Consider the following 55,391-nt stretch of genomic DNA (forward strand, 5'->3'; position numbering starts at 1 on the left):
GCGAATGGCGCAGATCATGTGCCGCCTCCGGCGCTCAGGCCGGGCAGTTCTTCCGTCCAGCGTCGGAACAGCGCGCTGGCATTGCCGCCTCCGAAGCCGAAGCCGTTGATGATCGCAGCCTCGCCTTCCAGAAGAAGCCGATAGATCAGCCGCACCGCGGAGCTGCATGATGTCCTTTCTTCACTGGATTGCTCGAAGTGCAGCAGAGCGCAGCTTCTCGCGACATATATTCTTTGTCGCTATTGGGAGACTGCGGCGCCCTTGTCGGTCCAGGTGGGCGGCAGACCAAATCGGGCGGCGACCATTCCCGGAATGCCGGGAGCCGTTCCGAACGCCTTGCAGGCGTCGTATTTCGGATTGCCGCCGAGAGAAGCCCTCAGTCTTTGCATCGATGGTATCGCCGGCATTCCCTTGAACGGGTCCTGGCCCTTGACCAGCATGCGGCTGAAGTCGGCGGCGAAAGCCGAAGAAAGGGAATATGCATCCCCTACGGGGGACACTCGAGCTCTTGTCGTGATCATGTTCGCACCGCGAGACCAGAGCATGGATGCCCTCTGCGATCCGTCCCTGCCGACCGCTTCGGCCTCAATGGCTAGGCCGCCGAGGCCGATCGGAAGCCGGGGGATTGGAACCCCGAGCCCCGCCACCGAGCCGCCGACCGACGCAACGATGGAACCCGCCGCTGCAGTACGATTGGTCGCAACGATGTCGGTGACCGTCGCGTGGATGAGGAGGTCCGCCGGCTGGCTCGTGGCCACGACCTTGAAGCGGTCGCTAAGGTCGGTGCAGAGCGCCCGGTCTATCGCGTTGGTGACGAGCGCCAGGTCTTTGGGATCGAAGCCACGGCTGCCGATCTGCGTCGAGGTCGGTACGATGCGCACCGTCTGCGCGGCAAGCACCGGCGTCGAATCCACACGCAATTTCGCTTTCGTGAGCGTGCTGCCCGATGGGCTCAATCCGGCATAGGAACTCAGGGACGTGCCCTCGGGCAAGGGCACACTTGTGCAGGCGTACAACCATGAGAATAGGGCCACGCAGAGCGCTGCTCGCGGCCGCATTTCAAGTCGTCGAAGCTTCAAGATCATTGTCGAATCGTCTGAACCGCGATCATGGGTTCAGGCTTTACCGGCCCCAGCGTTAATGGCGGTAAAGGCAGTGTAAAGTTGGGTAAACTTACGATCAGCCTCGATCTTCAGCCGGCGCACACGACGCCGGCTGCCGGGAAGCGCCGGCATGATGGCGCGGCCACTGGCCTGTGGCAGTGGGGCGTCTGGCCGCAGATAGGTGTCTTTCTACGCAAGCGGATCGAGGTAAGTATTGCGGCGCAAGCCTGCCGCAGACGGTAGGTTTCTCTTCATTGCAATCTGCTGTCTTCGCCTGATTTGCCTCAACAACCGCACGCAGGCTCGGGGGAACTGTTTGGCCAGGCGGGCAGCCCAGCTGTCAAAAGAGGTGCAACATCGGCTTAAGGAGCCTTGCAGATTGCAATGACTCGATTAGTTCGGACCCGGGGATTGCCAGGAGAAAGCAAGAACTGTCGATAGCAGTACGCTTCAGCGCAACTGGGTTGAATGTCATGGGCGACTGATGTGCGACGTCGCGGGCGCTTCGTCTGAGGCGAGGGAAGAAGGCGGGAACCTCGTGGCAATATTCCCGGTAAGCATCGCCGAAAAGCCCGTCCAGAGCGATCGATTCACGGGCTGAGACATAGGCGAATACCAGATACCCAAACAAAAAGTAGAAGGCCGCAATCGCGAGTGAGCCGAAAGTCAGGCCGATGCCGGCAAGCCCCAGGGAAGAAAAGAAATACAGCGGATTGCGGGTATATTTATAGGGGCCGGTCGTAATGAGCTCTCGATTCTTGCGTCCGCCTATATACAGCGATGCCCAGCATCGCCCGGCGACACATATGATGACAAATGCGAAACCCATAAATTCCATGCCTTGGCGAGGACGAGTCTCCGGCGGCCAGGCGCTTTGCGCCAAAAGGATTGGCGTCAAAAGCAATGGTACGGCCAGCCAGAGGAACCGCATCCTCTTGCTCTGCTGAAACACCGCCGTGGTTGCCGACATTAGTCCACTTTCTCGCATTTGAAGAACCGGGATCACGGTCCAGCTTTAGCGATGCCGGCGTTAATGGCCGTAAAGGCAGTGTAAAATTGGGTAAAACTTGCGATCAGCCTCGATCGTTTGCCGGACTGTAAATCGCCGGCTGCCGGGGAATCTCCAGCGTGATGGCCAGGCCGCCGACGTCCGGTAGCGACGCATGTACTCGTCCGCCATGGCGCTCGATGGCCTGTCTGGCGATCGCAAGGCCAAGACCGTACCCGCCTCTCGGTGCCGCGTCGTTCCCGCGGGAGAATGGCTGGAAGATTCGTTCGAGTTCGTCTCGCCTGACGCCCGGCCCCTGATCCGCTACGCACACCTTGAGGAGGTCGTCCGTCGTCTCGCATTGCACGGTGATTTGCGAATGTTCGGCGGTGTATTTGACGGCGTTGCGAATGACGTTTTCCAGCGCGCGGCAGATCAGCTCGCCTTCGACCTCGGCAAGGAAGCTGTCGTCAACATTGGTGGTGATCGAAACCTTGCGTGCCTGGGCTTCGAACGCTGCGTCGCCCAGGATTTCGTTCAGGAGATCGATGACGTCCAGCGTCTGCGTCTTCAGCGGGAGACGGGAACCGGCTGTCAGCCTGGCGAGAGTCAGAACTTCGCCGACCAGCGAATCGAGCCGTTCGACCTCCCGGTCCATGCGGTCCAGCATGGCATCGAGTTTCGCCGGACTCTGCCGAAGGACACCCCCAACGGCCTGCAGACGTGACAGCGGGGAGCGCAGTTCATGGGACACGTCATGGAAAAGTCTCTGCTGTGCATCTTGCAGCTGCTGCAACCGCGCGGCGCTGGAATCGAAATCATGCGCAAGCGCGGAGACCTCGTCCTTCCGACCTGCCGTCTTGTGACCGATGCGGACGTCGAAACGGCCGTGGGCGAGCGCGCTCAGGCCGTCGCGAAGGTGCACAACAGGACCAATGAGATATCGGGCGAGCGCGGCCGCCGATATCGCGCTCGAAATCAGAATACCGAACCCCGGTACGAATGGACCAAGCTTGTCGAGAATGACGCTGTATTGCTCAGGCACGGAGACCCGATAGCAAATCCCGTCCTTCAGGACAGTTCTTGTCTCCGCCGTGCTCCTATCGGTGCATGCGCCGGAATCCGCGATCTTGGAGATCGTGAGACCGACCGATACCGTATCCTCGCTTGTACGGGCAAAGCGCCGAGCAGCATCTTCACCATCCTTGGCAAGCAGGTTTTCAGTCAGGTTGAGGATGACTTCCCGCTTCTGATGTTCCAGTTTCGAGGCGGAAGGAAGCGTCTGAAAAAAGTTGAGCGTCAGGATTATGATCGCGACGGACGCGGCAAGCGTCAGCCAGATTATCACGAAGAACTTCTTAAACAGTCGAGGCATGTCGGTCCAAAAGAAGCTGATAGCCTTGGCCGCGGACAGACTTTATCCATGACTGTCCATCCTCCCTGAGGCCGAGCTTCTGACGCACGCTGCTGATATGGACGTCGATGCGGCGATCGAATGGGGTTAGCGGCTTTCCAAAGGCCTGTTTCGATATGTCTTGCTTCGGCACCAGCTGACCGGCGTTGCGAGCGAGAACTTCGAGCAGGCTGAACTCCGTGCCGGTAAGCTCCAGCGGCTGTCCGTTCCATTCGGCGGTTCTGTTGCCTGGATGAACCACCAGCCGCCCGGCTCTTAGCGTGTCGGTGGCTGCCGCAGGCTGGTTCGCACGACGAAGGATCGCGCGCACCCTGGCCGCGAGCTCTCCCGGCGAACAGGGTTTCGTCACATAATCGTCGGCACCGAGGCTCAGGCCGGATATCCGGTCAATGTCATCGCCTCTCGCCGTCAGCATCAGCACGGGAACCTGGCTCAGCTTCCTGATCCTCTGCAGGACCTCGATCCCGTTCATTCGGGGTATCATGATATCGAGCACGATCAGGTCCACCGAGTTGCGCGCGGCAGCAGCAATCGCTGTGCCACCGTCCGTGCCTGTCGCGACGTCGTACCCTTCTTCGACCAGGTATTCCTGCATCAGCGTCGTCAACTCGACATCGTCGTCGATGAGGAGGACCTTGTTCATTACACTCCGTCCGTCATTCATGCCGGCCACCCATAAAGCACAAACGCGCGCGGGCGGCAGGTTTTTACCCAGCTTAACACTACCTTGACCGCATTTAACGTTCATCCGGCCACTCATGGACCGGCGACACCGGTCGCGTTCGACCGCCGCAGGTGATCCGGGAATTTTGCGGAATGGCGCGACACGTTCTCGAGCACTTGCACAATCAGGTGGGGCAACCAGCAACCTGCTCGGTCACAGGCGATCATCCACCAGGCCTAGATGATCGCCTGCAATATTGCTCGGAACGGCGGTCCGAGGACTTAGACTTACATCTCTTTTTCCCACCAGCCGCGGGTGTTCACGTTAGCGGCGTCGGCGAGAGCTTCCAGCGCTGCAATGTCGTCGCTGGAGGGCGTCATGCTGGTGGCTCGGACCAGACCATCGACGTAGTTGGGCTTAGTGACGCCGATGATCGGCGTCGCGCCCTTGGCGATAGCCCAAGCTGTCGCGACATCGGGAGCTGCGGCACCTTGGCTCTGGCCGATCGAGGCGAGCTTGTCCGTCAGCGCCTTCAACTGAGGCAGCATGCCATTGTAAGTCTCCGCCCGGCTGCTGCCTTCCGGCAGCGGGTTCTGCGGACTGTACTTGCCGGTCAAGGCGCCCTGTTCAAGCACCATATAGGCGAAGAATGGGATGCCCTGGCTGCGGCAGTAGTCCAGGATGCCGGCATCCTCAGAGCTGCGGTAGAGGAGGCTATAGTGGTTCTGGATGGCCTCGACCCGGAACCCGGCCTCTCCGAGGATCTGGTTGGCGAGCTCGATTTCGCTCAGGTTGTGATTCGAGACGCCCACATGTTTGACCTTCCCGCTCTTCAGCAACGGGATCAGGTGCGGAGTCCACCGGGCTACATCTGCCGGATTGTGAATCCAGTAGAGGTCGATGTAGTCGGTGCCGAGGCGTGCCAGACTCTGCTCCAGCATGTCCGCCACCGGATCATCGCTGGTCCCCGCGGCCTGCGGGGTGAACTTCGTGGAGAGCTGGTAGTCGCTGCGGGCGTAGTGCTTCAGGACCTCCCCGAGCACGGTCTCTGAACGGCCCATGCCGTATACCACGGCGGTGTCCCACAGGGTGAAGCCGGCCGCATGCGCCTTGTCCGCGACCCATTCCAGGCCAGCCCGTGTCAGGGGGCTGCCGAAATAGCCGTCGCCAGTCTCGCCGCTGTCGCCCCAGGCCCAGGTCCCCAGTGCGACCGTGGGTGTCTTCAGATTGTCGATTGTCATGTTCGCTCCATACTTGTTCACTTGTCCTGCGGCTTGGTTACTAACTTGTCCTGCGGCTTGGTTTGCCTGACCAGAGCCTGCTGACACTATGATGCGCGGCGACGCCGAACCGTTAGCCCGATGCGCCGGGATTACTGCCCAATCCTCCAGAAACCGCGTTTCGCATTGCCGCCCTTCCGCGCGCGTGCGATGGTCCATTTCATGGAAACACTGACCGAAATCGCGACGACGATCGCCCGGCACGTCTCGAAGGACGGCTTCCACGCCACTCCCATCGAACGTGTGACGCTTGCTCAATCCTCCACGGTGACGATGCCGATGCCGAATGTTTACCGGCCGCAACTGTGCCTTGTCGCGCAGGGGCAAAAGGAGGTCACGCTGGGCGACCGCGTGTTCAGGTATACACCGGGCCGCTATGGGATCGTGACCCACGACCTGCCGGTGACGGGTCAGGTGGTCGAGGCGACGCCTGACAAGCCCTATCTCTGCCTGTTCCTCGATTTCGATCCGGTCATGCTGGGGCAGTTGGCGCTGCGCGTGCCGCCGCCGCCGGGAGCGCCCTCTCCGCCCATAGGCAAGACGGTGTCCGACGCCGGCACCGGTCTGCTCGACGCGGTGCTACGCATGCTGCGCCTGCTCGACGATCCGGCGGCGCTGCCCGTGCTCGGGCCGCTTGCCGAGCAGGAAATTCTCTATCGCCTGCTCGCCGGCCCGGACGGTGCCAGGATGCGCCACATCACCTCCGGCCAGGGTCGGGTGGCCCAGGTCGGCCGCGCCATCGCGTGGATCGGGCTGAACTTCCGGGAACGGTTCAGCATCGAGCGGCTTGCCGCGGAAGTAGGCATGAGTCCGTCGAGCCTGCATGAGCACTTTCGCGCCGTGACGGCGATGACGCCGCTGCAATTCCAGAAGCAGCTAAGGCTCCAGGACGCGCGCAGCCTGATGCTGGTCCAGGACATCGACGCCACGACCGCCGCCTTCCACGTGGGTTACGAGAGCCCGTCGCAGTTCACTCGCGAATATCGCCGCCACTTTGGAGAACCGCCGGCGCGCGACATAGCCCGCTTGCGCGCTTCGCCGGGCTTGGCAGTGGTAGCTTGAGTTCAGCCTGCCGACGTCGGCGCATTAACGTTTAGTCCAAATATCGCCCCTTGAGCGACGTGGCCTCAAATCCAAATGAGCCCCGCCGCGAAGGGAGCTTGCAGCGTGCGCCCCAGGCCGACTGAGCACGCGGGAGACGAACGACAGCCCGGACCGCGAGTGGCCGCCCGTCGGGGGATACCGCGCCGCGCCTAAGATCGTTCGCGACAGCGTCGCACATGGTCGATGAGCGCCCTCAGCTTCGGCGTCACGGTGTGGCGGCTCGGGAAGTACAGGAAGAAGCCGGCGAAGGGTGGCAACCAGTCGGAGAGGATCGAGACGAGGTCGCCGCGCTCGAGATGGGGCCGGAAGGTTTCCTCCATGCCGAAGGTAATGCCCCCGCCGGCGAGCGCAGTGCGGATCATCAGGAGCATGTCGTTCGTGGTGATCTGCGGTTCGACCGAGACGTCGAAGGCGCGGCCATCCTTCTCGAATTCCCAGCGATAGGGTGCGGTGTGCGGCTGCGGCCGCCAGCCGATACAGCGGTGGCGGACGAGATCGCGCGGATGCTCTGGCGTGCCGTGGCGCGCGAGATAGTCCGGCGTCGCCACCGCGACCTGGCGCTGGTCGCCCGTCAGCGGCACCGCGATCATGTCGCGTTCGATGACCTCGCCGAGGCGTACGCCGGCGTCGAAACCGGCCGCGATGATGTCGAATTCCAGATCGGTCACCGTCACGTCGAGGGTGACGCCGGGATGCGCCTCGCTGAAGGAGGCGATCAGCGGTCCGGACAGGAACTCCTCGGCGATCGAGGTGGCAGCGATCCGCAGGAGACCGCGGGGCTCATCCGCCGAGCCGGACGCCGCTTCGAGGGCGTTCGCGACCTCGGCCAATGGCGCCGAGACCTGGGCCAGGAAGCGCTCGCCGGCCTCGGTCAGGCGCACGCTGCGGGTGGTGCGCAGGAACAGCGTCTGGCCGAGCGCGGTCTCCAGGCGCCGTACGCCCTGGCTCACCGCCGAGCGCGTTACCCCAAGCCGATCGGCCGCGGCGCGGAAATTGCCCGTCTCCGCCACCGCGGCGAACAGGGTGAGGAGGTTGAGATCGATCTGCATTGGTTAGTGTTCCTAACCATAAGGTCCAGTTCGCGGCAAGTTTAATCGACAGCGGGCGATTGCTATCTCCCGGGCATCGATGGCGGGCGCACGGGTGCGCTCCGCCAGCACCACGGAGACAGCAATGACCAATCTGCCCAATACCTATGACCTGACCGGCAAGGTGGCGCTCGTGACCGGCGCGCGTCGCGGCATCGGACGCGCCACGCTCGACCTGCTGCGCGCCCGCGGCGCCCGGATCGTCGCCTCCGACCTCTCCGACGAGGTCCAGGCGCTCGAAGCCGGCGACGTCGCCACGCTGGTGGGCGACGTCTCGGACGAGCGCCTTGCCCGGCGTTCGGTCGAGCTCGCCCGCGAACGCTTCGGCCGGCTCGACATCGTCGTCAGCAATGCCGGACGAACCCTCAACAAGCCGCTGACCGAAACCTCTGTCGAAGAATACGACCGCATCTTCCAGATCAACGCCCGCGGCGCCTTCGTCACGATCCGGGCGGCGGTGCCGCTGATGGAGGAGGGCGGCGCCGTCGTCATCAACGCCTCGCTCTCGGCGACGACGGCGTTCCCGACGCAGGCGGCCTATGCCTCTTCCAAGGCGGCCTCGGCGCAGCTCGCCCGAATCGTCGCGGTCGAGTACGGCCGCCGCGGCATCCGCTGCAACGTAGTCCTGCCCGGCGTTATCGACACCGACATCATGGAAGGCGTGGTCGAGAACGGCCGGGAGATGCTGCGCAGCTTCGGCGACGCCCACCCGATCGGGCGCATCGGCCGCCCGGAGGAGGTGGCCGAGGCGATCGCCTTCCTCGCTTCTCCCGCCTCGAGCTTTATCACCGGGGCGCAGCTCTTCGTCGACGGCGGCTACACGGCGCAGTGAGCGCTCAACCCGTCGCAGCCAACACAATACAGGAGATTGCCATGACCATCGACCAGGTCGTTCTCATCACCGGCGCTTCCAGCGGCATCGGGGAGGCCACCGCGCGCGTCCTCGCCGACGCCGGCGCCACCCTGATGCTGGGCGCGCGGCGGACCGATCGGCTCGCCACGCTCGTCGAGGAGATCGAGGCGAAGGGCGGCCAGGCCGCCGCCCGCGCCCTCGACGTCACCGAACGCGCCAGCATGGAAGCCCTCGTCGCCGAGGCGCGGCAGCGGTTCGGCCGGATCGACGTCCTCGTCAACAATGCCGGGGTGATGCCGCTGTCGCCTCTCGCCGCGCTGAAGGTCGAGGAATGGGATCGGATGATCGACGTCAACATCCGCGGGGTCCTTCACGGCATCGCGGCCGTCCTGCCGGTGATGCAGGCGCAGGGGAGCGGCCACGTCGTCAATATCGGCTCGGTCGGCAGCTTCGAGGTGGTGCCGACCTCGGCCGTCTACAGCGCCACCAAGTTCGCGGTGCGGGCCATCACCGACGGCTTGCGCAAGGAGAACGAGACAATCCGCGCCACCTGCATCTATCCCGGCGTGACGCGCTCTGAGCTCGCAGGCACGATCACCGACGAAGCAGCCGCCCGGGCGATGGTGGAGTACCGCCGCAACGCCATCGAACCGGAGGCGATCGGGCGGGCGGTGCTCTATGCCATCGAGCAGCCGCGGGAGGTCGGCGTCAACGAGATCACCGTCCGTCCTGTCGCACAGAGATAGAGGCGTGTGCGTCTTCGCGATGAGCGGCAGATCACTCACCCGGTCAACAACGGCGCGTTGGTCGACCCGGCCAAATGGCGCGGGCACCATTGCGCTGTCGCGCCGGGAGACCGAATGCGGCCCAGGTTCGAGTGTCCGCTCGCTCTGGGGAGCCCGTTCCGGAAAGATGTCAGCCGGCGAGCTTCGGTTGATCTTATAGAGGCCGACCGGTTGCGTGGCAGTCAGTTCATGCCTTCCACATTGTTGAGCGGAGAATAGCCTGCATGTGCTCTGGCAGGTCGAGTTCGCCGCGTGCCTCGATCTCCAACAGATATCGGGCCTTGGCCAAGCGATCGCCTTCCCTGACTGCCGGGTAGGCGCAGATGGCCAGCAGAGCCTTTTCCTCTGCTCGGCTGGCTCTGTCGCAGTTGCGGCCGCTTCCACCCATTTTATGGACGGCCTTGCCAAACACCGCGTATGCTGTCGTGTGCGCCTCAATCAGCGCACGCAGTTCGCGGGACGTTTCTCGGTCTTGGCGCGGTGGCTCTGTGGCGAGAGCCGCTGCCGCAACCGTCGAGGCGACAACAGCGCTGCTGGAATGAAAGAGCAGAGCGCGGCGGCTGATCCTGGACGTGGTAAACTCTCCTCTTCACTTCATGGCTGGCGAGATTGGGTGTCCCAGAAACCACCTGCACCGTAGCACGAAGGTTCGCGCATTCATGTCAGGATGCGTATCAACCGCACACAAGGGCCGGCCCTTCTTCGATGCCACGAACTTTTGGACCGCGCCGTTCCGGGACTGGGGGCGCAAAAGCCCTGTTGGAAATTTGTCCCTTGGACTCGTCAAGTGTGTGGTTTTCTTCTTTTATTTCAAAGACATAGACGTTCACACTTTCGGCTCGAATGGTGCGCCATTCATGCTCCTGCACTAGATGAACCGGGCATCGATGCCGATCTCGGCCCCAGCTCCGCTCGCGCATGGGACACGATTGCCCCGTCCTACCCCTCCGCGTTGCGGCCGAAACCGGGGATGCGCGCGGCGACCGCCGGCAGCGGCGTGAACGGCTTGTGCGGCTCGGCCTGGTACCAGAAGGCGACCGACGAGATGTCGTCCGAGCGCCGGTTGGCGTGGCCGTGCTCGATGCTGACGCGGATGCGTTGGCGGAAGATCACCGGGTCCTCGATATGCCAGCGATAGAGCGTGACCGGTTCGCTCCAGTTCGGCCCGCCCGCGGCGATGACGCCGTGATAGGGCGCCGAATAATCCTGGGTGGGGCACCAGGCGGTGTTGAAATAGTCCTCCGTGCCGGTGCCGTGCAGCGTCGGCGGCCAGGCGTCATTGGCGCCCGGCGCGCTCTCGCCGCGCGGCGCGATGAGCGCCACTTGCTGGCCGATGCGCCGGTCGGGCTGGCGAACGGGCACCGAGAGACCGGGCTCGCCGTCGACGAAGACCATGTCGTCGCCTTCGCCATACCAGTCCCACTGCGCGGAACGCCGGCGCGAAAAGACGCTGAACAGCACTCCGACATAGTGGCCGCGGCCCTCGGCCTCGAGGATCGTATAATTGTCCTTGCCGTCCGTGTTCTCGCCGCCGAAGAGGAACTGCTCGTTGGTGAGGCCGGTCTCCGCCATGCCTTGGGGCCGCGCCTGGCGGTACTGCGCGTGGAAGCGGCCGAGATCGTCCTCCAGCCCGTCATGCAGCTCGAGGTCGACATAGCAATAGAGCACCAGCTCGTCCTCGGCCTCGTTGCTGACCGTCATCCTCATGCCGGTCGCGAAGGGCATCGGGAAATAGCAGTTGAAGCCCTTGCCGTCCTCGGGGCTTGCCTGCACGGGGAGACTGGCGAAATTCTTCGTGCGGGCGTGACCGATGCCGAAGAAGTCGCCGATGGGCGTCTCGACGCTGGGCTGGTCCTCGCCGTCCCAGTAGGCGCGCAGCACGATCTTGCGCAGAAAGCTTTCGCTGCCGCACGCCAGCGTCGCCCAGATGTGGGTGACGATGCCGGCGCCTTCATATTCGGCGATTGTCACGGTCTCGCCCGGCTCGATGTGCAGGCGGTCGTCGTTGCCGCCGGTGCGGTCGTAGCTGGAAAAGCGTCGCGTCCTGGCATCGCGAAGCTTGGCGAGGCCGCGCAGCGGTGAAAGTCCGGCTTGGGTCATCAGTCGCTCCCGTATTTGTCTCCCTCTCACTTGGGGTCGCCGGTGGATTCGGCAATCTTGCTCGCTCGAAGAACGGGACAAGCATGGGCAGCGCCGGCAAGCTGTCGTGTGAACTTCAGGCAGGGCGCGCAATTCGGCGCAGGCGGCAGGGGCGCTGCTGTAGCGCCCGGTGTCGAGCCTCGTCGTCGATCGGTGAGCTAAGACCCCTGGACGAACTTGCCGGAACAGGCTGGCGCCCGGTTTCAATTCACCTGCGGTACCGTCCGCTCCGGCAGGAGCAGCCGGCGTTCGAACTCCCACAGCAGGATCGGACACGCCAGAAGAGCGGCCGAGCCAAGGCCGAGGGCTGCGCCGGCGCTGCCAGCCCAAAGCGCAAACCTGCCGCCGAGCCAGGGTGCGACGAGCATCGTGGCGTAGTACATCGTGTAGAAGAGGCCCATCCCAAGCGCCCGCGTCGACGGCGCCAGGGCGCGTGTCGGCAAGCTCATGATCGCTCCGGCCGGCAGGCCGCAGACCAAGCCGAGAGCAACCAAGGTGGGGAGCGTCTCAGAACCGCGCCACAACACCAGAACCAGTGCCGCGAAGGCGAGGCAGCTAACCGCCAGCATGGCATTGCGGCTCCCGGTGCGATCCGCGAGATAACCGCCGACTGGAACGGACAGCGCGGCGAGCCACAGCACGATGCTGACCGCAGAGCCGGCCGCGGCGGTTGACCAGCCGCGTTCGACCAGCATAGACGGCGCGAAACTGAAGATCATGGCGAAACCGACATTGTAGAAAGCCCATATCGAGCCTGCCAGCAGCACGGCCCAGACGGCCGGCTTCGCAAGCCGCGAGGCTTCCACCGAAACCGGAGCGATCGTCTGGCCGGGCCGCTGGTAGAAAAGTCCCACCAATGCCAGCGCCGCGGCGATGAGTGCCATCACCGCGATCTCAGTCCCCGTTATGCCGAATTCCGCTTGGATCAGCGGCAGCACAATAAGCGTGAGGGCAATGCCCAACGGCCATGAGTTGATGAAGATCGCCATTGCCGTGGCGATCTGCCGGCCCGCGAACCAGTCGACGACCATCTTCGTCATCAACACGTTCAGCAGGACGCCGCCCACGCCGGAGATCAGCCTGCCGGTGATCTCAACGCTCCATGAAGACGAGGCGCACAGCAGAATTTCCCCCGCCAGCATCAGGGCCAGGCCGGCGAGCACGACCGCCTTGTCGCCGAAGTGCTTGCCGATCGCGCCGCCGGGAAGCGCGAGCGCAACGCCCGGCGCGAAATAGAGGCCAATGAGCACGCCGATACCGGCAAGGTTTGCGTTCAGGTCCTTGCCCAATTCCGGCGCAATGGCCGCGATGCTCTGGAACTGCACCGCCATCGCCGCCCGGGCGACGAAGAGCACGGCAAGGATCATCCAGCGGCTGCGCACGGTTCCCCACGGATTGCGAATTATCCAGGCCTGATATTCTGGTTCAGCCGGAAGAAATTGGCAGGGTCGTATTGCTTCTTGACGGCGGCGAGGCGCGCATAATTTCCGCCGTAGGCATCACGTACGCGCTCGTCGCCCTCATCGCCAAGATTGTTGGCATAGACACCGCCGGTGGAGAACGGCCTGACCTCATTCCACAGCTCGCGCGCCCAGCGAATATTTGCCTCGTCATCGGCCGGATCTTCCCAGATAGCGATCGGGAAGCAGTCGAGCGCCGCATCGCGATTGGCATAGGGCGAGTGCGACGCCGGCACGCGGGCGATCGCTCCGCCGACCTGCTGGAAAACCAGCAGGGACGAGCGATTGGGAGCCCTCGCATAACTGTCGAGCAGCGCCTCGATCGCGCCATCGCTGATCCGGTGCAGGAACTGCGCCTTCCAGTAATAGCGTCGTCCACGCGGAAAGAGGCTGTCGCCAGCCGATTGAATCTGAAGATAGGGAACGGCTTGAAGGCGGCTTTCGATGGGGGATCCGAATCTCATCAGCGGTGCGATGACAGGCTCGCCCGCTTCGGGTGACCCGACATGGCAAGCCGAGATGCTGAAGGCACGGTCGCCCGACGGCAGTGTGACGAGCGCTGCGTCGACGCTCACCTCGTCCGGGGCGTCACGGGAGAATTTGTCGTAAAACCGCATGGCCTCGCGCGCCTGATTATAGGCGTGAAGCACCGAGCCTACGAGAAGGGCCGGGCCGACAGGATGCAGCCGGTATTCGAACGCCGTCACGATGCCGAAATTGCCGCCGCCGCCGCGCAGGGCCCAGAACAGGTCGGGATGCTCGCCGGCGCTTGTTCGCAGCAGCCGTCCGTCGGCCGTGACGATTTCGGCGGCGATTAGATTATCGCAGCTCAGGCCGTGCTTTCGCCCGAGCTTGCCGAAGCCTCCGCCGAGTGTAAGGCCGGCGATACCGGTGTCGCCGTTGACGCCCATGGTCGTCGCAAGACCGTGGGCCTGTGTGGCCGCGTCGAACTCGCCAAGGGTCAGACCGGCTTCGGCCCTGGCGATGCGGCGCTCGGGATCGACGACAATCTTCTTCATGCGCGATAGATCGATCACCATCCCGTCGTCGCAGACGGACAGGCCAGCGACGTTATGGCCGCCGCTGCGAACCGCCACGAGTGAGCCTTGTGACCGGGCATAGGTCACGGCACGAATGACGTCATTGGGATCGGCGCAAAAGACAATTGCGGCAGGGCGTTTGTCGATCGCCCCGTTCCAGACCGCGCGCGCCTGATCGTACGCCGCGTCTGTCGGCAACACCACTTCGCCCCGCAAGCCTTGCCGCAGTTGCTCGATCGCCGAAGAATGGGATCGGCCCGATAACGCATCGGTCTGTCGCGCAATCTCCATCGCAGTCGCCCTCGGTTCCGAGGGAAGCACGGTCTCACAGGGGCCCGCCATCTGCAAAAGCGAAATTCTTGGCTACTGGATGAGCAGAATTCATCTACACTGGCGGCATGAGGAACGTCCCGCCGCTGCGTGCTTTGCACGCCTTCGAGGCCGCCGCCCGGCATGGCAGCTTCAAGGCCGCAGCGGTGGAGCTCGGCGTGACGCCGACGGCGATCAGCCACCAGGTCCGCTTGCTGGAAGAGATATGCGGCCGCAAGCTGTTCCAGCGCCAGCCGCGCCCGCTCGCGCTGACGAGCGCGGGAGCGCGGCTGTTCCCTATCGTCCGCAATGGCTTCGATCTTCTCGCCGGTTCCCTTGCCGCGGTCGCCGAGCCGGATGTTCAAGCGCCACTGCGGGTGACAAGTCCGAACGCTTTCGCGAGCCGGTGGCTGGTGCCCCGGTTGCCGAAATGGCGAGAGGCCAACCCGGCCGTGCCATTGGAGATCATAGGGACGGACGCGGTGCTCGACCTGCGCGCCGGCGCGGCCGATATGGCGATCCGCTACACGCGTCGCCCGCCTGTTGGCCTTGCATCGCAAGAGCTGCGCCGCGATTCCTTCTTTCCCATTTGCAGTCCGCGATTGCTGGCAAGCGACGGGCGCGCGATAGAGCGTGCCGCTGATCTCCTGCGTTATCCGTTGATCCATTTCGACTGGATGAACCGGGATCCGGACGCTCCCACCTGGCGCCGGTGGCTGGCGACGGCCCGTTCGATCGATCCGGACCTGATCCCGGACAAAGCCTGGGATTTGAGCTTCCGCGAGGAACTGCATGCGATCGACGCGGTTGTCGCCGGGCAAGGCATTGCGATCCTGAGCGACGTCGTGGTCGGCCGCGAGCTGGAGAACGGCTCGCTCGTCAAGGCGCATCCATTGTCCCTGCCGGGTTACAGCTTTTATGTCGTGTGGATGCAACACAGTCCGCGATCCGCGGTGATGGAGTCCTTCCTGGCGTGGATGAGAAGCGTGATGTGACTGCCCGACCTGCCGCGGGCGCCTTATGACGCGACGAGCCGAATGCCGTTATTTCGTCAAGGCAACGACAGTCGCCGTTACCCGCTCACAAGTCGACACCAGCTTAGCAGCTTGATGCTCCGTCGGTTGCTCCACCAAGCAGCCTAACGTTGAGCCGGCCGCCCGTGAACAACATGTCGTCCAAAGCTTCGGCGAGCTCCTTGGAGGTCACAGTCTCTCCGTCGCCACGCATGATGCTCGTTTGCGCGGTGCGGCGCATAAGTTCCTTGATGAAGGCAGCGCTGACGCCCTTCGTGCGCGCCACTGCCTCCCCCACGATCCTGTCGGAAAGTTTTAGCCCGCCGCCATAAAGGCGCACCAGCTTCTCCCGACAGTCGTCGTCCGGCAGCGGCACCTCGATGGCCTGGTCGATGCGCCCTGGCCGCCCTGTTAGCGCACCTTCAAGCTGTTCGGGCCGGTTGGTGGTAAGGATGAACAGGATGTCGGCATTATCCTTCAATCCGTCCATCTCGTTCAGCAAGGCGTTGAGGAGAGATTCTTCGCACGGACCCGCCATGTTCTCGCGGTCGCGGGCAATGAAATCCACATCCTCGATCACCACCGTAGCCGGCTGCAGCAACCGTGCCAGCGTCATGTATTGCGACAGAAGGCCCATCTGGCCGGCCGTTATGATGAGTGTCGTATGACCAGGGAGGTTGGCGGCGAGATAGCGAATGGTGTGCGTCTTGCCAGTGCCCGGTGGGCCATAGAGCAGGATGCCCTTGCGCGTCGATTGCCCAAGCCGCCTCAGCGCTTCCCGGCTCTCGATGAACCGGATCACGTTACGATCAAGAAGCTTCAGCGTCTGTTCCGGCAGGATGACCTGGTCCCGCTGCACTTGCGCCAGGCGATGGACCATCACGCCCTTGGAGCGGCCCTGATAGTCTCCTTCCGTTTCCAGGGAAAGAACTTTGCCGCGGTAGGATCGCGCAGTATGGATGGCAGCCTCCAATTGCGAGAAGCAGCGGTCCACAAGGGCCACGCCGTCTTCGCCGGCCGGCACGGCGATCTCGACGCAGGTTCCCGCCTCACGGCCGTATTCACGGTGAAAGGACAGCACGACCGCGTAGTGCAGATCTTCATCCTGATTGAGCCATAGACCGTTGTTGAGACACTTAATTGGCTCGCGGTCGCCGATATCGACATCCTGATACTGCGCCGCCGAGATGGTGACGGCGTGCTGTCCTTCTTTCGTCAAGGCCGCATAGGTCAGCGTCTCATAGCGGTACTGCTCGTAGAGGCCGAAGAAGCGGACGGGCGAGATCGAGAACAGTTTGTCAAGCGCCACCTGCACGTCGGCGCGCATATGGCCGGGAAACTGGCGGGAGGTTGCGATGATCTCGTCATGCGCCAGCCCGGCAAAATGCCATGCGATTGCTTCATGGGCATACTTGAACTTCTTGTCACGCGGGCCCTGTGCTGGAAGGTCGGCCGCGGTCACGCTCTCGGTTCTCTTCGGGGTAGCAGTGATGCGAAGCGGGTGGCCGGCTGCCTTGACGCGTTGCTGCGCCGTATCCAGCATCGCCTTCGCCACAGCGAAAGGATAGCTGCCGCACACAGCCTCTCCCTGCTGGGTCACCGTCGCGGCGAAGGTCTCGGCTTCGGCCTGCGACCGATCGAAGACCGAGCGAACGAGATCGACGACGAACTCCCAAGGAGTCTGGTCGTCATTGTGAATGACAAGCTGCAAATCAGTGGCTTCGGCGGCGGCATTGCGCAATGGGACGGCTCACTTCTCAAGCTGCTGCAGACCAACACTACCTATGCCGGGTTGCATGAATTGTTAACGAACCGCGATCCGTGTTGCTTGACAAGCAGGATTTCATCGCCTTCGACCGGACAGGCAGGTGCGGCTCTCGCCGGCCCCTTTCGTGCTGCGCCTGGCCGTCGATCGATAAGCTGCACGACGGCCCTGCCATCGTGCGGCAGCTCACTGATCGATGACGAGCCGCAGCACCTTGGACGCCGGCAAGAGACGCACCTGCCTGCCGCAGTGGAAGGCGATGAAATCCTGCCCGATGCCGTCGGCGAAAATGACGATTACAGGCGTACGCCGGTGGCACTTCGGACCGGCGTGGGGCTTCTTGCCCAGACAGGACGCAATGATGCTTTGCCTATCTGCTAAGCGCCCTTAGCAGCGTCCTCGATCAGCTTGACAAGCAAATTGCGAAACCTCTCGGCGGACCTATCCCCTATATTTCCGACATCCTCTGCCACCATCCCGGGCGAAGAAACTGATGCCTCCCCACTCAGTTGAACCCTGACTGTGAACGTCTTTCTGGCCGTCTTTTCCAATCCTTCTCTGTAGATCTGGAACCGGAGGGAGGGTGTTAACGCTTTGACTTCGCGGCGTGGCGTGGTGTCTATGTATATGGTCACCTCGCCCGCCACCTCTGCCCTGGCCGCTTCCAACGACGCGACCACGATATCGTTTAACCAGGCCCTGGCTTGAGCGCCGAAGTCCGTAATTTGGGCATCCGCCTTGTCATTGCGGATGCGTTTCTCTTGCTGACGGTGAGCTTCCTTGCCGCGTTCAAGGGCTTCTTTGAATTTAGACATCCTAATCGCCTCCGATTTTGTCAGCACATGAGGCTGGCCATCAAATCGGTCACCGTTCTCCCAACAGATAGAACGCGTGCAATCGACGTCCGTTGCGTAGGCTGTATCTCCCGAATTTTCCACGATCTTTGGTCGGCCCGCATCGCGCAGCCGATCGGCGGTGATGGAGTCCTTCCTGGCATGGATGAGAAGCGTCCTGTGAGGCTGCCGAAGCTGGGATAGAGCGCGCCGGATTGACGCTCGAACGAGCCTGACGCGGGAACGATACTATATGCTGCTACCGCAAGCAGAGGAGACGGCCAGCAGCATTAATTATTTGAATTCAAACAGCTCAATCAAGTTGCCGGATGGGTCTTTCAGAAGCCTGGCTCGACCGGCGCCGGCTTCGCTGATTGCTCCTCTGAATTCGGCCCCACCGGCGTTCAACCGGCTGACGAGACCGTCCAAGTCCTTCGTAACAATCATAAACCGGTTCCATCCGCCAGGTTCCGGATCGCCGCCTGCGGTTCCTCCACTGCCCGCTCCTGGGGCGCTCAAATAGAGCGTCAGATCACCACGAACAAGCGCTGCGAACTTGCCGGGATTGTGCATGTTCACTGAGAACTCGAGCTTATCGCGATAGAATTCGACCGATCTATCCACGTTCGTCACAATGTATCGGATGGATGCCATGTGCGCGCTCCGTCATCACCGCGCAGGTTTATGCGCAAACGCATAGATCTGCGTGACGTTCCACGAGCGCGGTTCGCTATTTCCATGAAACGGTGAAAGGCTCTATAGGTTCAGCCCCTGGAAGCGTCGGCCTTCGCGTTCGCTCCCTCGAGCAGCGCGATCAATCCCTTGAGGATCTCTAGCGGCGGCGGCGGGCAGCCCGGAATATGCAGGTCGACAGGCACCACGTCCGAGACGCCGCCCACGATTGCGTAGCTGCCGGCGAAGCAGCCGCCGTCCTTGGCGCAGTCGCCCAGCGCCACCACCCATTTCGGGTTGGGCGTCGCGTCAAAGGTCCGCTTCAGCGCTTCGCGCATATTTTTGGTGACCGGCCCGGTGACTAAAAGCACGTCGGCATGGCGGGGCGACGCGACGAAGCGGAAGCCGAAGCGCTCGATGTCGTAGAAGGCGTTGTTGAGCGCGTGCATTTCGAGCTCGCAGCCATTGCAGGAACCGGCGTCGACCGCGCGGATCGACAGGCTCCGGCCGAGCCTCTTGCGGGCGACACCGTCGAGCGCGCGCGCCAGCTCATCGACCGCCGCATCGCTCACCTCAGGCGGACGCTCGGTGAGCGGCGGGCGGATCAGGCTTTCGAAGAGGAGCTTGCGCATGACGGCGTGCCTCGGGCCACGTTAAAGATCATGGCCGGAATAGGAGCAGTTGAACGATTTGTTGCAGATCGGGAAGTCGGCGACGATGTTGCCTTCGATCGCCGCTTCCAGGAGCGGCCATTGGAACCATGACGGATCGCGCAGGTGGCAGCGCTCGATCGAGCTGTCCTCGCCGATGCGCAGCCATGCCAGGATATCGCCGCGGAAACCCTCGACCAGCGCCATGCCCTCGCGCGGCCCGTTTGGCGCATCAATATCGACGTGGATCGGGCCGGCGGGTAGCCGCCCGAGAATCTGCTCGACCAGCGACAGGCTCTGCTCGACCTCGCGCACGCGGATCCAGACGCGCGCGTTGACGTCGCTCTCCTGCAGCACCGGCACATCGAAGGCGAGTTGATCGTAGGGCGCGTAGCCTGGGGTGCGCCGCGCATCGAAATCGCGGCCGGAGGCGCGCCCGACATAGCCGCCCGCCGCATATTGCCGGGCAAGCTCGACCTTGAGCCTACCGGTCGCGACGGTCCGGTCCTGCAGCGATGCCGTGTTGTCGTAGAGCTCGACCAGATGCGGAAAGCGCTGCCTGATCTCCGCGACCAGCGATCGGATGGCGCTCGTCCCGGCCTCGCCGAGATCGCTTGCCACGCCGCCGGGCACGATGCGGTCGCGCATCAGGCGATGGCCGAAGGCCGCATCGGCGGCGCGCAGCACGCGTTCGCGCAGCACGCCGCAATGCGCATGCATCAGCGCGAAGGCGGCGTCATTGCAGATGGCGCCGATATCGCCGAGATGATTGGCAAGGCGCTCCAGCTCGGCCATCAGCGCGCGCAGCCAGACTGCGCGCGGCGGTACGGCGACGCCGAGCGCCGCTTCCGCCGCGCGGGCAAAGGCAAGGGAATAGGCTACCGTGCTGTCGCCCGACGTCCTGCCCGCGAGTTTTGCCGCACGATCGATGGACGCGCCGGCCATCAGGCCTTCGATGCCCTTATGCACATAGCCCAGCCGCTCCTCCAGCCGCACCACCGTCTCGCCGCTTGCCGTGAAGCGGAAATGCCCCGGCTCGATGATGCCGGCATGCACCGGCCCGACCGGGATCTGGTGCAGACTCTCGCCCTCCGCCGCCATGAACCGGTAGGAGGACGCAGCCGCCGGCCCACCCGGCCGCGCTGCCAGCGGATGGCTGACGCCCCATTGGCCGTGGTCGACCCAGCGGCGGGTGTCGGGGAGACCCTGCGGCGCCAGGCCGAAGAGATCGGCCGCGGCGCGCTCCAGCCGCAGCGCCGGCGGATGCTGCTGGCCGACCGACGGATAGCGGCCGCCACGGCAGTCCAGGCTGATCACGCCGATGTTTAGCGCTTCGTCGAGAAGCGCCATGTGCACCCTGTCCGGCTCGCCCCACAGGCCGAGCAGGCTCCAGCGGCCGGCGGCGAGCTGTTCGACGGCTAGGTTCCAGACCTTCGGCGCCACCACGGCGCGCCGCCAGGGAGCGTGATGCTCGACCGGGCGACCGGCCTCGATGAGATCTATCAGCGCGGGCATGTTCTTCCTGCTCATGGCCTCACCCCAGGATACCGGCGACATGCTGGAACCACGCGACCAGCGGCGCCGGCAGATAGACGCCGGCGGCAAACACCAAGGCGAGGTGCGAATACATCGGCACGTAGGACGCCTCGACCGGCGCCGTGCCGCCGCGCGGCTCGCCGAAGGCGAGGCCGGTCAGCCGCAAAAGCAGCGCGCCGAAGGCGATGAGCAGCCCGAACACCAGCGGGATCGCCAGCCAGGGATGTCTGGCGAAGGTCGAGCTGACGACCAGGAATTCACTCATGAAGATGCCGAGCGGCGGCAGGCCGGCTATTGCCACGACACCGATGACGAGCGCCCAGCCAAGCCCGGGATGGCTTTCGGTCAGCCCCCTGATCTCGGAGATCTTCTGCGTGCCCTTGACCTGCGCGATATGGCCGACGGCGAAGAAGATCGCCGACTTGGTCAGGCTGTGAATGACCATGTGCAGCAGGCCGGCGAAGTTGGCGAGTGGGCCGCCCATGCCGAAGGCGAAGACGATGATGCCCATGTGCTCGATCGAGGAATAGGCGAACAGGCGTTTGATGTCGCGGCGGCGGTAGAGCATGAAGGCCGCGAAGATCAGCGAGGTCAGTCCCATCGTCGCCATCAGCGGCCCCGGGCCGATCGCCTCAGGGCTCGCGGCGAGCAAAAGCTTGAAGCGCAGCACGGCGTAGAGCGCGACGTTGAGCAGCAGGCCCGACAGCACCGCCGAGATCGGCGTCGGGCCTTCGGCATGCGCGTCGGGCAACCAGGCATGCAGCGGCGCGAGCCCGACCTTGGTGCCATAGCCGAGCAGCAGGAAGATGAAGGCGACGCTGAGCAGGGCCGGGTCGAAATGCGCCGCCTTGTCGATCAGCACCGACCAGACCATGGCGTTGGTGCCCGCGCCGACAACCGGCTGGGCGGCCATGTAGACGAGGATGGTGCCGAACAGAGCGAGCGCGATACCGACACTGCCGAGGATGAAATACTTCCAGGCCGCCTCCAGCGCCTCATGCGTGCGGTAGATGCCGACCATCAGCACGGTGGTCAGCGTGGCGAGCTCCACCGCGACCCACATCAGGCCGATATTGTTCGACACGAAGGCGAGATTCATGCCGAACATCATGATCTGGTACATGGCGTGGTAGAACCGGAGGTTCGGCGCGGTCAGCCGCCCGGTCTCCAGCTCATGCGCGATATAGGAGGCGCTGAACACGCTGGTGGTGAAGCCGACGAATGTGTTGAGCACGATGAAGACGATGTTGAGGTCGTCCACCAGCATATATTGTCCCGGCGCCGGCCGTTCGGTGACGAACAGCGAGAGCGCCGCGAGCAAGGTCAGCAGGCTCGCTATGACGTTCACGACCGCCGTCATCTTGTAGTTCGGCAATGCCGCCAGAATGGCCGCGGCAGCCGCTGGAATAAAAAGGATCGCGGCCACGGCATCGAAGGAGAACGCGGTCACTGGCGCTCTCCCCGGTAGTCGTCGAGCGCGCCGACATCGACCGAATCGAACCGCTCGCGGATGCGGAACAGGAAGACGCCGATGACGATGAAGGCGATCAGGATCGAGAAGGCGACGCTGATCTCGACGACCAGCGGCATGCCCTTGGCGCCGGTGGCGGCCAGCACCAGGCCGTTCTCCAGCGACATGAAGCCGACGACCTGGCTGACGGCGTTGCGCCTTGTGACCATCACCAGGAGGCCAAGCAATATGATCGACAACGCGAAGGCGAGATCCTCGCGGGCGAGCGGGTCGGCCTCGGGCGTGACCCTCAGCATCAGCAGCATGGAGAGCGTCACCAGCCCAATGCCTGCGAGCATGGTCGGACCGATGCCGACCGCGGTCTCGATGTCGCGATGGATGCCGAGCCGCTGGATGATGCGATGCAGCCCGACGGGGATGACGATCGCCTTGAAGACCAGCGCTATTGCCGCGGTGATGTAGAGATGATGCGCTTCCTGGATATAGGCCTGCCAGGCCACCGACAGCGCCAGCACGACCGCATGCAGGGCAAAGACGTTGATCAGCGCGAACAGGCGGTCCTGGTAGAGCATCATGAAGGAGACCAGCACCAGGCTGCCGGCGAGCAGATGGGCGATGTCGAAGGTGAGACCGTTCATCACAGGCTCCGCGAGACGAACAGCAAGAGCGTGCCTAGCAGCGCCAGCATCAGCGCCGCGCCCAGGAAGTCCGGCACGCGGAAGACACGCATCTTAGCCACCGCCGTCTCGAACACGGCCAGCAGGATGGCAAGCACCGCAAGCTTGGCGAGGTAGGCGGCGGCGCCGATGGCCAGCGCTTTCGGCCCCGCCCCGGCGCTCGCCAGCCCCCAGGGCAGGAAGACGCAGGAGATCAGCGACACGTAGAGCACGAGCTTGAGGAAGGTGGCGAGTTCGATCATCGCCAGATGGCGGCCGGAATATTCCAGGATCATCGCCTCATGGACCATGGTGAGCTCCAGATGCGTGGCCGGATTGTCGACCGGAATGCGCGCATTCTCGGCGATCGCCACCATCACCAGGGCGATCAGCGACATGCCGAGCGACACCCGCAGTCCGACCTCGGGCGAGCTCATGAAGGCCGCGACCGTCGAAAGCTGCGTGGCGCCGGCGACCAGCGCCAGGCTGAACACGATGAGCAGCATCGCGGGTTCGGCCAGCGAGGCGATCATCACCTCGCGGCTGGCGCCGATGCCGCCGAAACTGGTGCCCACGTCCATGCCGGCCAGCGCCTGGAAGAAGCGCGCGCTGCCGAGCAGCGCCACGATGACGATGAGGTCTGCGGTCCAGCTGAACTGGAGGCCGGCGGCGAATGTCGGAACGAGCGCCGCCGCGACCCAGGTGGCGGCGAAGATCAGGTAGGGCGTCACGCGGAACAGCCAGGACGCGTTTTCGGCCAGCACGACTTCCTTGCGCATCAGCCTGACCAGATCGCGATAGGGCTGGATGAGCGAAGGTCCCTGCCTTCTCAGCAGCCTTGCCTTCACCTTGCGCACGAAGCCGATCAGCAGCGGCGCCAGCAAAAGCACCAAAAGCATCTGGGCCCCCTGCACGGCCAGCTGGAAAATCACGGCCATAGCGCAAGCACCAGAAGCAGGATGACGAGGTAGAGGAAGACCAGCGTCAGATAGCGACGGATCGTCAGGAACTGCAGGTAGTTCAGCCGTTCGGTGGCGAAATCGATCGCACCCGTGATCGGCTGGTAGAAAATCTCCCAGGCCACATCGTGGAAATCCACCTTGAGGCGCGCCGGTTCGAGGGAACCCGGCGCCGGCATTTCCACCGTCTCCCGGGCACGAAAAGCGAAGCTGCCGAAGACCCGGCGAATGGGCTGCGCGAAGCTAACGGCCGTGTATTGCGCCGCAGGTACCGCGTCGGCGAAGCCGCATCCCCATGCCGGGCCCCGGCGCAGCGCATGCGAGGCGAAGCGATGAATGAAGAAGGCCGCGAGCGAGGCCGAGATGGTGATGAAGACGAACACCAGCAGGCCGTTGTAGGAGCTGCGGCTTTCGGCGATCGGCACGATCGACAGCCAAGGATCGGCCGTCTGCACCGGCATGCGGTCGCCGATGAGCGAGAGCGTCACCGGCGACAGGCCGTCGATGACGAAGCCGGGCAGGACGCCGGCGAGCAGGCAGAAGACGGCAAGCAGGGCCATCGCCGTCAGCGACCAGCGGTCGACCTCATGCGTTTGTTCCACCACCGCCGATCGCGCCCGGCCAAGAAAAGTGATGCCGAATGCCTTGACGAAGCAGGCCGCGGCCAGCGCCGCCGCCAGCGCCAGCATGCCGCCGACGGCGGGCACGATGACCTTCAGTCCCCATTGCGGCAGCTCGGGACTTTGCAATATGGCCTGAAAGACCAGCCATTCGGAGGCGAAGCCGTTGAACGGCGGCAGCGCCGAAATCGAGACGCAGCCGACGAGGAAGACGAAGCTGGTCACCGGCATGCGATGGATCAGGCCGCCGAGCTTTTCCATGTCGCGCTCGCCGGTCGCCGTCAGCACGGCGCCGGCGCCGAAAAACAGCAGGCTCTTGAAGAAGGAATGGTTGAGCACGTGGAACAGCGCCGCGGTGAAGGCCAGCGCTGCGGCCGACGGCATGGCGTTCGCCTTGAAGGCCAGCGCAAGGCCGAGGCTCGCAAAGACGACGCCGATGTTCTCGATGGTCGAGTGGGCAAGCAGCCGCTTGAGGTCCTTTTCCATCAGCGCATGGAGGATGCCCAGAACCGCCGTCGCGCCGCCAATGAGAAGCACTGCGACGCCCGACCACCATGCCGGCGCGCCGAGAAGGTCGAACACCACGCGGATGAAACCGTAGATGGCGACCTTGGTCATGATGCCGCTCATCAGCGCCGAGACGTGGCTGGGTGCTGCCGGATGAGCGAGCGGCAGCCAGGCGTGCAGCGGGACGAGGCCGGCTTTGGAGCCGGCGCCGAGCAGCATGAGCGCAAGCACCGCGCCGGCGGCGAGCGGGCCGGGTTGTGCCGCGCGCATGGCGTCGAACGCATAGGTCCCTGCCGGCCCCGCCAGCAGGCCGAAGGCCAGCAGCAGCGCCAGCGTGCCGAAGCTTGCCATCACCAGATAGATGTAGCCGGCTCGCCTGTTTTCCGCATCTCGGTGGTGCGCCATGACCAGCGCCCAGGAGGCGAGCGACATGAATTCCCAGGACAGCAGGAAGCTGAAGGCGTCGTTGGCCAGCACGACGAGGTTCATGCCGGCGAGGAAGGCTGGGTAGAACGGCAGCACGCGATGCGGCGCGGATTCGTGCTTGCCGTAGCCAAGACCGTAGAGGCTGGTGATGGCGCCGCCCAGGTTGACGACGACAAGAAAGAACGCCGACAGGCCGTCGAGCCGAAACCGGGCGCCGGTCCACGGTAGGCCGACCGGCAAGGTGATGGCAGACACCTCGCCGGGATTGCCTGCGAGGTGGCCTGCGACGATGACGAGCAAGGCGGCCGAAATGGCGAGCGCCGCGCCATAGACGAAGCGTGTCGCCGAGGCGCGCCGACTGACGGCTCCGGCCAAGATGGCTGTTGCCAGAAGCGCGGCGGGACCGCACAGAAGAAAGGCAACGGTCGAAATCACGGCAGGCTCCCGCCGAGCCCGGCGTCGCTGGTATCGGGCGCCCTGGCCGGATCGAGGCCGGCCTTCAGCCGCACGCCGCGTCCGCCGCCCTGGCTGACCGCGCCTTCCCCGATCAATTCGATGCCGGCCACCTCAAGCGCCGCGATCAGCTTCATCAGCGAATCGACGTTGCCCCGGATGATCGAGCCGCTGGCTTCCATACGCTGGATCGTCGGCACCGACAGGCCGGACAATTCGGCAAGCCGGCGCTGATCGATGCCGAGCAGCGATCTGGCGGCGCGCAATTGTGGTGCGGTTATCACCGACGACTCTCTTGCTTAGTTTTGAAGTATGAGCTCTCGGCGCTGAAGCATACATTAAAAGGTCTTACCGTCAATAAATGATGTTTCAAACATGGATGCTGGTGAAAGCATGAGGCGCTTGAACTCTCGCGGCGGAATCGTTAGGGCGACCAGATTCTCAGCGGAAGTCAGTGATGAGGAGGCGCACCCGTGCGCAGGGTGGCGCGAGCAACCAGCGCACCTGCGAGGTGCTGCTATCGATGCAATGCGCTCACGTCTTTTCAATCGGCGAAACGGATATCCGCGTCGGCAACACAGTAGGGCGCGTAGCGGAAGTCGCGAATCCCCGCGACCTCATCGCCGCGCCAATCGATCAGGACGAAGCCGCGCACCGCATCGCCCGCCTGCGGGTTGCGGATCAGGATCGCCGGCCGACCGTCGACGAAGCCGAGCGACAGCGCCCAGTCGCTGATGCGGTCGTAATTGCCGAAATAGGTCGAAGCCTCCTTCTTGCCGCGTAGACGGGTGCGGTTCACGACCTCAAGCTCAATGTCTTCGGCGATCAGCGCCCTGACGGCGTCGAAGTCGCGAGCGTTGAACAGATCGATGTAGCGGCGCAGCCGGCGCTCTTGGTCCGGATCGAGTTTCGGCATCGCCACCTCATCCGGCGCCGCGGCCAGCGCTTTCAACTCAGCCCGGCCGCGATGCAGCGCCGCCTTGGTGGCGGCAAGCGTGGCGCCTGTCACCTCGCAGGCTTCATGCAGGCTGAGGCCGAGCACGTCGACCAGGATCACCGCGCTGCGCTGCGCCAGCGTCAGCCGCATGAAGCTGCGCAGACTGGTCGCCGCCGCAAGCCTCGCCTCCGCGCTGGCGGAGAGGTCCTCTATTCCGGTCATGTCGGCCTCGGTGATGCGGGAACGCTCGCGCTGGCGGCGGCGCAGATGATCCTGCGCCGCATTGTGGGCGATGCGGAACAGCCACTGCTCGGGACGCTCGACCGCGGCGCCGCCATCATGCGCAGCAAGCGCTTTCACCACCGCTTCCTGCACGATGTCCTCGCCCTCGATCACCGAGCCGGCCATGCGGGCGGCATAGCGGTGCAATTTCGGCCGCAGGCCGACGAGCATGACTTCAAGTGCTGCGCGGTCGAATTTTGCTAAGCTCATCGTTTCCGTTCTCGCTTCGCCGGCCCGTCGGGTCATACCGCGCCCGGTCAGGCCGGCACGGCCTCGTCGGCGCTCGTCAGCATATGATAGTTGCCGACGATCTTTGCCGGCGACCGGGCCAGCGGTGTGGAGCGCCGCCCTGCATGATCGGCGCCGAAGGCCTTGAAAGCGTCAAGCCCGGTCAGTTCCGAACTGTCCTCGTCGTAGCCGACAAGATGGACGAATTCGCCGTTCTCCAGTTCAAGCACGAGATAGCGCACGGACTGAGGCTTCGTTTCATTCAGCGCCTCGAACACGTTTGCCACAAGCGCCCGGTTCTCGGCGACGGCGGTGTCCTTCACGCCGTAGCGGATGAGGTTGTAGTTCATTTCTCGTCTCCTTTTTGGCGGGTCTGCGTAAGGAAGACGTTTCGTGCCACCGAAAAGATTCTCACCGGCCTGCGAATCTTTTTGCCAGCCGCAGTCGTCTTTCGCGCGTAGTGGCCGCACCCGCGGCCGCCGCGATGAGGAGAGACATCATGCATATCCAGTTTGCCGAACTTCCGGTGCTCGACCAGGATCGCGCCAAGGCGTTCTACACCGACAAGCTTGCGTGCCAGGTCATTGCCGACCAGCCGATGGGCGATGGCGGCTGGCGCTGGGTGGAGCTGGCGTTCCCCCACGCGGTCACCAACCTGCATTTCATCAGGCGCGCCGATGCGGCACCGAGCGCGGAGCCGGTGCTCGTCCTGGTCGATGAGGATGTCGAGGCAAGGGTCGCATCGCTCAAGGCCAGGGGTGTCGAGATCGTCACCGAGCCGCAGGAAGCGCCATGGCAGCCGGGCCGCACCGTCGCCGAATTCCGTGACAGCGAAGGCAACCGTATGGTGCTGGCCAGCCGATAGTCTGGCGGTATTCCACACATCGCGTCGCCGGTTCTCGGTCAACCACACCCGCCGCGCCCAAAGTCGCCGCACAAGGCCGTCATCGGCGTTGTTAACCCCCTAGCTGTTGCAGCTTGCGACAGGCACGCCTTGCGCCCTCACGGCATCTCTGGCGACATCTCTCCTTGTTGCCATCCCTGCATCGCCCAACGGATTCCGGTTTAGCAGGTGCGATCGTTTCCGCCGAACGATTGGAAGGTTCATTGATAGGCAACGAGACTTGCGGCTTGCGACTCACTTTCTTCGGCAGGATCCTTTTGCGTGGCGGCGTAGGTGCTTGGAACTTGGCAATTCGGCTCTTTGCAATTTCGATGAATGCACCATTCGGAAATGCCGCTAGATAAGCACGATACATCGAGACATCGGATGTATCCTTGATCGATTTCCAAAATTCGAGCTCTGTCGCCGCGTCTGGCTGATAGGGGTCTGCCGGAGACTGACTGGACGCGGCATCTGGGTTGAATGAGAACCCCGGCTCCACCAGGGACGAGTTGCTCCAGGGGACCTGCTTCCCAGAAGTCGCGTTCATGACGTCCAACCGGACGCGACGCATAAGAATTTCAATGTCGATCGAAGGAGTCTTTATCCGCTTCACAAGAGAGTCTGCAAACGGGCTATGATTGACGGCTCCATCGAGAGCCACGTTGCCGGGCTGTGTTGCAAAGCCGATAAAGACTCCCCTGCCAGCATCCAAGGCTCCCAGCCCCTTTCCTATGGCAAGGCCGCGACTTTGACCCGGTCCACTCAATTGCTTGACGAAAGGATTGTCGCGACAGGCATCGAGAAGGACGATTGCGGTATTTTCCTCGGCCGTCATGGCGGCGATAATGTCTTGCAGGCGCTCAGCCTCGAGAGCCAAGTCCGCCGGACGTTGAAGCGCGGCATCAACAGGCAATAGGTAGTTTTCCCCGTTCGCTTGGAGCCCGTGTCCGGCGAAGTAAAAAAGGGAGACGTCACCCGGCCGTAAGTTTCGCCTGAATTTTCCGATGAGTTCCCTGAACGTTGATGCGTCAGCATCCAATCCAAGGGTGACCTCAAAGCCCGTCTCTTGCAAAACTTGGGAGATGGCATTCGCGTCATTCACCCCGTTGGGGAGCGATGGCGCATAACGGTAGGCCGAGTTGCCGATGACAAGCGCATATCTATGGCTGCGCTGACCGATCTGGGCCTCAGAGGAAGCCGGTGTCGACAAGCCGGCCAGAAAAAGAAGGCACGCGCATAACAAGCAAATCTTGGACATTGCGACGTTCCCGAGTAACGGAGAATATTAGCATCCGTTAAAGCGCGTGGGTACCCACTATATGAGACGGTCTTGCTTGGAAAAGTGTCCAAACTTGCCGGAGGCCGCCCCGTATGAGTCTCCGCGCATCGTCACGCCTTTTCGGGCATCGACTTCAAGGAATATTCAATCGCCGGAACGATGCCGCAGCAGACAAGGCGGGCCGACGTCACGAGGTTGCGCAACACCATTCGATCGGTCAGACCACCGCACCGGCCGCGGCCCGCCCTGCGCTGCGGCCGGAAAAGATGCAGCCGCCGAGGAAGGTGCCTTCCAGCGCCGCATAGCCATGCACGCCGCCGCCGCCGAAGCCGGCTACCTCGCCGACCGCGTAGAGCCCCGGCACCGGCTGACCATCGGCATCGAGCACGCGGCTGTCGAGATCGGTCTCGAGGCCGCCCAGGGTCTTGCGGGTCAGCACGTTGAGGCGCACGGCAATCAGCGGACCGGTCGCCGGATCGAGCATCTTGTGCGGCCTGGCGGTGCGGATCAGCCGGTCGCCGAGATAAGCGCGGGCGCCGCGCAGCGCAGTGATCTGCGCATCCTTGGAGAATGGGTTGTCGAGCTGCATGTCGCGGGCGCGGATCTCGCGCTCGATCTGCGCGACCTCCAGCAGCGGCTCGCCGCCGGCCAGAGTGTTCATGCGGGCCACCAACTTTGGCAGCTCGGCCTCGACGATGAAATCCTCGCCCTTTTCCATAAAGGCTTTCACCGGGCCGGGAATTCCCGACGTCGCGCGGCCCAGCACCTGCCGCCAGCTTTTCCCCGTGAGGTCGGGGTTCTGCTCCGAGCCCGACAGCGCGAACTCTTTCTGGATGATCTTCTTGGTCAGGATGAACCAGGAATAGTCGAAACCCGTGCCCATGATGTGATTGAGCGTGGCTAAAGTATCGAAGCCCGGATAGAGCGGCACCGGCAAGCGTTTGCCACGCGCGTCGAGCCAGAGCGATGATGGGCCGGGCAGGATGCGGATCGCATGCTCCGTCCAGATCGGCGCCCAGTTTTTTATGCCTTCGACATAGTGCCACATGCGGTCGCGGTTGATGACCCGCCCGCCCGCCGATTCCGAGATCGCCAGCATGCGGCCGTCGACATGGTCCGGCACGCCGGTGATCATGCGCTTCGGCGGCGCGCCCAGGCGTTCGGGCCAATTCTGGCGCACCAGCTCGTGATTGCCGCCGATGCCGCCGGAAGCGACGATCACCGCTTGAGCGTGAAGTTCGAAATCGTCAACGATTTCGCGCGAGCTCTTGCGGCCGCGCTCGACGCTGCTCGACTCGAGAACGTCACCACGCACGCCGGTGACGGTCTTACCGCTGCGTATGATCTCGTTGACCCGATGGCGGAATTTGAACTGGACGAGCCCGCGCTTTTGCGCCTCGCGGACGCGCTGTACGAACGGTTCCAACACGCCGGGCCCGGTGCCCCAGGTGATGTGGAAGCGCGGCACCGAATTGCCGTGGCCTGAGGCATTGCCGCCACCGCGCTCGGCCCAGCCGACGACAGGGAAGAATTTTAAGCCCCTCTCCATCAGCCAGGAGCGCTTCTCACCGGCGGCGAAGCCGACATAGGCCTCGGCCCATTGGCGCGGCCAGAAATCCTCCTCGCGGTCGAAGGCGGCGGTGCCCAGCCAGTCTTCGAGCGCGAGGTCGTGCGAATCGCGGATGCGCATGCGCCGCTGTTCGGGCGAATCGACCAGAAAGAGGCCGCCGAACGACCAAAAGGCCTGGCCGCCCAGCGACTGCTCCGGCTCTTGGTCGACGACGACGATCTTTTTGCCGGCCTCGGCCAGTTCGGCGGCGGCGACGAGGCCGGCCAGCCCCGCGCCGACAATGATCACGTCCGCGTCAGCCATGTTTTCCTCCCCCAAACATGCCGGCTGGAGCAATTCCAGGAAAAGTGTGAAGCGGTTTTCCGTCCGGAATTGCGTCGAGACAAAGAGTCAGACAGGCTCCCAGCCGTCTTTGTCGCCGGCGCGGAAGATGGCGTCGATGACCTTCTGATTGAGCACCGATTCCTCCAGCGTGAAGACGCGGTCCTCGCCGCCCAGGGCGGCGCGCGCAAAAGTCTCGCATTCCAGCCTGTATTGCTGCGTGCCCGGGAAGCGGAACACCTGCGCCTCGGTGTGGTTCTGGTTGTGCAATTCGATGCGGTGGTGGTCGTAGAGCCCGGCATTGAAGGGCGAGAAAACCTCGATGAAACCCTTCTCGCCGTGGAAGACCATCACCTGCCGCGCGGCCATCTGCGTCGACAGGTAGAAGGACAGTTCGAAGTCGCCGAAATCGGCGCGGATCGACGAATAGATGTCGGTGCCGAAGGTCTTGTCGCGCTCGATATGGGCCTGGACGCGGATCGGCTCCTTGCCGGTCGAAAACCGCGTCGTCACCGTCGGATAGACGCCGATGTCGGGCAGCGCGCCGCCGCCCAGATCGAGCTGGTTGCGCATGTTCTTGGGGTCGACATTGTAGTAGGAGAACGCGCCCTGCACATGGCGCAGCCTGCCGATGGCGCCGCTGGCGATGAGGTCGCGCACTTTGATCCACTGCGGATGATAGACGACCATGAAAGCCTCGCAGACCAGCACCTTCTTCTGGTCGCGCAGCTTGATCAGTGGTGGAATGTCCTTGGCGTCGAGCGCCAGAGGTTTCTCGACCAGCACATGTTTGCCGGCCTCGATCGCTTTTGCCGTCCATTCGACATGCTGCGAGGTTGGTAGCGGAATGTAGACGCCGTCGACTTCCTTGGAAGCGAGCAAATCCTCATAGGAGCCGAAGGCATGCGGCGCGCCGAAGCGATCGGCAAGCGCGCGGGCCTTCGACAGGTCGCGGCTGGCGATCGCCGACAGCACGCCGTTCTCCGAATCCACAATCGCCGGCAAAAGCTGCTCGCGGCCGATCTTGGCCGTCGACAGAACACCCCATCGGAACATTGTGCTTCTCCATGTCGATTTACCGGCGACGAGGTTTGCCCGAAATCGGCGGAAAAGCCAATGAAAGAGAAGCTCCCTTCCTCGCCCCACGAAGTGGGGAGAGGTGGCCCGGCGAAGCCGGGACGGAGAGGGGCCTTCGTAGGGAGCCGGCGTTCACTGTTTTGGCGCTCGCCGCAGCCTCTGATTCACGGATCGGTGTTGCGCCTTACTCTCGCAGGTTTCTGACGTCGCGAACGGCGTCCCCCGCTCCGTCCCGGCTTCGCCGGGCCACCTCTCCCCCGCTTTCGCGGGGGCGAGGTGGCTAGCCCCTTCTCCCCGTCAGCGTCATGTCGAAGTCGACGACGTTGGAATAGAGCGGCGTGCCGACATCCATGCCGTAGCGGGATCTGAGCACCTTGCCGGTGACATGGAATTTGATCGTCCCCGACTTCAGCCCGTCGAGCTCGGCCGTGAATTTTTCCGGAAATGTCTTGCCGCGCGCCGTCAGCCGGCCGTCGATGACCGCCGTGGTGGCGCTGGTGCGGTTCACACTGGTCGAACGGAACTGGATTTCCGGGTTGTTGGCGGCGTCGAACACCGCGTCGGAACGCAGGAAGGCGTCGATGCGGTTCTGACCGGTGCCGACACTTTCGGGAAAGATTGTGATGTTGACCCGCGAGCGCTCGACATCGCTATTGTCGATGCGGATGTTTCCCTTGAAGCGGGCAAAGGCACCGTCGAACCCGCCGCCCCCGGCCTTGCCCACGGTGAAGCGGATGCTGGAAGCCGCCGGACTGATCGTGTAGCTGCCGGCGGCGTCGCCGAGCGAGACCGCTGCCGCGGCGGGCACGACAAGGCACGCTGCGACAGCCACCAATCCGAGGATGCGCTTATGCATGGGAATAGTCCTTTTCGTGAGTCCAGCGTATTGCTGTCTTCCCGTTACCAACGAACGGGCGACCCGCTCTATTCCCCGTCTGACGAAGGCGTGATCATACGCTCGAGCACGCTGTCGCGCAGCAGGAAATGGTGGCGAAGTGCTGCAGCGATATGCAGCGCGACCAGCGCGATGCCGGCATAGGCGAGATACCAGTGCGCCGCCGTCCAGAAGCCTTCCGCGGCGTCGGATTCGGTGAGCGGCAGGTTGGGCATCACGAACTGGTTGAACGGCATGGTCGGGATTTCCAGCGTCGAGACTGAGACCAGCGCCCAGCCGGAGAGCGGCAGGGCGACTTGGAACGCGTAGAGCGCAAAATGCGCGAGCGGCGCTGTCTTGCGCTCCAGCGTTCCGACCGAAGCCGGCAAGGGCGGCGTCGCATTGCCAAGCCGCCAGGCGACGCGCAGTATGACCAGCCCAAGCAGCAGGAAGCCGAAGGATTTGTGCAGCTGGATCAGCTCGAAGGACATCCGCTGGTTTTCGATCCGCATCATGACGAAGCCGAGCACGAACTGGCCGATGAAGATCACCCCGATCAGCCAATGGAGGACGATCATCGCCCAGCCGTAGCGAGTCGCGGTGTTGGTGATGGAAACCTGCATGGCCGAAGAACGCTGATGGCTCCGGGTTTCTTCCGAAGTGTGCCTTACCCTCCCCCTTGTGGGGAGGGTCGATCCGCATAGCGGATCGGCGTGGGGGTCCTCGTAGGGCGCTACCCCCCGCCCCGTCTCGCAATCTCCGCTTCGCTACGCTTGCGAGCCGACCCTCCCCACAAGGGGGAGGGTGGAGCCTACCCGCTCACCTTGAAGAAATCGACGAAGGCCCGCAACGCCGGCCGCATTTGCCTCCGGCTCGGATAGTAGACGAAGAAACCGTCGAATGACGGGCACCAGTCCTCGAGCACGCGGATCAGCCGGCCGTCGGCGAGCGGGGCGCGGACATAGGGCTCGAAGACGAAAGCGAGGCCTGCGCCGTCGACCGCCGCCTGGGCGATCAAATGGTCCTCGTCGAGGATCAGCGGCCCTTCCACCGCCATCTCGATTTCCTCGCCGTTCTTCTCGAATTCCCAGCGATAGAGGATGCCGCTGGAGAAGCGGAAGCGGATGCAGCGATGGTTGGCCAGATCGCGCGGATGGCGCGGCTTGGGGCTCGTTTCGAAATAGGACGGCGCGGCGACGACGGCACCGCGAAGGTTGGGCCCGATGCGCACCGCGATCATGTCGCGCTGCAGGCTTTCGCCGAGCCGCACGCCGGCGTCGAAGCCGCCTTCGACCACATCGGTAAAGCGGTCCTCGATGACGATCTCCAGCACGATGTCGGGATAGGCGGCAGTGAAGGCGCCGAGCCGCGGCGTCAGCACCAGATGCGCGGCGGTGCGCGGCACGCTGAGCCTGAGATTGCCGGCCGGCCGGTCGCGCGCCTCGACCGCCGTTTCGAGCGCCAGGTCGATCTCGGACAGTGCCGGCCGCAGCCGTTCCAAAAGCTGCGCGCCTTCCTCGGTCGGCGCCACGCTGCGCGTGCTGCGCGCCAGAAGTCGCACACCAAGGCGCGCCTCGAGGCTCGACACGGCATGGCTGACCGCCGAAGGCGCGATGCCCAGCTCGCGCGCGGCGCCGCGGAAGCTCGCGCATTGGGCGACGGTGGCGAGGACGGCAAGTTGGGAAAGGTTCGCTCGGTTCATTGATCTATTTTATAGAACAAGCCGTGCAAAAGAGACACGATTATCGAACGGAATGCAAGGCGCTATCTCCTGCCCATCGCAACAAGGAGACGCGTCATGAAAACCCGCAAGCTAGGAACTGAACTCGAAGTCTTCCCCGTCGGTCTCGGCTGCATGGGCATGAGCTTCGGCTATGGCGGCCAGCCTGAGGCCGAGGCGATCGCCACGCTGCGCCGCGCCGTCGAGATCGGCGTCACCTTCTTCGACACGGCCGAGGTCTACGGTCCCTTTGAGAACGAGATCCTGCTCGGCAAGGCGCTGAAGCCGGTGCGCGACAAAGTGACCATCGCCACCAAATTCGGCTTCAAGATCGCCGAGGAAGGCTCAGGCACCGAGCGCATGATCGGCGTCGACAGCCGCCCCGAGCATGTCAAGGCGGTGGCCGACGCCTCGCTCAAGCGGCTCGATACCGATGTCATCGATCTCTACTATCAGCACCGCGTCGACCCCAACGTGCCGATCGAGGATACGGTCGGCGCCATGGCCGAGCTGGTGCGCGAGGGCAAGGTGCGGGCGCTCGGCCTGTCGGAGGTAAGCGGCGCGACGCTGCGCCGGGCGCATGCCGTGCATCCGATCGCCGCTGTGCAGAGCGAATACTCGTTGTGGAGCCGCGACCCCGAGGACGAGGTTTTTGCCGTCTGCCGCGAACTCGATATCGGCTTTGTGCCCTACAGCCCGCTCGGCCGGGGTCTGTTGACCGGCACCATCGCCAAGCCGGACGCGCTCGGCGCCGGCGACTGGCGCCTCGGCCTGCCGCGCTTCCAAGCCGAAGCCATGGCAGCCAACAACGCCGTCATCGCGGTGCTGGAAAAGATGGCGGCCGAGAAGGGCGTGACATCGGCGCAGCTGGCGCTCGCCTGGGTGCTGCACCAGGGCGATTTCATCGTGCCGATCCCCGGTGCGCGAAAGATCCGCCATCTGGAGCAAAACACGGCGGCGGCCGGGATCGAACTGAGTGCGGCGGAAGTCGCGGCTATCGGCGACGCAATGTCGCCCGACAAGGTTGTCGGCAAGCGCTACACCGAGGAGCTGCTGGCACTGGTGAATGGGTGACAAAGAGGGGCGCTTCGGCGCCCCTTCAGCTGAGAGGTTGGCGCGAGGCACCCCCCTCTGGCCTGCCGGCCATCTCCCCCTCAAGGGGGAGATTGGCAGCTTCGGCGCGCCCCCTCTCTTGAAACGCTGGCGATTTGCGAGAGCCGGCGTGACATCTGATCTCCCCCCTTGAGGGGGAGATGCCCGGCAGGGCAGAGGGGGGTGCCTCGCGCCTGCATATCCTACCAAGGCACCACGCCAATCTCCGGCCAATACTCCTTTGCCCGGCTCCCCTTCGCCTCATGCGTCCGCTGATTGTCCAGCACCCTGTTCGGCGTGATGCGGAACGAGAAAATGTCGTCGAGCCCGAACGGCGCCACGAGATCAAGACACCCGTCTCCATCGAACCGCACCCCGACCGCATGCGTCTTCGACGCGAAATAGCTGACGGGTTCACTCGAGCTCGTATAACGCGGGCATTCCTGTCCGAACTTGACCGGATACCATAGATGCACCCGTGCCTGGTTGCGCACCTCGACCGGCAGCGTCAGTCCCTCGAAATGCCGCGCCGCCCTGCGGATCACCGCGTCCTCGGCTTCGTAGGAAAGGTCGGTATCGTCGAAATAGAACAGGTCGACATCCTTGATGCCGTAGCCCGGCGGCTTGCCGGTCAGATGGTTCCAGACGCTGTTGTACAGCGCGCCGGACACCACCAGCCAATCCGGCAAGGCGAGCGCACGCACCCGCGTCAGTGTTTCGGCAAGCAGCGGGTCGGCCGCGACGATGCCGAGAAACGCGGCGCGCTGCTCTTCGAAGGGAAGGCCGGAATAGCGGAGACGGTTCATCGCCCTTTTGAAGGGCGATTCGCCGCCTGCCGGCAATCCTCACAAGCAATTCCAGGAAAAGTGCGTAGCGGTTTTCCGTCCGGAATTGCGTAAGATGAGAGCAATTCCAGGAAAAGTGCGTGGCGGTTTTCGGTCCGGAATTGCGTAAAAGCAGAGCCTCGCTAGGCCCTCAGCACGCCGCCCGTCTGCTTATTGACGTTCTCGACGATGCGTTTTGCGAGCGCCTCGAAATCCTCGTCGGTCAGCGTCTTTTCGACCGGCTGGATCGAGACTTCGATGGCGATCGATTTCTTGGCCGCGCCCAGCGCAGCGCCCTCGAAGACGTCGAACACCGAGACGCCGGTGACCAGCTTCTTGTCGGCGGCTAAAGCCGCCCGCACCAAAGTACCTGCCTCGACCGACCTGTCGACGACGAAGGCGAAGTCGCGCTTTACCGCCTGGAAAGGCGATAGCTCCAGCTTCGGCTTGGTGCGCGTCGGCTTGGCCTTGGGCTCCGGAACGGCGTCGACATAGACTTCGAAGCCGCAGATCGGTCCGACAACGTCGAGCGTAGCAAGCGTCTTCGGATGGAATTCGCCGAAGGTGCCGAGCACGGTCTTCGGCCCGAGCTTGATCGTGCCGGAGCGGCCGGGATGGTACCAGGCCGGGCCGCCTGCTTCGACCTGCAGCCGGTCGACCGGCGCGCCGCAGGCTTCGAGCGCCGCGATCGCATCCGCCTTGGCGTCGAACACGCCGACTGCTCCCGCATTGCCGGACCAGCTGCGGCCGGAACCGTCGAGCTTGGCCGTGCCGCGCCTGACGCCGGCGGCGACGCGCCGCTGCTGGTCGGCCATGTCGCCCTCATAGGTGCCGGAAACCTCGAACAGCGCCACGTCGCCGATGCCTCGATCGGCATTGCGTTGCGCAGCAGCGATCAACCCCGGCAGCAGCGAGGGCCGCATGTCGGACATGTCGGCGGCGATCGGATTGGCGAGCTTCAGCTCGTTCTGGCCGCCGCCGAACAGCTCGGCGTGCTTTGCCGGGATGAACGACCAGGTGACGGCCTCCATCATGCCGCGCACGGCCAGCGCGCGCTTCGCTGCGCGGGTGCGGATCTGCAGCACAGTCAGGATCTTGCCGTTGACCGCGTCATGCGAGGTCAGCGGCTGCGGGGCTATGTTGTCGACGCCGTGGATGCGCATCACTTCCTCGACGAGGTCGGCCTTGCCGTCGACATCGGGGCGCCAGGACGGCACCTTCACCTCGGCGGCGTCGCCCGAACTGCGCGGCTCGAAGCCGAGCCGCGCCAGGATGCCGAGCGCTTCCTCTCTTGGCACCTCGATGCCGGTCAGCCGCTTCACTTCCGAGAGCGGGAAGAAGATGATCTTCGGCTTGTGGCCGGCATAGCCCGCCACCTCGATTTCCGTCGGCGTGCCGCCGCAGAAATCGAGCACCAGCTTGGTGGCGAGCTCGACGCCGGGCACCATGAATTCGGGATCGACGCCGCGCTCGAAGCGATAGCGCGCATCGCTGATGATGCCGAGCGCGCGGCCGGTGCGCGCCGTCGCGATCGGGTCCCAAAGCGCCGATTCGATCAGCACGTCGGTGGTGTTCTCGTCGCAGCCCGAATGCTCGCCGCCCATGATGCCGGCGATCGATTCGACGCCATCGTCGTCGGCGATCACGCACATTTCCGGCGTCAGCGTGTATTCGCGCCCGTCAAGCGCCAGCACCTTCTCGCCGTCCTTGGCGCGGCGCACGACGAGATTGCCTGCGACCTTGTTGGCGTCGAAGACATGCAGCGGCCGGCCGCGGTCGAAGGTGACGTAGTTGGTGATGTCGACCAGCGCGCTGATCGGCCGAAGCCCGATCGCGATCAGCCGCTGCTGCAGCCATTTCGGCGACGGGCCGTTCTTCACGCCCTTCACCAGCGTCAGCGCGAAGCCGGGGCAGAGTTCCGGCGCCTCGATCTTGACCTTCACCGGGCACATCCCTTCGCCGGCATGCGGCATGATCGCGCCGCCGGTGAGGCGGCCGAGCCCGCTCGCCGCGAGATCGCGCGCGATGCCGTAGACGCTGGTCGCGTCCGGCCGGTTCGGCGTCAGGTTGATCTCGATCACCGGATCGTCGAGATGCGCATAGGCCGCGAAACTGGTGCCGACTGGCGCATCCTGCGGCAAGTCGATGATGCCGCTGTGCTCGTCCGACAATTCCAGCTCGCGCTCCGAGCACATCATGCCGTGGCTCTCGACGCCGCGGATCTTGCCGACCGAGAGCGTCACGTCGATGCCGGGGATATAGGTGCCGGGCGCAGCAAAAGCGCCGATCAGGCCGGCGCGGGCGTTGGGCGCGCCGCACACCACCTGCACCGGCGGCTTGCCGTCGCCGGTGTCGACGGTGAGCACGCGCAGGCGATCCGCGTCGGGATGCTGCACGGCGGTCAGCACTTTAGCGATGACGAAGGGTTTCAAGCCCGCCTTGTCATCGACATGTTCGACTTCGAGGCCGATCGCGGTCAGCCGCTCAACGATCTCGGCAAGCGAAGCGTCGGTCTCGAGATGGTCCTTGAGCCAGGAGAGGGTGAATTTCATGACAGTGTTCCGTCGGGTCTGGGTACGCTGGTCCGGAGATGGCGCGGCAAGTCGTCCGGCATGTGCAGGAAGGGAAGCTGCTCGCGCACATGGGCATGCAGCGTCGGCCTGAAATAGGCCGGCATGTCCATGGCGCCGAGCATGAAATAGATGTGGCCGGCCAGCCGCTCGTCGACATAGGCGATCGGCGAGCCGCAGACGCCGCAGAACGAGCGCGTCACCGGGCCGTTCTCGAATGTCTTCAGCGACTTGCCGTCGAGCGCGATCTGATCGGCCATGAAGCCGACGAAGGCCGACACCGGCGCGCCGCTGGCGCGCCGGCAATCGCTGCAATGGCAATAGCTGATGTGGTGCGGCTCGGCGGACGCCTCGAACCGTACCGCGCCGCAGCGACAGCCGCCGGTGTGCGGGGCGGTCATGTGGAAAGCCCTCCGAACAGCGTCGGCAGGTCGAGCGGCCTGAAGCCGTAATGCGTGAGCCAGCGCACGTCGGCGTCGAAGAAGGCACGCAGGTCCGGCATGCCGTATTTCAGCATGGCGATGCGGTCGATGCCCATGCCCCAGGCGAAGCCCTGATATTCGTCGGGATCGAGCCCGCCGGCGCGCAGCACGTTGGGATGCACCATGCCGCAGCCCAGGATCTCCATCCAGTCGGAGCCTTCGCCGAAGCGCACTTCGCCGGGCCGCGAGCGGTCGCACTGGATATCGACCTCGAGGCTTGGCTCGGTGAACGGGAAGAAGGACGGCCGGAAGCGCATCTTGACCGACGGCACCTCGAAGAAGGCCTTGCAGAACTCCTCCAGCACCCACTTCATGTTGGCGACGTTGGCTGTCTTGTCGACTACCAGTCCCTCGACCTGATGGAACATCGGCGAGTGCGTGGCGTCCGAATCCTGCCGGTAGGTCTTGCCGGGGATGACGATGCGGATCGGCGGCTTTTGCCGCTCCATGGTGCGGATCTGCACCGGCGAGGTGTGTGTGCGCAACAGCTTGCGCTCGCCCTTCTCGTCCGGCTGGAAGAAGAAGGTGTCGTGCATCTCGCGCGCCGGATGGCCCTCGGGGAAGTTCAACGCGGTGAAGTTGTAATAATCGGTCTCGATGTCCGGACCTTCGGCGATGGCGAAGCCGAGGTCGCCGAAGATCGCCGCGATCTCGTCGATCACCTGGCTGATCGGATGGATGCGGCCGCGCTCGGCCGGCGACTGGCGCACCGGCAGCGTGACATCGACCTTCTCGGCGGCAAGCCGTGCGGCGATAGCGACGTCCTTCAGCTCCGCCTTGCGCGCCGTCAGCGCTTCGGTGACGCGGTTCTTCAGCCCGTTGATCGCCGGACCCTTTACCTGCCGCTCCTCGGCGCTCATCGCGCCGAGCGTCTTCAGCATTTCGGAGACCGAGCCCTTCTTGCCCAGCGCCGAGACGCGCACCGCCTCGATCGCCTGCTCGTCGGTCGCGGCCGCGATATCGGCCAGAAGGGAATTTTCGAGAGTGTCCATGTCGCTCATGTTCCGGACCCGATTGGAAGCAAAGAAAAACCCGCGCCAGCCCTGCCAGCGCGGGTTTCCCAAATCAAGTGTCGAAAAGCTTGGGAAGGCGCTGGTTAGGCTACAGCGCTCTCAAAAGCATTCGGCGTGGTGTTCTTCAGATATTCGAGCGCGACCTTGGCCTTGGCGACAAGTGCTGCGAAAGCCTGCGGCTCGTGGATGGCCATGTCCGAAAGCACCTTGCGGTCGATCTCGATGCCGGCCTTGTTGAGGCCGTCGATGAAGCGGCCATAGGTCAGGCCGTGCTCGTGCACCGCTGCGTTGATGCGCTGGATCCACAGCGCGCGGAACGAGCGCTTGCGGTTCTTGCGGTCGCGGTAGGCGTACTGCAGCGACTTCTCCACCGCCTGCTTGGCGATGCGGATGGTGTTCTTGCGGCGGCCGTAGAAACCCTTGGCGGCTTTCAGGACCTTCTTGTGCTTGGCGTGGGCGGTGACGCCTCTCTTTACGCGTGCCATGTCATGATCTCCTTAAAAGCAATTCCAGGAAAAGTGCCTAGCGGTTTTCCGTTCGGAATTGCGTAAAAAACAAAAGCTGTTCCGGACCGAATGCCTTAGAGGCCGTTCGGCAGAAAATTCTTGATGACCTTCTTGCCGTCCGGTTCAGCCAGAACCATCGTGCCACGGGCATCGCGAATGAACTTGTTGGAACGCTTGATCATGCCATGACGCTTGCCGGCGGCAGCCGACAGCACCTTGCCGGTGGCAGTAATCTTGAACCGCTTCTTGGCGGCCGATTTGGTCTTCATCTTGGGCATTTTGCTACTCCGTATCGTGGGCGCACCATCGCGCTTCTTGTTCGCTTCGGGCCGACCAGAGCCCGAAAAGCAAATGAAACCGCCACGGCATGCCCTGCCGGGCGGTTCTTCCTTTTTGTTCTGCGTACCGTGTTTGCCGAAAATCGAAACGATTTCCGGGCCGATACGCGGAACGGCGGTCCTATAGATCAAAGACGGCCTGCGCGCAACACCTCAGGCCATGCGACGCGCTGTCCTCATCACGGAAGGCGGAACCACACCGGCAGCATCCCCGACTGCTGCGCGCCGTCGATCAGCTCGAAGGCAGGCAGCGCCACCAGGAACACAAGCCCGTCGAGCAGCGTGTTCAAGAGCAGGCGCGGCTTGAAGCTGCCGGTGTCGCCTTCCTGGTAAAGCGAGAGTTTTGGAAAGAAACGCGGCACGCGCGCCAGGTAGGCTTCGTAAGGGGCGCCGAGCGCCTGCTTGAGGAATTTCTCCTCGCGCAGGATGACGATATGGAAGGCCCCGGCGCACAGAAGCGCGAACAGGACGATGCCGCTGAACGAGCCGATCTGGGCGCCAACACCGGCTGCGGCCACCGTCGAGAACACATAGAGCGGGTTGCGGGTGATCGAATAGGGCCCGCCGGTGACCACTTCGGAGGACTTGCGCCCGCCGATATAGAGCGTCGACCACAGGCGCCCGACGACGCCGAGGACGATCAGGAGCACGCCGAACATCTCGATCGATTCGTGCACCGGCGTATCGGGAGGGAACGTCGACTGGCCGAACAGCAATGCCGCGAACAGCGCCACGATCAGCACCGCCAGCACCAGCCTGCGCATCTGCTGGTAGCCGCCCAACCCGGCGGGCGGGTCGTCATTCGCGAATTTCACGTCATCGACCATGATTGCAGTCCGATCGTCGAGGGTTTGCCGGCGATCGGGTAGGCGCCCCGCCGATCGTCGGGACGCCGTGCTCCGCAATTCAGGCGGATTTTGGAGCACGAAGCAGCGCCGGCCGGTCAATTCTCTTTCTCGAAACCGTGATCGGTGCGACGGATTGCGGCGGTCGCGTCGGATGGCTCCTGGAGGGAAAGGAAATGTGAGGCGCCCTGTCAGCGGGGCGCCAGCACCATCATCATCTGGCGGCCTTCGAGCTTCGGCTCGGCCTCGACCTTGGCGATCGGCGCCACTTCCTCGCGGACCTTGTTCAGGAGCTGCATGCCGAGCTCCATATGCGCCATCTCGCGGCCGCGGAAGCGCAGCGTCAGCTTGACCTTGTCGCCTTCCTCGAAGAAGCGCCGCACGGCCTTCATCTTGGTCTCGTAGTCATGGCTGTCGATGTTCGGGCGCATCTTGATCTCCTTGATCTCGATGACCTTCTGGTTCTTGCGTGCTTCGGCCGCCTTCTTCTGGTTGGCGTATTTCAGCTTGCCTAGATCGAGGATCTTGGCGACGGGCGGCTGCGCGTTGGGCGATATCTCGACGAGATCGAGCCCCGCCTCTTCGGCAAGCAGCAATGCGTCGTTGATGGAAACTTCGCCGCGATTTTGGCCCTCGGCGTCGATGAGCTGGACCCGGGGAACCCGGATGTCTCGGTTGGAGCGCGGACCGTCCTTGGTGGGTGCCGCTGCTTTGAAAGGTCTGCGAATGGTCGTGGTCTCCTCGGCCGTTTCGATAGGGGTTCTTTAGATTCAAGTCCTTGGACGCGCCTATGTGGTGAGCGCGCGGCCGGAGTCAATAGCACAGCCTCGCCAGGAAATCACCTCAAAGCTTGCCTCTAGAAACTGGCCATTGCCTGCACCAAGCGAAGAAAGGACACGAGCACTTTTCGGCGAACCACCGTTTATGCCAAAAGACCGGCCGGGAAGGACAAGGTCATGAACGCCAGCGCACCAGTTTTCATCGACGTGGACGGGGCAAGCATCGCCGTCAGGCAGGCGCCGGGTGCCGCGCCCGGCATCGTCTGGCTGGGCGGCTACAAGTCCGACATGCTGGGCACCAAGGCCGAGGCCCTGTCGGCCTGGACGAGCCGCGAAGGCCGCGCCTATCTGCGCCACGACTATTCCGGCCATGGCGAATCCGGCGGCGATTTCGCCGACGGCACGATCTCGATATGGCTGGCCGAGAGCCTCGCCGTCTTGCGGAGCTTCAGCAAGGGCAAGCAGATCCTGGTCGGCTCCTCGATGGGAGCCTGGATCGCGCTACGCATGGTGCAGGAATTGCGCAAGGCCGGCGACGATCGCATCGCCGGCCTGGTTCTGCTTGCGCCGGCGCCGGATTTTACCGCCGAATTGATCGAACCGGTCCTGACCAAGGCGCAAAAGCGCGACCTTTCGAAAAAGGGATTTTTCGAGGAACCGTCTGATTATTCGGACGAGCCTTATATCTACACGCGCGCGCTGATCGAGGATGGCCGGGCGAACCGGGTGATGACCGGGCCGATCGACACCCATTGCCCGGTGCACATTCTGCAGGGTCTCGCCGACCCGGACGTGCCATCGGGGCATGCGTTAAAACTCGCGGCGCTTTTGCCGGCCGACGACGTCACGCTGTCGCTGATCCCCGACGGCGACCATCGCCTGTCCCGCCCGGAGGACCTCGATCTGCTCCAGCGCGCCGTCGGCGACATGGTCTGGCGGGTCGCCTGACGATGCGCATCTCCATTCCGATATCCGCCTTCGTCGCGGCAATCGTCGGCTTCGGCGGCACCCTCGCCATCGTCATCGCCGCCGCCAAGGCTGTCGGCGCTACCCAGATCGAGACCGCGAGCTGGGTTACGGCGATCTGCCTGGCCATGGCGATCGAGTGCCTGTGGCTGTCCTGGCGCACGAGGATGCCAGTCATCACCGCCTGGTCGACGCCGGGCCTGGCGCTGATTGCCGCCTCCGGCGGCTTCACCATGCCGGAAGCCGTCGGCGCCTTCATCGTCACCGGCGTGCTTTTGATCGCCACCGGCCTGTTCAAGCCGCTGACCCGGCTGATCGCGATGATTCCGGCCTCGGTCGCATCGGGCATGCTGGCCGGCATCCTGATCGGCTTCGCCATCAATGCGGTGAAGGCCATCCCTTCCGATCCGTGGCTGATCCTGCCGCTGATCGCCGCCTTCTTCGTCATCCGGCTGTTCAATCCGGCATTGTCGGTGCTGGTGGTGCTGATCGGCGGCGGCCTTGCCGCCTTGCTCACCGGCCGCGTCGGCGGCCTGCCGGCGCCGGAGCTGTCGACGCTGACGCTGATCGCGCCGCAGTTTACCATCTCGGCGATCATCGGACTGGCCCTGCCGCTCTACCTCGTCACCATGGCCTCGCAGAATCTGTCCGGCCTCGCCGTGCTGAAAGCCGCCGGCTACCATCCGGAGCCCGGCCCGCTGATTGGCGTCACCGGCCTGTTTTCGCTGCTTTCGGCGCCGTTCGGCGCCTCGACCACCAATCTGGCGGCGATCTCGGCGGCGATCTGCACCGGCCCGGATGTCCATCCGGACCCCGCCGAGCGCTGGAAGACCGGGCCGTTTTATGCGCTCGCCTACTTGATCTTCGCCATCTTCGGCGCCTCGCTGGTGGCGATCTTCGCCGTCCTGCCGCAGAGCCTGATCGTGCTGGTCGCCGGCCTGGCGCTGACGGCGCCTTTAGCCAACGCGCTGTCGATCGCGCTCCATGACGCAGGCGAGCGCATGCCGGCCACCGTCACCTTCGCCGTGACGGCCTCGGGGCTCACGCTTTTCGGCGTCGGCGCGGCATTTTGGGGGCTGGTTGCCGGAATGGCAGTGCTTTTCCTCGAAAAACTCAAAAAGCGATAATCATTTCAAACCCTTCGCCGGTTTTGGCCGAACTTGCCTTGAATCGCCGATTTCGCCTTCCCATTTCGATTCCACGCAGCCGGTTTGGCTGTCTCCAACGGAAGGATTGGGAGAAATGAACACAACCGCATTGATCCGTCCGGCCTGGACGCCGGCGACCATCGCGCTGATGGTGATCGGCTTCATGGTGTTCTGGCCGCTCGGCCTCGCCATGCTCGCCTATATCATCTGGGGCGACCGGCTCGAAGGCTTCAAGCGCGACGTCAACCGCGCCACGGACGGCATCTTCGCCGGCTGCCGCCGCGGCTCCGACAAGGCTGCCCGCTGGGGCCATGGCTCGTCCCGCACCGGCAACGTCGCTTTCGACGACTGGCGCGAGAAGGAGCTCGAGCGCCTCGCCGAGGAGCGCCGCAAGCTCGACGAGATGCTGAGCGAATTCGACGAATACGCCCGCGAGTTGCGCCGCGCCAAGGACCAGGAAGAGTTCGACCGCTTCATGGCGCAGCGCAACAAGCCGACTGCGCCGACCGCCACGAACGACACGACCGGAAAGACCGCCCCGAAGCGCGGCAAGGGTACGAACCTGCTCGACGACTGAGGCCAGGCGACAGGCCCCGGTATGACATGCGGCGTCGCGCAAGCGGCGCCGTTTCTTTTTTGTTCTCCATATAGCTTCCCTCCTCTGGCCGTTTTCCTCGAATCGCGTATCGTCCAGCAATGTCCATCGGCCTCTTTCGCAACCTGACCAAGCCCGCGCCCGTCGTGGAGCGCGAGCATTGCGTCGCCGGCCGCACGCTGCCGCTCAAGATCGTCGAGAGCGCCAGGGCCCGGCGGCTGACGCTGCGCATCGATTCCGGCGGTCAGGGCCTGCGCATCACCGTGCCGCCCGGCCTGCGGCGCGGCGAGGTGGAGAAATTCCTCGACCGCCACCAGGACTGGCTGGAGCAGCGCCTGGCCAAGGTGCCGATGCGCCCGCAGGTGCGGCCCGGCATCAAGATTCCGATCCGCGGCGTGCCGCATCGCATCGTCCATGAGCCGGCAAAGCGCGGCACCGTCACCATTGCGCGCGACGATCGCGGCCCGCTGCTGATCGTCCATGGCGAGCGCGTGCACCTGCAGCGCCGCATTGCCGATTATCTGAAACGCGAAGCCAAGCGCGAGATCGAGAAGCTGGTGGTCAAGCACACCGAGGCGATCGGCAAGCGCGCCAAGGCAATCCGGTATAAGGATACCTCTAGCCGCTGGGGGTCATGCACCTCGGAGGGCAATCTCTCCTTCTCGTGGCGCATCATGATGGCGCCGCCGCCGGTCATCAATTACCTGGTGGCACATGAGGTGGCGCATCTGAAAGAGATGAACCACGGCCCGAAATTCTGGAAGCTGTGCGAAAAGCTTTGCCCCGACACCGACCGCTGCAAGGACTGGCTGAAGCGCAACGGCGGCGCGCTGCAGGCGATCGTGTTTGAGTAGCTACCTGCCGTTACGCGCAGAAGCGCGCAAAATGTACACGTCAGAGTTCCTTCGCGTCCCCCTCTGCCCTGCCGGGCATCTCCCCCACGAGGGGGGAGATTGGCAGTTTCGCCGAAGGCGCCGTTCCTGCAACGTTGGTGGTCGGCGAAAGCCAGCGCGCCGGCCATCTCCCCCCTCGTGGGGGAGATGGCCGGCAGGCCAGAGGGGGGTGCTGTCCCGCCGACCTATCTGCTGCTGCTCGCTTAAACCCACGCTGCGATTGACCGCTCAATCGTCATTCGCCGCATTAAGCTCTTCCGGCCGGAGCCCTTCTTCGCCCTGATGCGGCCAGGGTAAAAAATTCCTATCGAACGCATCGCCGCCGAAATAATCCAGCGCCCGGTGCGCCTCGGCGCCGTTGAAGTCGGACTTCTCCATCAGATGCGCGATCACCTCGCGCGCCTGCGCGATCTTTTGCCTGAGTTCGGCGACGGTCTGGTCGGCCATGATTGTTGCTCCCGCCTTGTCTCCTGAGAAAGTTAGCGCTTTCTGATCGTCCGGCAACAGCATGCTTTTTCTCGACTCTTTGGCCGTTTCGTGCCAATCCCGCGCCATGACGCTCGACATCAAGATCTGCGGATTGAAGACCGACGCCGCGATGGCTGCCGCCCTTGCCGGCGGCGCCAGCCATGTCGGTTTCATTTTTTTCGCCAGGAGCCCTCGCTATATCGAACCCGTCGACGCCGGCCGGCTGCGCCAGGCGGCCGTCGGCAAGGCCAAGGCGGTCGCCGTCACCGTCGATGCCGACGATGCCTTCCTCGACGAGATCGTCGCCGGGATGCGGCCCGACATGCTGCAGCTCCACGGCGCCGAAACACCGGCGCGGGTGGCGGAGCTCAAGGCGCGCTACGGCCTGCCGGTCATGAAGGTGCTGTCGGTCGGCGAAGCGGCGGATCTCGAGCGGATTAAACCCTATATCGGCATCGCCGACCGCTTCATGTTCGACGCCAAGCCGCCCAAGGGGTCGCAATTGCCGGGCGGCAACGGCGTTGCCTTCGACTGGCGCATCCTTGCCGGCCTTGACGCCGGCCTAGATTACATGCTTTCCGGAGGGCTCAACGCCGCCAATGTCGGCGATGCCCTGAGACTGGCCAATCCGCCCGGAATAGACATCTCATCCGGCGTGGAAAGCGCTCCGGGCGTCAAGGATCCGGCGCTGATCGAGCAGTTTTTCCGGGCCGTGAGGGCCGCGCGCGACGACCGCGCCGCCTGACGAACCCAACCTGGGCATGCCGCGGAAAGGCGAAAGCCGGCCTTCCGGCAAGCTCACCAGTCAAGACTTAGGAGATCGGCGATGGACAAGCCGGCTATGCCCAATTCCTTCCGCACCGGGCCCGACGAGCAGGGCATGTTCGGCATTTTCGGCGGCCGCTTCGTCGCCGAGACGCTGATGCCGCTGATCCTCGACCTCGAAGAGCAGTGGAACAAGGCCAAGAACGATCCGGAGTTCAAGGCCGAGCTGCAGAACCTCTCCACCCACTATGCCGGGCGGCCGTCGAAGCTCTATTTCGCCGAGGGCCTGACCAAGCATCTTCGTGAGGTTTCCTCGGCGAGGGGCCTCGGGGGCGGCGCCAAGGTCTATTTCAAGCGCGAGGACCTCAACCACACCGGCTCGCACAAGATCAACAATTGCCTGGGCCAGATCCTGCTCGCCAAGCGCATGGGCAAGAAGCGCATCATCGCCGAGACCGGTGCCGGCCAGCATGGCGTCGCTGCCGCCACGGTTGCGGCGCGCTTCGGCTATCCTTGCGTCGTCTACATGGGCGCCACCGACGTCGCCCGCCAGAGCCCCAACGTCTTCCGCATGAAGCTGCTCGGCGCCGAGGTGCGGCCGGTCACCGCCGGCCACGGCACGCTGAAGGACGCCATGAACGAGGCCCTGCGCGACTGGGTGACCAATGTCGAGGACACCTATTACCTGATCGGCACCGCCGCCGGTCCGCATCCCTATCCGGAGCTGGTGCGCGACTTCCAGTCGGTGATCGGCTCGGAAGCGCGTGCCCAGGTGCTTCAGCAGGAAGGCCGGCTGCCCGACGTCATCATCGCCGCCGTCGGCGGCGGCTCCAACGCCATCGGCCTGTTCCACCCCTTCCTCGACGACAATGAGGTCCGCATCATCGGCGTCGAAGCCGGCGGGCGCGGCCTCGACGGCGTCGAGCATTGCGCCTCGATGAATGCCGGCCAGCCCGGCGTGCTGCACGGCAACCGCACCTATCTCTTGCAGAACTCGGACGGCCAGATCCTCGACGGCCATTCGATCTCGGCCGGCCTCGACTATCCCGGCGTCGGGCCTGAGCATTCCTGGCTGCGCGATTCGGGCCGCGTCCAATATGAGCCGATCCTCGACGACGAGGCGCTGGAAGCCTTCCAGCTGACGACCCGCGTCGAAGGCATCATCCCGGCGCTGGAATCGGCGCATGCCATCGCGCATGCGATGAAGATCGTGCCGAAAATGGACAAGGACCAGATCGTCATCGTCAACCTGTCCGGCCGCGGCGACAAGGACGTGCATACGGTGGCTAACATGCTGGGCATGGAGATCTGACAATGACGACCCGCATCGACCGCCGCATGGCGAAGCTCAAGTCCGAAGGCCGTCCGGCTTTGGTCACCTATTTCATGGGCGGCGATCCGGATTATGAAACCTCTTTGGCCATCATGAAGGCGCTGCCCGGCGCCGGCAGCGACATCATCGAGATGGGAATGCCGTTCTCGGACCCGATGGCCGACGGCCCGGCCATCCAGGCGGCAGGCCTCAGGGCGCTGAAAGGCGGCCAGACGCTGGTCAAGACTCTGAAGATGGCTTCCGAATTCCGCGCCGGCGACGATGAGACGCCGATCGTTTTGATGGGCTATTACAACCCGATCTACATCTACGGCGTCGATCGCTTCCTCACTGACGCCAAGGCCAGCGGCATCGACGGCCTGATCGTCGTCGACCTGCCGCCGGAAATGGACGAGGAGCTCTGCATCCCGGCGCTGAAGGCCGGCATCAACTTCATCCGGCTGGCGACGCCGACCACCGACGACAAGCGCCTGCCCAAGGTTTTGCAGAACACCTCCGGCTTCGTCTATTACGTGTCGATGACCGGCATCACCGGCTCGGCCCTTGCCGACACCGCCAAGGTCGCGACGGCGGTGAAGCGTATCAAGGGCCACACCGCGCTGCCGATTTGCGTCGGTTTCGGCGTCAAGACCGCCGAGCAGGCCCGGGTGATCGGCGCTTCGGCCGACGGCGTCGTCGTCGGCACCGCGATCGTCAACGCGGTCGCCAATGTGCTCGGCCCCAAGGGCGAGAAGACCGCCGATCCCGCCGAGGCGGTCGCCACCTTGGTCAGTGGCCTCGCTCAGGGCGTGCGCTCGGCCCGCCTTGCTGCCGCCGAATAGTTTTCCTAAATCCGGTTTTGTGCATGCCGTTGCCCCAAAACCGGGTCCACTTTTGGGCGGCATGCATTAACTCCTCGTCAGGACAGGAGCCGAAGCGATGAACTGGATCACCAATTACGTTCGCCCGAAGATCAATTCGATGCTCGGCCGGCGCACCGACATGCCGGAAAACCTCTGGATCAAGGATCCCGAGACCGGCGAGATGATCTTTCACAAGGATCTGGAATCCAACCAATTCGTCATCCCTGCTTCCGGCCACCACATGAAGATCTCGGCCAAGGAGCGGCTGAAATACTTCTTCGACGACGGCAAATACGAGACGCTGGACAATCCCAAGGTCGTCCAGGACCCGCTGAAGTTCCGCGACGAGAAGCGCTACACCGACCGCCTGAAAGAGGCGAAGGCCAAGACCAGCCTCGAGGATGCGATCCTCAATGCCGCCGGCACCATCGGCGGCCTGCCGGTCATCGTCACGGTGCAGGATTTCGCTTTCATGGGCGGTTCGCTCGGCATGGCCGCCGGCGAGGCAATAGTCCACGCCTTCGAGGTCGCGCTGCAGCGCAGGCGGCCGCTGATCCTGTTCGCCGCCTCCGGCGGCGCCCGCATGCAGGAGGGCATCCTCTCGCTGATGCAGCTGCCGCGCACCACGGTCGGCGTCGACCGGCTTAAGGAAGCCGGCCTGCCCTATATCGTCGTGCTCACCAATCCGACCACGGGCGGCGTCACCGCCTCCTATGCCATGCTGGGCGACGTCCACATCGCCGAGCCCGGCGCGCTGATCGGCTTTGCCGGCCCGCGCGTCATCGAGCAGACCATCCGCGAGAAGCTGCCCGACGGCTTCCAGCGCGCCGAATACCTGATGGAGCATGGCATGGTCGACATGGTGGTCTCGCGTCTCGAGATGCGCTCAACCATCGCGCGGCTCTTGAAGATGCTGCTCAAGATGCCGGCGCCAGAGAAGCCGGTCGAGCCGGAAATCCTGCCGCCGGCGGTCGTCAACGCCGAATCCCGGCCGCAGGCCTGACGCGACACCGTTCGCCGCGAACCGCGATTGCGCGCCAGCCGGGCTGCGCTTAGGATTCCGCCATGACAACGCTCGCCGCCGACCGCGAAATCGAACATCTGATGACGCTCCACCCGAAAGGCTTCGACCTTTCGCTGGACCGCATCACCCGCCTGCTCGAGCGTCTCGGCAGTCCGCAGGACCGGCTGCCGCCGGTCATCCATATTGCCGGCACCAACGGCAAGGGTTCCTGCGCCGCCTTCTCGCGGGCGCTGCTGGAGGCGGCAGGCCATCTCGTCCACGTCCATACCTCGCCGCATCTGGTGAACTGGCACGAACGCTACCGGCTGGCGGCAGAGGGCGGCGGCAAGCTGGTCGACGACGATGTCTTTGCCGAGGCCATCGCGCGCGTCGCCAAGGCCAATCAGGGCCAGAAGATCACCGTCTTCGAGATCCTCACCGCCGTCACGTTCATCTTGTTTTCCGAGCATCCGGCCGAAGCGGCGATCATCGAGGTCGGGCTCGGCGGCCGTTTCGATGCCACCAATGTCGTGGAGCGGCCTGCCGTCTCGGTGATCATGCCGGTGTCGCTGGATCACGAGGCCTATCTCGGCGATCGGGTCGAGGTGATCGCTGCCGAAAAGGCCGGCATCATGAAGCGGGGCTGCCCGGTGGTGATCGGCGCTCAGGAAAGCGAGACGGCGCTCGAGGTGCTGATCGAGACCGCCGAGCGGCTCGACTGCCCGACCGTCGTCTACGGCCAGGATTTCCTGGCTTTCGAGGAGAACGGCCGCATGGTCTATCAGGACGAGGACGGCCTGATGGATCTGCCGCTGCCGCGCCTGCCTGGACGGCACCAGTTCGCCAATGCCGCCGCCGCGATCGCCGCGGTCAAGGCGGCCGGCTTCGAGATCGGCCACCGCGCCGCCGAACGCGCGATGGCCAATGTCGCCTGGCCGGCCAGGATGCAGAAGCTGACGCAGGGCAGGCTGGTGGACCTCGCGCCCAAGGGCGCTGAGATCTGGCTCGACGGCGGCCACAATCCGGGCGCCGGCGTCGTCATCGCCGAAGCGCTGGCCGAGCAGGAGGAAAAGAACCCGCGCCCGCTGATCCTCATCTCCGGCATGATCAACACCAAGGACCAGAGCGGCTATTTCAGCGCGTTCAAGGGGCTTGCACGACATGTCTACACGGTGCCGGTCAGCAAGAGCGATGCCGGCGTGCCGAACGATGAGCTGGCGCTGCGCGCCACGGACGCCGGTCTGTCGGCCGAGCCGGTCGGCTCCATCGCCAATGCGCTGATGCTGTTGCGCGACAGCTGGGACGGCCCGGCGCCGCGCATCCTCATCGGCGGCTCGCTCTATTTCGCCGGCGCGGTGCTGGACGAGAACGGCACGCCGCCGACCTGACAGGGGTACGACGGGACAATTGCCGGGGCAATTCGAGGAAAGTGCGTAGCGGTTTTCCGTTCGGAATTGCGCAGAAACAAAGAGTTGGAGCGGCCATGATCCAGGTGAAGCAGCTCGCCCATGTCTGCATCTTCGCGCATGACCTGGAGGCGACGCGCGGCTTCTACCGGGACGTGCTCGGCATGGATACAAGGTTCAATTTCCTGCGCGACGGCAGGATCTTCGGCTTCTATCTCGATTGCGGCGGCCGCAGCCATGTCGAGGTGTTCGAGAAGAGCGAGGCCAGCTACAGCGAGCGCAACCAGATCAATCACTTCTGCCTCGAAGTGGAGGATATCGAGGCGGCCATCGCCCATATCCGGTCGAAAGGCGTCGAGGTGACGCCGAAGAAGCTCGCCTGCGACGACACCTATCAGGCCTGGATCAAAGACCCCAACGGCGTCAGGATCGAGCTGTTCGAATATACCGGCAAAAGCGCGCAATTCACCGGCGGCGACCGCGTCGCCGACTGGTGAGGGCGCTTATTTCAGCTCGATCTCGATAAAAGCGTATTCGCCGTCATTGGCGTTGATGACGTCGTGCTCGACGCCTTCCCTGCGGAAATAGGGCGCGCCTTTCTTCATCTCTGCGAAGGATTCACCCTCCTTGGTCACAAGGTTCAGCCTGCCGTCCATCAGCGGCACCACGACATAGTCGTGGCCGTGGCGGTGCCAGCCGGTGTTGGCGCCCGGGGCGAAGCGGTATTCGGTGACGATGACCCGGTCGTTGTCGACGAAAACGGTGGCCTTGGCTGTTCCGGTCATTGAGGCTCTCCTTTTCTCGTAGAAGAGGAGATGGCGGGTCACAGCGTCAGGGCCAGAGCGCCGTCAGCGATGGCGCCAAAGAAAAGCCCGGCGCGATGGCCGGGCTCATTCGTCGAATCTTTGGATTGGGGCTCAGGCGAGGCTGCCGTTGATCCAGTGCGACAGCGCGGTCTTCGGCGCGGCGCCCACCTTCATGTCGGCCACCTCGCCGCCCTTGAAGATCATCAGCGTCGGGATCGAGCGCACGCCGTACTGCGCGGCCAACTCGGGATTCTCGTCGATATTGAGCTTGGCGACCTTGATCTTCGAGCCGAGCTCCTTGGCGATGTCTTCCAGCGCCGGGGCGATCATCTTGCAGGGACCGCACCATTCGGCCCAGAAATCCACCACGACCGGCTCCTTGGCGTTGAGCACATCGGCCTGGAAATTGCCCTTGTCGACCTTGACGGTGGCCATGCTGAAATCCTTTCGAGAACTCGGGGTTGCACCAAATGTGGTGGTTGTGGCGGCGATGTTCAAGCAGTTCTTGTGTCACGCTCCCGTGAGTCGGGCAAGGGCATCGTCCATGGCCTTGGCGGGCAGCTCGATCAGCCTGGGCGCCTCGGTGAAGAGCAGCGCCGCCGTCACCTCGCGGCCCTGATAAAGCGGCTTCAGCAGCGCGCGGTAGAGCGCAAGCTGCAGCACATAGGCCGGCGGCACTTCGCCCAGGCTCGCCGGCGCCGGCCGGTTGGTCTTGTAGTCGACGATCGAGACCTTTTCCGCAGTGACGGCCAGCCGGTCGATCTTGCCGGAGATGGAGCGCAGCTTGCCCTTGACCTCCAGGCTGCCCATGACCGCGACTTCCGCTCGTGAAGACGGCGAGAACAGCGCGCCAAACCCTTTGTCGGAAAGGATCGAAAGCACCGCCTCCAGCGCTTTGCCGCGCTCCGCCGCCGGCCAATCAGCGCCGGCGCGCGCCAGATAGCGTTCCGCAGCACTTCGCCTTTCGTCCTCGGCGATCCCGGGCAGCATCTGCAGCAGCTTGTGCAGCGCCAGCCCGCGCATCACCGCGAACCCAGGCTCAGCCTCAGCGTCGAGCACCGGCGAGCGCGTGTCGGGGGTGGCTTCGCTCGCTTCGTCGATCAGCGCCGAGGCACCGGAGGGTGACAGCGGTCGCGGCAGCTCCTCATAGGGCGGCAGCGGCCGGAACAGGCCGTCCGGCAGCGGCGCGGCATGCTCCGATGGTGCCGTCTCGTCCGCTCCGGTGAGCGCCACCGGCGGCAGCTTCGTCAGATGGAAGCGATGCACCGCCATCTCGGCCGTCGCCGGATGCCGGCGCTCCGCGCTTTCCGGCGCACCGAGCAGCGCCCGGCTGACGATCGAATGCCAGGTTCCCGTGCTCGGCGCCCGCTTGCCGTGATAGCCGCAGACGATCAGCCGGTCCTCGGCACGCGTCATGCCGACATAGAGCAGCCGCCGGTATTCGTCGTCGGCAAGCTCGCGCGCCCGCGCCGAAGCCGCCCGCGAAACACCGTTGGCGACGTCGCTGGCCGAGCGCCAGAGATAGCCCTTGCCCCTCCATTGCGTGCCGGAGCTTTCGAAGGCCATCAGCCGCGGCAGGTGCTGGTCGCTGAACGGCGCCGAGCCGCCATCGACCAGGAAAACGACCGGCGCCTCCAGGCCTTTCGCTGCATGCACGGTCATGACGCGCACCTCGTCGCGCGTCTGGTCCATCTCGCGCTTGATCTCGGGACCGGCGTTTTCGAGCGTCGAGAGGAAGGATTCCAGCCCCGGCAG

Annotated in this window: 57 protein-coding genes (1 of these 57 only partly in view); 17 read left to right on the plus strand and 40 right to left on the minus strand. The window is 64.1% G+C overall.

Annotated elements, in window-relative coordinates; genetic code table 11:
• Positions 1-14: 14 nt before the first annotated feature.
• From RFM40_RS05460 to RFM40_RS05485, 6 genes are all read right to left on the minus strand, one after another.
• On the minus strand, positions 15-155 hold the full coding sequence (locus RFM40_RS05460) for a hypothetical protein (protein WP_320225249.1): 141 nt from the start codon (positions 153-155) through the stop codon (positions 15-17).
• A gap of 84 nt (positions 156-239) precedes the next feature.
• Entirely contained in the window at positions 240-1,085 is an 846-nt protein-coding gene (locus tag RFM40_RS05465) for a DUF3313 domain-containing protein (RefSeq protein WP_320225192.1), read from the minus strand.
• A gap of 358 nt (positions 1,086-1,443) precedes the next feature.
• Positions 1,444-2,073 carry a methyltransferase family protein gene (locus tag RFM40_RS05470; protein ID WP_320277278.1) on the minus strand — a complete coding sequence of 210 codons (630 nt, stop codon included), beginning with the start codon at positions 2,071-2,073 and terminating at the stop codon, positions 1,444-1,446.
• A 103-nt stretch (positions 2,074-2,176) separates the two neighbouring features.
• The gene (locus RFM40_RS05475; protein ID WP_320277279.1) at positions 2,177-3,466 is read right to left on the minus strand and encodes a HAMP domain-containing sensor histidine kinase; all 1,290 of its coding nucleotides are present in this window, start codon (positions 3,464-3,466) and stop codon (positions 2,177-2,179) included.
• The gene (locus RFM40_RS05480) at positions 3,450-4,148 is read right to left on the minus strand and encodes a response regulator (RefSeq protein ID WP_320277280.1); all 699 of its coding nucleotides are present in this window, start codon (positions 4,146-4,148) and stop codon (positions 3,450-3,452) included. Before RFM40_RS05480 ends, RFM40_RS05475 begins: the two co-directional genes overlap by 17 nt.
• A gap of 308 nt (positions 4,149-4,456) precedes the next feature.
• Entirely contained in the window at positions 4,457-5,410 is a 954-nt protein-coding gene (locus tag RFM40_RS05485; protein ID WP_320277281.1) for an aldo/keto reductase, read from the minus strand.
• Between the two features lie 201 nt (positions 5,411-5,611).
• Here RFM40_RS05485 and RFM40_RS05490 point away from each other — a divergent pair, with 201 nt between their 5' ends.
• A complete protein-coding gene (locus RFM40_RS05490) occupies positions 5,612-6,511 on the plus strand; it encodes an AraC family transcriptional regulator (protein ID WP_320277282.1) in 900 nt (299 codons plus the stop codon).
• 191 nt (positions 6,512-6,702) lie between these two features.
• Here RFM40_RS05490 and RFM40_RS05495 read toward each other — a convergent pair whose 3' ends face one another.
• Positions 6,703-7,602 (minus strand): LysR family transcriptional regulator, encoded by a 900-nt coding sequence (locus tag RFM40_RS05495; protein WP_320277283.1) that lies wholly within the window; start codon positions 7,600-7,602, stop codon positions 6,703-6,705.
• A gap of 124 nt (positions 7,603-7,726) precedes the next feature.
• Between RFM40_RS05495 and RFM40_RS05500 the strand changes: the two genes are divergently transcribed.
• Together RFM40_RS05500 and RFM40_RS05505 are read left to right on the plus strand one after the other, a co-directional pair.
• Entirely contained in the window at positions 7,727-8,473 is a 747-nt protein-coding gene (locus RFM40_RS05500) for an SDR family NAD(P)-dependent oxidoreductase (RefSeq protein ID WP_320277284.1), read from the plus strand.
• A 41-nt stretch (positions 8,474-8,514) separates the two neighbouring features.
• Complete coding sequence (locus RFM40_RS05505) at positions 8,515-9,240, plus strand: SDR family oxidoreductase (RefSeq protein ID WP_320218181.1); 726 nt, start codon at positions 8,515-8,517, stop codon at positions 9,238-9,240.
• 978 nt (positions 9,241-10,218) lie between these two features.
• On the opposite strand, the gene RFM40_RS05510 is transcribed toward RFM40_RS05505, so the two are convergent.
• The 3 genes from RFM40_RS05510 to RFM40_RS05520 form a co-directional block, all read right to left on the minus strand.
• Positions 10,219-11,379: a glycoside hydrolase family 172 protein gene (locus RFM40_RS05510; protein WP_320277285.1), complete on the minus strand. Its 1,161-nt coding sequence runs from the start codon at positions 11,377-11,379 to the stop codon at positions 10,219-10,221.
• A 242-nt stretch (positions 11,380-11,621) separates the two neighbouring features.
• Positions 11,622-12,785, minus strand: a complete 1,164-nt coding sequence (locus RFM40_RS05515) for an MFS transporter (RefSeq protein ID WP_320277286.1) — start codon at positions 12,783-12,785, stop codon at positions 11,622-11,624.
• 35 nt (positions 12,786-12,820) lie between these two features.
• Complete coding sequence (locus RFM40_RS05520) at positions 12,821-14,260, minus strand: FAD-binding oxidoreductase (protein ID WP_320277319.1); 1,440 nt, start codon at positions 14,258-14,260, stop codon at positions 12,821-12,823.
• 56 nt (positions 14,261-14,316) lie between these two features.
• On the opposite strand from RFM40_RS05520, the gene RFM40_RS05525 reads away from it, so the two are divergent.
• Positions 14,317-15,222 (plus strand): LysR substrate-binding domain-containing protein, encoded by a 906-nt coding sequence (locus tag RFM40_RS05525; RefSeq protein WP_320277287.1) that lies wholly within the window; start codon positions 14,317-14,319, stop codon positions 15,220-15,222.
• A 103-nt stretch (positions 15,223-15,325) separates the two neighbouring features.
• Here the strand turns inward: RFM40_RS05525 and RFM40_RS05530 are convergent, their stop codons facing one another.
• Positions 15,326-16,981 carry an ATP-dependent Clp protease adaptor ClpS gene (locus RFM40_RS05530; protein ID WP_320277288.1) on the minus strand — a complete coding sequence of 552 codons (1,656 nt, stop codon included), beginning with the start codon at positions 16,979-16,981 and terminating at the stop codon, positions 15,326-15,328.
• Here RFM40_RS05530 and RFM40_RS05535 point away from each other — a divergent pair.
• Complete coding sequence (locus RFM40_RS05535; protein ID WP_320277289.1) at positions 16,934-17,386, plus strand: hypothetical protein; 453 nt, start codon at positions 16,934-16,936, stop codon at positions 17,384-17,386. The genes RFM40_RS05530 and RFM40_RS05535 overlap by 48 nt on opposite strands.
• On the opposite strand, the gene RFM40_RS05540 is transcribed toward RFM40_RS05535, so the two are convergent.
• The 11 genes from RFM40_RS05540 to RFM40_RS05590 form a co-directional block, all read right to left on the minus strand.
• Positions 17,383-17,820: a hypothetical protein gene (locus tag RFM40_RS05540; RefSeq protein ID WP_320277290.1), complete on the minus strand. Its 438-nt coding sequence runs from the start codon at positions 17,818-17,820 to the stop codon at positions 17,383-17,385. The genes RFM40_RS05535 and RFM40_RS05540 overlap by 4 nt on opposite strands.
• A gap of 312 nt (positions 17,821-18,132) precedes the next feature.
• A complete protein-coding gene (locus RFM40_RS05545) occupies positions 18,133-18,492 on the minus strand; it encodes a VOC family protein (protein WP_126096822.1) in 360 nt (119 codons plus the stop codon).
• Between the two features lie 110 nt (positions 18,493-18,602).
• Complete coding sequence (locus RFM40_RS05550) at positions 18,603-19,142, minus strand: NADH-quinone oxidoreductase subunit B family protein (protein ID WP_320277291.1); 540 nt, start codon at positions 19,140-19,142, stop codon at positions 18,603-18,605.
• A gap of 21 nt (positions 19,143-19,163) precedes the next feature.
• Positions 19,164-20,675 carry a hydrogenase large subunit gene (locus RFM40_RS05555; protein WP_320277320.1) on the minus strand — a complete coding sequence of 504 codons (1,512 nt, stop codon included), beginning with the start codon at positions 20,673-20,675 and terminating at the stop codon, positions 19,164-19,166.
• A gap of 19 nt (positions 20,676-20,694) precedes the next feature.
• A complete protein-coding gene (locus tag RFM40_RS05560) occupies positions 20,695-22,146 on the minus strand; it encodes a hydrogenase 4 subunit F (RefSeq protein WP_320277292.1) in 1,452 nt (483 codons plus the stop codon).
• Positions 22,143-22,805 (minus strand): hydrogenase-4 component E, encoded by a 663-nt coding sequence (locus tag RFM40_RS05565; protein WP_320277293.1) that lies wholly within the window; start codon positions 22,803-22,805, stop codon positions 22,143-22,145. The genes RFM40_RS05560 and RFM40_RS05565 overlap by 4 nt, the downstream gene beginning before the upstream one ends.
• Positions 22,805-23,761, minus strand: a complete 957-nt coding sequence (locus RFM40_RS05570; RefSeq protein WP_320277294.1) for a respiratory chain complex I subunit 1 family protein — start codon at positions 23,759-23,761, stop codon at positions 22,805-22,807. Before RFM40_RS05570 ends, RFM40_RS05565 begins: the two co-directional genes overlap by 1 nt.
• Entirely contained in the window at positions 23,752-25,767 is a 2,016-nt protein-coding gene (gene hyfB, locus RFM40_RS05575) for a hydrogenase 4 subunit B (RefSeq protein WP_320277321.1), read from the minus strand. The genes RFM40_RS05570 and hyfB overlap by 10 nt, the downstream gene beginning before the upstream one ends.
• Positions 25,767-26,072, minus strand: a complete 306-nt coding sequence (locus RFM40_RS05580; RefSeq protein WP_320271948.1) for a helix-turn-helix domain-containing protein — start codon at positions 26,070-26,072, stop codon at positions 25,767-25,769. The genes hyfB and RFM40_RS05580 overlap by 1 nt, the downstream gene beginning before the upstream one ends.
• A 260-nt stretch (positions 26,073-26,332) precedes the next feature.
• The gene (locus RFM40_RS05585) at positions 26,333-27,217 is read right to left on the minus strand and encodes a sigma-70 family RNA polymerase sigma factor (protein ID WP_320277295.1); all 885 of its coding nucleotides are present in this window, start codon (positions 27,215-27,217) and stop codon (positions 26,333-26,335) included.
• A gap of 47 nt (positions 27,218-27,264) precedes the next feature.
• Positions 27,265-27,585, minus strand: coding sequence for a hypothetical protein (locus RFM40_RS05590; protein WP_320277296.1), 321 nt, complete (start codon positions 27,583-27,585; stop codon positions 27,265-27,267).
• 149 nt (positions 27,586-27,734) lie between these two features.
• Between RFM40_RS05590 and RFM40_RS05595 the strand changes: the two genes are divergently transcribed.
• Positions 27,735-28,100: a VOC family protein gene (locus RFM40_RS05595; protein WP_320225217.1), complete on the plus strand. Its 366-nt coding sequence runs from the start codon at positions 27,735-27,737 to the stop codon at positions 28,098-28,100.
• Positions 28,101-28,191: 91 nt separating this feature from the next.
• Here RFM40_RS05595 and RFM40_RS05600 read toward each other — a convergent pair whose 3' ends face one another.
• The 6 genes from RFM40_RS05600 to RFM40_RS05625 all read right to left on the minus strand — a co-directional run bounded on the left by RFM40_RS05600 (position 28,192) and on the right by RFM40_RS05625 (position 34,944).
• Positions 28,192-29,379, minus strand: coding sequence for a caspase family protein (locus RFM40_RS05600; protein ID WP_320277297.1), 1,188 nt, complete (start codon positions 29,377-29,379; stop codon positions 28,192-28,194).
• Between the two features lie 238 nt (positions 29,380-29,617).
• Entirely contained in the window at positions 29,618-31,273 is a 1,656-nt protein-coding gene (locus RFM40_RS05605; RefSeq protein ID WP_320225219.1) for an FAD-binding dehydrogenase, read from the minus strand.
• A gap of 87 nt (positions 31,274-31,360) precedes the next feature.
• Positions 31,361-32,347 carry a Gfo/Idh/MocA family protein gene (locus tag RFM40_RS05610; protein WP_320225220.1) on the minus strand — a complete coding sequence of 329 codons (987 nt, stop codon included), beginning with the start codon at positions 32,345-32,347 and terminating at the stop codon, positions 31,361-31,363.
• Positions 32,348-32,648: 301 nt separating this feature from the next.
• Positions 32,649-33,224, minus strand: coding sequence for a YceI family protein (locus tag RFM40_RS05615; RefSeq protein WP_320225221.1), 576 nt, complete (start codon positions 33,222-33,224; stop codon positions 32,649-32,651).
• A 68-nt stretch (positions 33,225-33,292) separates the two neighbouring features.
• A complete protein-coding gene (locus RFM40_RS05620; protein ID WP_320225222.1) occupies positions 33,293-33,865 on the minus strand; it encodes a cytochrome b in 573 nt (190 codons plus the stop codon).
• Positions 33,866-34,053: 188 nt separating this feature from the next.
• Entirely contained in the window at positions 34,054-34,944 is an 891-nt protein-coding gene (locus RFM40_RS05625) for a LysR family transcriptional regulator (RefSeq protein WP_320225223.1), read from the minus strand.
• A 96-nt stretch (positions 34,945-35,040) separates the two neighbouring features.
• Here RFM40_RS05625 and RFM40_RS05630 point away from each other — a divergent pair, with 96 nt between their 5' ends.
• On the plus strand, positions 35,041-36,036 hold the full coding sequence (locus RFM40_RS05630) for an aldo/keto reductase (RefSeq protein WP_320225224.1): 996 nt from the start codon (positions 35,041-35,043) through the stop codon (positions 36,034-36,036).
• Positions 36,037-36,257: 221 nt separating this feature from the next.
• Here the strand turns inward: RFM40_RS05630 and RFM40_RS05635 are convergent, their stop codons facing one another.
• The 8 genes from RFM40_RS05635 to infC all read right to left on the minus strand — a co-directional run bounded on the left by RFM40_RS05635 (position 36,258) and on the right by infC (position 43,360).
• Positions 36,258-36,860 carry a nucleotidyltransferase family protein gene (locus tag RFM40_RS05635; RefSeq protein WP_320225225.1) on the minus strand — a complete coding sequence of 201 codons (603 nt, stop codon included), beginning with the start codon at positions 36,858-36,860 and terminating at the stop codon, positions 36,258-36,260.
• Between the two features lie 161 nt (positions 36,861-37,021).
• Positions 37,022-39,430 carry a phenylalanine--tRNA ligase subunit beta gene (pheT, locus tag RFM40_RS05640; RefSeq protein ID WP_320225226.1) on the minus strand — a complete coding sequence of 803 codons (2,409 nt, stop codon included), beginning with the start codon at positions 39,428-39,430 and terminating at the stop codon, positions 37,022-37,024.
• The gene (locus RFM40_RS05645) at positions 39,427-39,849 is read right to left on the minus strand and encodes a GFA family protein (RefSeq protein WP_320225227.1); all 423 of its coding nucleotides are present in this window, start codon (positions 39,847-39,849) and stop codon (positions 39,427-39,429) included. The genes pheT and RFM40_RS05645 overlap by 4 nt, the downstream gene beginning before the upstream one ends.
• Positions 39,846-40,931, minus strand: a complete 1,086-nt coding sequence (gene pheS / locus RFM40_RS05650; protein ID WP_320225228.1) for a phenylalanine--tRNA ligase subunit alpha — start codon at positions 40,929-40,931, stop codon at positions 39,846-39,848. Before pheS ends, RFM40_RS05645 begins: the two co-directional genes overlap by 4 nt.
• A 95-nt stretch (positions 40,932-41,026) precedes the next feature.
• The gene (rplT, locus tag RFM40_RS05655) at positions 41,027-41,428 is read right to left on the minus strand and encodes a 50S ribosomal protein L20 (protein WP_040968947.1); all 402 of its coding nucleotides are present in this window, start codon (positions 41,426-41,428) and stop codon (positions 41,027-41,029) included.
• A 95-nt stretch (positions 41,429-41,523) separates the two neighbouring features.
• A complete protein-coding gene (gene rpmI / locus RFM40_RS05660) occupies positions 41,524-41,727 on the minus strand; it encodes a 50S ribosomal protein L35 (protein WP_027166935.1) in 204 nt (67 codons plus the stop codon).
• 239 nt (positions 41,728-41,966) lie between these two features.
• Entirely contained in the window at positions 41,967-42,614 is a 648-nt protein-coding gene (locus RFM40_RS05665) for a methyltransferase family protein (RefSeq protein ID WP_320277298.1), read from the minus strand.
• A gap of 209 nt (positions 42,615-42,823) precedes the next feature.
• On the minus strand, positions 42,824-43,360 hold the full coding sequence (gene infC / locus RFM40_RS05670) for a translation initiation factor IF-3 (RefSeq protein WP_320218878.1): 537 nt from the start codon (positions 43,358-43,360) through the stop codon (positions 42,824-42,826).
• 228 nt (positions 43,361-43,588) lie between these two features.
• On the opposite strand from infC, the gene RFM40_RS05675 reads away from it, so the two are divergent.
• From RFM40_RS05675 to RFM40_RS05690, 4 genes are all read left to right on the plus strand, one after another.
• A complete protein-coding gene (locus tag RFM40_RS05675; protein WP_320277299.1) occupies positions 43,589-44,359 on the plus strand; it encodes an alpha/beta hydrolase in 771 nt (256 codons plus the stop codon).
• Between the two features lie 2 nt (positions 44,360-44,361).
• Positions 44,362-45,504: a benzoate/H(+) symporter BenE family transporter gene (locus RFM40_RS05680; protein ID WP_320277300.1), complete on the plus strand. Its 1,143-nt coding sequence runs from the start codon at positions 44,362-44,364 to the stop codon at positions 45,502-45,504.
• 115 nt (positions 45,505-45,619) lie between these two features.
• Complete coding sequence (locus RFM40_RS05685; protein WP_320277301.1) at positions 45,620-46,102, plus strand: DUF2852 domain-containing protein; 483 nt, start codon at positions 45,620-45,622, stop codon at positions 46,100-46,102.
• Positions 46,103-46,221: 119 nt separating this feature from the next.
• Positions 46,222-46,974, plus strand: a complete 753-nt coding sequence (locus RFM40_RS05690; protein WP_320277302.1) for a M48 family metallopeptidase — start codon at positions 46,222-46,224, stop codon at positions 46,972-46,974.
• A gap of 267 nt (positions 46,975-47,241) precedes the next feature.
• On the opposite strand, the gene RFM40_RS05695 is transcribed toward RFM40_RS05690, so the two are convergent.
• Positions 47,242-47,580 carry a hypothetical protein gene (locus RFM40_RS05695; protein WP_320277303.1) on the minus strand — a complete coding sequence of 113 codons (339 nt, stop codon included), beginning with the start codon at positions 47,578-47,580 and terminating at the stop codon, positions 47,242-47,244.
• On the opposite strand from RFM40_RS05695, the gene RFM40_RS05700 reads away from it, so the two are divergent.
• The 6 genes from RFM40_RS05700 to RFM40_RS05725 all read left to right on the plus strand — a co-directional run bounded on the left by RFM40_RS05700 (position 47,567) and on the right by RFM40_RS05725 (position 53,327).
• Complete coding sequence (locus RFM40_RS05700) at positions 47,567-48,226, plus strand: phosphoribosylanthranilate isomerase (protein ID WP_320227804.1); 660 nt, start codon at positions 47,567-47,569, stop codon at positions 48,224-48,226. The two genes, RFM40_RS05695 and RFM40_RS05700, sit on opposite strands and share 14 nt — an antisense overlap.
• A gap of 81 nt (positions 48,227-48,307) precedes the next feature.
• Positions 48,308-49,558, plus strand: coding sequence for a tryptophan synthase subunit beta (gene trpB / locus RFM40_RS05705; protein ID WP_320227805.1), 1,251 nt, complete (start codon positions 48,308-48,310; stop codon positions 49,556-49,558).
• A gap of 2 nt (positions 49,559-49,560) precedes the next feature.
• The gene (gene trpA, locus RFM40_RS05710) at positions 49,561-50,400 is read left to right on the plus strand and encodes a tryptophan synthase subunit alpha (RefSeq protein ID WP_320227806.1); all 840 of its coding nucleotides are present in this window, start codon (positions 49,561-49,563) and stop codon (positions 50,398-50,400) included.
• A 97-nt stretch (positions 50,401-50,497) separates the two neighbouring features.
• Positions 50,498-51,424 carry an acetyl-CoA carboxylase, carboxyltransferase subunit beta gene (gene accD, locus RFM40_RS05715; RefSeq protein WP_320227807.1) on the plus strand — a complete coding sequence of 309 codons (927 nt, stop codon included), beginning with the start codon at positions 50,498-50,500 and terminating at the stop codon, positions 51,422-51,424.
• A gap of 62 nt (positions 51,425-51,486) precedes the next feature.
• Positions 51,487-52,812, plus strand: a complete 1,326-nt coding sequence (locus RFM40_RS05720; RefSeq protein ID WP_320227808.1) for a bifunctional folylpolyglutamate synthase/dihydrofolate synthase — start codon at positions 51,487-51,489, stop codon at positions 52,810-52,812.
• 95 nt (positions 52,813-52,907) lie between these two features.
• Entirely contained in the window at positions 52,908-53,327 is a 420-nt protein-coding gene (locus tag RFM40_RS05725; RefSeq protein WP_320227809.1) for a VOC family protein, read from the plus strand.
• A 6-nt stretch (positions 53,328-53,333) separates the two neighbouring features.
• Here the strand turns inward: RFM40_RS05725 and RFM40_RS05730 are convergent, their stop codons facing one another.
• The 3 genes from RFM40_RS05730 to addA form a co-directional block, all read right to left on the minus strand.
• Positions 53,334-53,615, minus strand: a complete 282-nt coding sequence (locus RFM40_RS05730) for a cupin domain-containing protein (RefSeq protein ID WP_320227810.1) — start codon at positions 53,613-53,615, stop codon at positions 53,334-53,336.
• A gap of 132 nt (positions 53,616-53,747) precedes the next feature.
• The gene (gene trxA, locus RFM40_RS05735; RefSeq protein WP_040972836.1) at positions 53,748-54,071 is read right to left on the minus strand and encodes a thioredoxin; all 324 of its coding nucleotides are present in this window, start codon (positions 54,069-54,071) and stop codon (positions 53,748-53,750) included.
• Positions 54,072-54,146: 75 nt separating this feature from the next.
• Positions 54,147-55,391: the final stretch of a double-strand break repair helicase AddA gene (gene addA / locus RFM40_RS05740; RefSeq protein ID WP_320227811.1), read on the minus strand. Its footprint extends 2,268 nt past the window's final position; the window shows 1,245 of its 3,513 coding nt (coding positions 2,269-3,513); its start codon lies beyond the right edge, outside the window — the gene reads right to left on this strand; its stop codon occupies positions 54,147-54,149.

This window comes from Mesorhizobium captivum, from assembly GCF_033977165.1.
Lineage (GTDB): Bacteria > Pseudomonadota > Alphaproteobacteria > Rhizobiales > Rhizobiaceae > Mesorhizobium > Mesorhizobium captivum.

Excerpts from the sequence above, each read along its gene's own strand:
- RFM40_RS05635 (WP_320225225.1), bottom strand. The coding sequence starts at position 36,860 with ATGAACCGTCTCCGCTATTCCGGCCTTCCCTTCGAAGAGCAGCGCGCC.
- RFM40_RS05585 (WP_320277295.1), bottom strand. The coding sequence starts at position 27,217 with ATGAGCTTAGCAAAATTCGACCGCGCAGCACTTGAAGTCATGCTCGTC.
- RFM40_RS05630 (WP_320225224.1), top strand. The coding sequence starts at position 35,041 with ATGAAAACCCGCAAGCTAGGAACTGAACTCGAAGTCTTCCCCGTCGGT.
- RFM40_RS05465 (WP_320225192.1), bottom strand. The coding sequence starts at position 1,085 with ATGATCTTGAAGCTTCGACGACTTGAAATGCGGCCGCGAGCAGCGCTC.
- RFM40_RS05595 (WP_320225217.1), top strand. The coding sequence starts at position 27,735 with ATGCATATCCAGTTTGCCGAACTTCCGGTGCTCGACCAGGATCGCGCC.
- RFM40_RS05545 (WP_126096822.1), bottom strand. The coding sequence starts at position 18,492 with ATGGCATCCATCCGATACATTGTGACGAACGTGGATAGATCGGTCGAA.
- pheS (WP_320225228.1), bottom strand. The coding sequence starts at position 40,931 with ATGAGCGACATGGACACTCTCGAAAATTCCCTTCTGGCCGATATCGCG.
- RFM40_RS05680 (WP_320277300.1), top strand. The coding sequence starts at position 44,362 with ATGCGCATCTCCATTCCGATATCCGCCTTCGTCGCGGCAATCGTCGGC.
- RFM40_RS05685 (WP_320277301.1), top strand. The coding sequence starts at position 45,620 with ATGAACACAACCGCATTGATCCGTCCGGCCTGGACGCCGGCGACCATC.
- RFM40_RS05495 (WP_320277283.1), bottom strand. The coding sequence starts at position 7,602 with ATGCAGATCGATCTCAACCTCCTCACCCTGTTCGCCGCGGTGGCGGAG.
- RFM40_RS05485 (WP_320277281.1), bottom strand. The coding sequence starts at position 5,410 with ATGACAATCGACAATCTGAAGACACCCACGGTCGCACTGGGGACCTGG.
- RFM40_RS05625 (WP_320225223.1), bottom strand. The coding sequence starts at position 34,944 with ATGAACCGAGCGAACCTTTCCCAACTTGCCGTCCTCGCCACCGTCGCC.
- trxA (WP_040972836.1), bottom strand. The coding sequence starts at position 54,071 with ATGGCCACCGTCAAGGTCGACAAGGGCAATTTCCAGGCCGATGTGCTC.
- rplT (WP_040968947.1), bottom strand. The coding sequence starts at position 41,428 with ATGGCACGCGTAAAGAGAGGCGTCACCGCCCACGCCAAGCACAAGAAG.
- pheT (WP_320225226.1), bottom strand. The coding sequence starts at position 39,430 with ATGAAATTCACCCTCTCCTGGCTCAAGGACCATCTCGAGACCGACGCT.
- trpA (WP_320227806.1), top strand. The coding sequence starts at position 49,561 with ATGACGACCCGCATCGACCGCCGCATGGCGAAGCTCAAGTCCGAAGGC.
- RFM40_RS05480 (WP_320277280.1), bottom strand. The coding sequence starts at position 4,148 with ATGAACAAGGTCCTCCTCATCGACGACGATGTCGAGTTGACGACGCTG.
- RFM40_RS05570 (WP_320277294.1), bottom strand. The coding sequence starts at position 23,761 with ATGGCCGTGATTTTCCAGCTGGCCGTGCAGGGGGCCCAGATGCTTTTG.
- RFM40_RS05675 (WP_320277299.1), top strand. The coding sequence starts at position 43,589 with ATGAACGCCAGCGCACCAGTTTTCATCGACGTGGACGGGGCAAGCATC.
- RFM40_RS05550 (WP_320277291.1), bottom strand. The coding sequence starts at position 19,142 with ATGCGCAAGCTCCTCTTCGAAAGCCTGATCCGCCCGCCGCTCACCGAG.
- RFM40_RS05610 (WP_320225220.1), bottom strand. The coding sequence starts at position 32,347 with ATGTTCCGATGGGGTGTTCTGTCGACGGCCAAGATCGGCCGCGAGCAG.
- accD (WP_320227807.1), top strand. The coding sequence starts at position 50,498 with ATGAACTGGATCACCAATTACGTTCGCCCGAAGATCAATTCGATGCTC.
- RFM40_RS05620 (WP_320225222.1), bottom strand. The coding sequence starts at position 33,865 with ATGCAGGTTTCCATCACCAACACCGCGACTCGCTACGGCTGGGCGATG.
- RFM40_RS05725 (WP_320227809.1), top strand. The coding sequence starts at position 52,908 with ATGATCCAGGTGAAGCAGCTCGCCCATGTCTGCATCTTCGCGCATGAC.
- RFM40_RS05510 (WP_320277285.1), bottom strand. The coding sequence starts at position 11,379 with ATGACCCAAGCCGGACTTTCACCGCTGCGCGGCCTCGCCAAGCTTCGC.
- RFM40_RS05565 (WP_320277293.1), bottom strand. The coding sequence starts at position 22,805 with ATGAACGGTCTCACCTTCGACATCGCCCATCTGCTCGCCGGCAGCCTG.
- RFM40_RS05605 (WP_320225219.1), bottom strand. The coding sequence starts at position 31,273 with ATGGCTGACGCGGACGTGATCATTGTCGGCGCGGGGCTGGCCGGCCTC.
- RFM40_RS05730 (WP_320227810.1), bottom strand. The coding sequence starts at position 53,615 with ATGACCGGAACAGCCAAGGCCACCGTTTTCGTCGACAACGACCGGGTC.
- RFM40_RS05505 (WP_320218181.1), top strand. The coding sequence starts at position 8,515 with ATGACCATCGACCAGGTCGTTCTCATCACCGGCGCTTCCAGCGGCATC.
- RFM40_RS05700 (WP_320227804.1), top strand. The coding sequence starts at position 47,567 with ATGACGCTCGACATCAAGATCTGCGGATTGAAGACCGACGCCGCGATG.
- trpB (WP_320227805.1), top strand. The coding sequence starts at position 48,308 with ATGGACAAGCCGGCTATGCCCAATTCCTTCCGCACCGGGCCCGACGAG.
- rpmI (WP_027166935.1), bottom strand. The coding sequence starts at position 41,727 with ATGCCCAAGATGAAGACCAAATCGGCCGCCAAGAAGCGGTTCAAGATT.
- RFM40_RS05600 (WP_320277297.1), bottom strand. The coding sequence starts at position 29,379 with ATGTCCAAGATTTGCTTGTTATGCGCGTGCCTTCTTTTTCTGGCCGGC.
- RFM40_RS05665 (WP_320277298.1), bottom strand. The coding sequence starts at position 42,614 with ATGGTCGATGACGTGAAATTCGCGAATGACGACCCGCCCGCCGGGTTG.
- RFM40_RS05540 (WP_320277290.1), bottom strand. The coding sequence starts at position 17,820 with ATGTCTAAATTCAAAGAAGCCCTTGAACGCGGCAAGGAAGCTCACCGT.
- RFM40_RS05515 (WP_320277286.1), bottom strand. The coding sequence starts at position 12,785 with ATGATCCTTGCCGTGCTCTTCGTCGCCCGGGCGGCGATGGCGGTGCAG.
- RFM40_RS05590 (WP_320277296.1), bottom strand. The coding sequence starts at position 27,585 with ATGAACTACAACCTCATCCGCTACGGCGTGAAGGACACCGCCGTCGCC.
- RFM40_RS05645 (WP_320225227.1), bottom strand. The coding sequence starts at position 39,849 with ATGACCGCCCCGCACACCGGCGGCTGTCGCTGCGGCGCGGTACGGTTC.
- RFM40_RS05520 (WP_320277319.1), bottom strand. The coding sequence starts at position 14,260 with ATGGCGGGCCCCTGTGAGACCGTGCTTCCCTCGGAACCGAGGGCGACT.
- RFM40_RS05555 (WP_320277320.1), bottom strand. The coding sequence starts at position 20,675 with ATGCCCGCGCTGATAGATCTCATCGAGGCCGGTCGCCCGGTCGAGCAT.
- RFM40_RS05500 (WP_320277284.1), top strand. The coding sequence starts at position 7,727 with ATGACCAATCTGCCCAATACCTATGACCTGACCGGCAAGGTGGCGCTC.
- RFM40_RS05615 (WP_320225221.1), bottom strand. The coding sequence starts at position 33,224 with ATGCATAAGCGCATCCTCGGATTGGTGGCTGTCGCAGCGTGCCTTGTC.
- RFM40_RS05690 (WP_320277302.1), top strand. The coding sequence starts at position 46,222 with ATGTCCATCGGCCTCTTTCGCAACCTGACCAAGCCCGCGCCCGTCGTG.
- RFM40_RS05695 (WP_320277303.1), bottom strand. The coding sequence starts at position 47,580 with ATGTCGAGCGTCATGGCGCGGGATTGGCACGAAACGGCCAAAGAGTCG.
- RFM40_RS05490 (WP_320277282.1), top strand. The coding sequence starts at position 5,612 with ATGGAAACACTGACCGAAATCGCGACGACGATCGCCCGGCACGTCTCG.
- RFM40_RS05720 (WP_320227808.1), top strand. The coding sequence starts at position 51,487 with ATGACAACGCTCGCCGCCGACCGCGAAATCGAACATCTGATGACGCTC.
- RFM40_RS05525 (WP_320277287.1), top strand. The coding sequence starts at position 14,317 with ATGAGGAACGTCCCGCCGCTGCGTGCTTTGCACGCCTTCGAGGCCGCC.
- RFM40_RS05475 (WP_320277279.1), bottom strand. The coding sequence starts at position 3,466 with ATGCCTCGACTGTTTAAGAAGTTCTTCGTGATAATCTGGCTGACGCTT.
- RFM40_RS05470 (WP_320277278.1), bottom strand. The coding sequence starts at position 2,073 with ATGTCGGCAACCACGGCGGTGTTTCAGCAGAGCAAGAGGATGCGGTTC.